The 41,365-nt window shown below is 71.8% G+C and carries 41 protein-coding genes, 1 tRNA gene and 1 riboswitch; of the genes, 23 read left to right on the top strand and 19 right to left on the bottom strand.

The window, feature by feature from the left end; genetic code table 11:
• The 3 genes from AB0G16_RS32215 to AB0G16_RS32225 form a co-directional block, all read right to left on the bottom strand.
• Positions 1-342: ice-binding family protein (locus AB0G16_RS32215; RefSeq protein WP_362813635.1), on the bottom strand; the 342-nt coding region annotated here is incomplete at its 3' end.
• Between the two features lie 354 nt (positions 343-696).
• A complete protein-coding gene (locus AB0G16_RS32220; protein WP_362813638.1) occupies positions 697-1,731 on the bottom strand; it encodes a hemolysin family protein in 1,035 nt (344 codons plus the stop codon).
• Positions 1,728-3,239, bottom strand: a complete 1,512-nt coding sequence (locus tag AB0G16_RS32225; RefSeq protein WP_362813641.1) for a hemolysin family protein — start codon at positions 3,237-3,239, stop codon at positions 1,728-1,730. The genes AB0G16_RS32220 and AB0G16_RS32225 overlap by 4 nt, the downstream gene beginning before the upstream one ends.
• Before the next feature lie 425 nt (positions 3,240-3,664).
• On the opposite strand from AB0G16_RS32225, the gene AB0G16_RS32230 reads away from it, so the two are divergent.
• Complete coding sequence (locus tag AB0G16_RS32230) at positions 3,665-4,894, top strand: LCP family protein (protein ID WP_362813644.1); 1,230 nt, start codon at positions 3,665-3,667, stop codon at positions 4,892-4,894.
• A 40-nt stretch (positions 4,895-4,934) separates the two neighbouring features.
• Here the strand turns inward: AB0G16_RS32230 and AB0G16_RS32235 are convergent, their stop codons facing one another.
• On the bottom strand, positions 4,935-5,579 hold the full coding sequence (locus AB0G16_RS32235; RefSeq protein ID WP_362813647.1) for a GPP34 family phosphoprotein: 645 nt from the start codon (positions 5,577-5,579) through the stop codon (positions 4,935-4,937).
• A 156-nt stretch (positions 5,580-5,735) separates the two neighbouring features.
• On the opposite strand from AB0G16_RS32235, the gene AB0G16_RS32240 reads away from it, so the two are divergent.
• The 4 genes from AB0G16_RS32240 (at position 5,736) to AB0G16_RS32255 (ending at position 9,383) form a co-directional block, all read left to right on the top strand.
• Positions 5,736-6,410: a DM13 domain-containing protein gene (locus AB0G16_RS32240; protein WP_362813650.1), complete on the top strand. Its 675-nt coding sequence runs from the start codon at positions 5,736-5,738 to the stop codon at positions 6,408-6,410.
• 101 nt (positions 6,411-6,511) lie between these two features.
• Positions 6,512-7,117, top strand: a complete 606-nt coding sequence (locus AB0G16_RS32245; protein ID WP_362813653.1) for a TenA family protein — start codon at positions 6,512-6,514, stop codon at positions 7,115-7,117.
• Positions 7,118-7,453: 336 nt separating this feature from the next.
• The gene (locus AB0G16_RS32250) at positions 7,454-7,777 is read left to right on the top strand and encodes a rhodanese-like domain-containing protein (protein ID WP_362813657.1); all 324 of its coding nucleotides are present in this window, start codon (positions 7,454-7,456) and stop codon (positions 7,775-7,777) included.
• Positions 7,778-7,897: 120 nt separating this feature from the next.
• Positions 7,898-8,010, top strand: a riboswitch (TPP riboswitch).
• On the top strand, positions 8,001-9,383 hold the full coding sequence (locus tag AB0G16_RS32255; protein ID WP_362813659.1) for a cytosine permease: 1,383 nt from the start codon (positions 8,001-8,003) through the stop codon (positions 9,381-9,383). Its footprint overlaps the riboswitch before it by 10 nt.
• A 39-nt stretch (positions 9,384-9,422) precedes the next feature.
• On the opposite strand, the gene AB0G16_RS32260 is transcribed toward AB0G16_RS32255, so the two are convergent.
• Positions 9,423-10,007 (bottom strand): methylated-DNA--[protein]-cysteine S-methyltransferase, encoded by a 585-nt coding sequence (locus AB0G16_RS32260; RefSeq protein ID WP_362813662.1) that lies wholly within the window; start codon positions 10,005-10,007, stop codon positions 9,423-9,425.
• Positions 10,008-10,132: 125 nt separating this feature from the next.
• Between AB0G16_RS32260 and AB0G16_RS32265 the strand changes: the two genes are divergently transcribed.
• Complete coding sequence (locus tag AB0G16_RS32265; RefSeq protein WP_362813665.1) at positions 10,133-12,004, top strand: PAS domain S-box protein; 1,872 nt, start codon at positions 10,133-10,135, stop codon at positions 12,002-12,004.
• A gap of 175 nt (positions 12,005-12,179) precedes the next feature.
• Positions 12,180-12,611 carry an ATP-binding protein gene (locus tag AB0G16_RS32270; protein ID WP_362813745.1) on the top strand — a complete coding sequence of 144 codons (432 nt, stop codon included), beginning with the start codon at positions 12,180-12,182 and terminating at the stop codon, positions 12,609-12,611.
• 150 nt (positions 12,612-12,761) lie between these two features.
• Here AB0G16_RS32270 and yidC read toward each other — a convergent pair whose 3' ends face one another.
• From yidC to AB0G16_RS32285, 3 genes are all read right to left on the bottom strand, one after another.
• On the bottom strand, positions 12,762-13,457 hold the full coding sequence (gene yidC, locus AB0G16_RS32275) for a membrane protein insertase YidC (protein WP_362813667.1): 696 nt from the start codon (positions 13,455-13,457) through the stop codon (positions 12,762-12,764).
• A gap of 146 nt (positions 13,458-13,603) precedes the next feature.
• Entirely contained in the window at positions 13,604-13,870 is a 267-nt protein-coding gene (locus AB0G16_RS32280) for a DUF6412 domain-containing protein (RefSeq protein WP_362813670.1), read from the bottom strand.
• Positions 13,867-14,034 carry a hypothetical protein gene (locus AB0G16_RS32285; RefSeq protein WP_362813673.1) on the bottom strand — a complete coding sequence of 56 codons (168 nt, stop codon included), beginning with the start codon at positions 14,032-14,034 and terminating at the stop codon, positions 13,867-13,869. The genes AB0G16_RS32280 and AB0G16_RS32285 overlap by 4 nt, the downstream gene beginning before the upstream one ends.
• 118 nt (positions 14,035-14,152) lie before the next feature.
• Here AB0G16_RS32285 and AB0G16_RS32290 point away from each other — a divergent pair, with 118 nt between their 5' ends.
• Both AB0G16_RS32290 and AB0G16_RS32295 read left to right on the top strand, forming a co-directional pair.
• Complete coding sequence (locus AB0G16_RS32290; RefSeq protein WP_362813676.1) at positions 14,153-14,848, top strand: response regulator transcription factor; 696 nt, start codon at positions 14,153-14,155, stop codon at positions 14,846-14,848.
• Positions 14,845-15,975, top strand: a complete 1,131-nt coding sequence (locus AB0G16_RS32295) for a HAMP domain-containing sensor histidine kinase (protein ID WP_362813679.1) — start codon at positions 14,845-14,847, stop codon at positions 15,973-15,975. Before AB0G16_RS32290 ends, AB0G16_RS32295 begins: the two co-directional genes overlap by 4 nt.
• Here the strand turns inward: AB0G16_RS32295 and AB0G16_RS32300 are convergent.
• Positions 15,967-16,599, bottom strand: coding sequence for a hypothetical protein (locus AB0G16_RS32300; protein ID WP_362813682.1), 633 nt, complete (start codon positions 16,597-16,599; stop codon positions 15,967-15,969). The genes AB0G16_RS32295 and AB0G16_RS32300 overlap by 9 nt on opposite strands.
• 229 nt (positions 16,600-16,828) lie before the next feature.
• Here AB0G16_RS32300 and AB0G16_RS32305 point away from each other — a divergent pair, with 229 nt between their 5' ends.
• The 3 genes from AB0G16_RS32305 (at position 16,829) to mptB (ending at position 19,542) form a co-directional block, all read left to right on the top strand.
• Positions 16,829-17,197 carry an STAS domain-containing protein gene (locus AB0G16_RS32305; protein ID WP_362813684.1) on the top strand — a complete coding sequence of 123 codons (369 nt, stop codon included), beginning with the start codon at positions 16,829-16,831 and terminating at the stop codon, positions 17,195-17,197.
• Positions 17,198-17,319: 122 nt separating this feature from the next.
• Positions 17,320-18,000 (top strand): glycosyltransferase, encoded by a 681-nt coding sequence (locus tag AB0G16_RS32310; RefSeq protein WP_362813687.1) that lies wholly within the window; start codon positions 17,320-17,322, stop codon positions 17,998-18,000.
• An 81-nt stretch (positions 18,001-18,081) separates the two neighbouring features.
• The gene (mptB, locus tag AB0G16_RS32315; protein ID WP_362813690.1) at positions 18,082-19,542 is read left to right on the top strand and encodes a polyprenol phosphomannose-dependent alpha 1,6 mannosyltransferase MptB; all 1,461 of its coding nucleotides are present in this window, start codon (positions 18,082-18,084) and stop codon (positions 19,540-19,542) included.
• Here mptB and AB0G16_RS32320 read toward each other — a convergent pair.
• Positions 19,424-21,901, bottom strand: a complete 2,478-nt coding sequence (locus tag AB0G16_RS32320; RefSeq protein WP_362813693.1) for a hypothetical protein — start codon at positions 21,899-21,901, stop codon at positions 19,424-19,426. The two genes, mptB and AB0G16_RS32320, sit on opposite strands and share 119 nt — an antisense overlap.
• A 64-nt stretch (positions 21,902-21,965) precedes the next feature.
• On the opposite strand from AB0G16_RS32320, the gene AB0G16_RS32325 reads away from it, so the two are divergent.
• The 3 genes from AB0G16_RS32325 to serS all read left to right on the top strand — a co-directional run bounded on the left by AB0G16_RS32325 (position 21,966) and on the right by serS (position 25,715).
• On the top strand, positions 21,966-23,381 hold the full coding sequence (locus AB0G16_RS32325) for a glycosyltransferase 87 family protein (RefSeq protein ID WP_362813696.1): 1,416 nt from the start codon (positions 21,966-21,968) through the stop codon (positions 23,379-23,381).
• 55 nt (positions 23,382-23,436) lie between these two features.
• Entirely contained in the window at positions 23,437-24,357 is a 921-nt protein-coding gene (gene pheA / locus AB0G16_RS32330) for a prephenate dehydratase (RefSeq protein ID WP_362813699.1), read from the top strand.
• Between the two features lie 95 nt (positions 24,358-24,452).
• Positions 24,453-25,715, top strand: coding sequence for a serine--tRNA ligase (gene serS, locus AB0G16_RS32335; protein WP_362813702.1), 1,263 nt, complete (start codon positions 24,453-24,455; stop codon positions 25,713-25,715).
• Between the two features lie 87 nt (positions 25,716-25,802).
• Here the strand turns inward: serS and AB0G16_RS32340 are convergent, their stop codons facing one another.
• Both AB0G16_RS32340 and AB0G16_RS32345 read right to left on the bottom strand, forming a co-directional pair.
• Positions 25,803-27,533: a hypothetical protein gene (locus AB0G16_RS32340; protein WP_362813705.1), complete on the bottom strand. Its 1,731-nt coding sequence runs from the start codon at positions 27,531-27,533 to the stop codon at positions 25,803-25,805.
• Between the two features lie 123 nt (positions 27,534-27,656).
• A complete protein-coding gene (locus tag AB0G16_RS32345) occupies positions 27,657-28,202 on the bottom strand; it encodes a TetR family transcriptional regulator (protein WP_362813708.1) in 546 nt (181 codons plus the stop codon).
• Between the two features lie 104 nt (positions 28,203-28,306).
• On the opposite strand from AB0G16_RS32345, the gene AB0G16_RS32350 reads away from it, so the two are divergent.
• The gene (locus AB0G16_RS32350) at positions 28,307-29,449 is read left to right on the top strand and encodes an FAD-dependent oxidoreductase (RefSeq protein WP_362813711.1); all 1,143 of its coding nucleotides are present in this window, start codon (positions 28,307-28,309) and stop codon (positions 29,447-29,449) included.
• A gap of 277 nt (positions 29,450-29,726) precedes the next feature.
• On the opposite strand, the gene AB0G16_RS32355 is transcribed toward AB0G16_RS32350, so the two are convergent.
• On the bottom strand, positions 29,727-29,930 hold the full coding sequence (locus AB0G16_RS32355; protein ID WP_012886943.1) for a cold-shock protein: 204 nt from the start codon (positions 29,928-29,930) through the stop codon (positions 29,727-29,729).
• Positions 29,931-30,167: 237 nt separating this feature from the next.
• Here AB0G16_RS32355 and AB0G16_RS32360 point away from each other — a divergent pair, with 237 nt between their 5' ends.
• Positions 30,168-30,968, top strand: coding sequence for an HAD family hydrolase (locus AB0G16_RS32360; protein WP_362813714.1), 801 nt, complete (start codon positions 30,168-30,170; stop codon positions 30,966-30,968).
• 22 nt (positions 30,969-30,990) lie between these two features.
• Here the strand turns inward: AB0G16_RS32360 and AB0G16_RS32365 are convergent, their stop codons facing one another.
• Together AB0G16_RS32365 and AB0G16_RS32370 are read right to left on the bottom strand one after the other, a co-directional pair.
• Positions 30,991-31,509: a bacterial proteasome activator family protein gene (locus AB0G16_RS32365; RefSeq protein WP_362813717.1), complete on the bottom strand. Its 519-nt coding sequence runs from the start codon at positions 31,507-31,509 to the stop codon at positions 30,991-30,993.
• A gap of 4 nt (positions 31,510-31,513) precedes the next feature.
• The gene (locus AB0G16_RS32370; protein WP_362813720.1) at positions 31,514-32,470 is read right to left on the bottom strand and encodes an NAD(P)H-quinone oxidoreductase; all 957 of its coding nucleotides are present in this window, start codon (positions 32,468-32,470) and stop codon (positions 31,514-31,516) included.
• A 117-nt stretch (positions 32,471-32,587) separates the two neighbouring features.
• Between AB0G16_RS32370 and AB0G16_RS32375 the strand changes: the two genes are divergently transcribed.
• From AB0G16_RS32375 to AB0G16_RS32385, 3 genes are all read left to right on the top strand, one after another.
• Positions 32,588-35,266: an AAA family ATPase gene (locus tag AB0G16_RS32375; RefSeq protein ID WP_362813723.1), complete on the top strand. Its 2,679-nt coding sequence runs from the start codon at positions 32,588-32,590 to the stop codon at positions 35,264-35,266.
• A gap of 158 nt (positions 35,267-35,424) precedes the next feature.
• Positions 35,425-35,513: transfer RNA gene (locus AB0G16_RS32380), tRNA-Ser, on the top strand.
• 217 nt (positions 35,514-35,730) lie between these two features.
• The gene (locus AB0G16_RS32385) at positions 35,731-36,015 is read left to right on the top strand and encodes a hypothetical protein (RefSeq protein WP_362813726.1); all 285 of its coding nucleotides are present in this window, start codon (positions 35,731-35,733) and stop codon (positions 36,013-36,015) included.
• A gap of 116 nt (positions 36,016-36,131) precedes the next feature.
• Here AB0G16_RS32385 and AB0G16_RS32390 read toward each other — a convergent pair whose 3' ends face one another.
• Positions 36,132-36,890: an MBL fold metallo-hydrolase gene (locus AB0G16_RS32390; protein ID WP_362813729.1), complete on the bottom strand. Its 759-nt coding sequence runs from the start codon at positions 36,888-36,890 to the stop codon at positions 36,132-36,134.
• 619 nt (positions 36,891-37,509) lie between these two features.
• Here AB0G16_RS32390 and AB0G16_RS32395 point away from each other — a divergent pair.
• Positions 37,510-37,905, top strand: coding sequence for a recombinase family protein (locus tag AB0G16_RS32395; RefSeq protein ID WP_362813747.1), 396 nt, complete (start codon positions 37,510-37,512; stop codon positions 37,903-37,905).
• A 144-nt stretch (positions 37,906-38,049) separates the two neighbouring features.
• Positions 38,050-38,814: a DUF4184 family protein gene (locus AB0G16_RS32400; protein ID WP_362813732.1), complete on the top strand. Its 765-nt coding sequence runs from the start codon at positions 38,050-38,052 to the stop codon at positions 38,812-38,814.
• Between the two features lie 102 nt (positions 38,815-38,916).
• Here the strand turns inward: AB0G16_RS32400 and AB0G16_RS32405 are convergent, their stop codons facing one another.
• A complete protein-coding gene (locus AB0G16_RS32405) occupies positions 38,917-39,300 on the bottom strand; it encodes a barstar family protein (RefSeq protein ID WP_362813735.1) in 384 nt (127 codons plus the stop codon).
• Positions 39,301-39,532: 232 nt separating this feature from the next.
• Here AB0G16_RS32405 and AB0G16_RS32410 point away from each other — a divergent pair, with 232 nt between their 5' ends.
• The gene (locus AB0G16_RS32410; RefSeq protein WP_362813738.1) at positions 39,533-39,829 is read left to right on the top strand and encodes a hypothetical protein; all 297 of its coding nucleotides are present in this window, start codon (positions 39,533-39,535) and stop codon (positions 39,827-39,829) included.
• Positions 39,830-40,029: 200 nt separating this feature from the next.
• Here AB0G16_RS32410 and AB0G16_RS32415 read toward each other — a convergent pair whose 3' ends face one another.
• Entirely contained in the window at positions 40,030-40,443 is a 414-nt protein-coding gene (locus AB0G16_RS32415) for a hypothetical protein (protein ID WP_362813741.1), read from the bottom strand.
• A gap of 171 nt (positions 40,444-40,614) precedes the next feature.
• Complete coding sequence (locus AB0G16_RS32420; protein WP_362813743.1) at positions 40,615-41,160, bottom strand: SMI1/KNR4 family protein; 546 nt, start codon at positions 41,158-41,160, stop codon at positions 40,615-40,617.
• Positions 41,161-41,365: the final 205 nt, after the last annotated feature.

The raw sequence follows: 41,365 nt of genomic DNA on the forward strand, positions 1-41,365 counted from the left end.
GGCGTCGTTGTAGGCGGTGGTGAGGTCGGCCTGGGCCTGGGCGGCGGTGGCGTCGCCCGCGTGGACGGTGCCGGTCACGGTGCCGGGTGGGAAGCCGGTGATGGCCGTGCCCGGACTCACCCCGAGGTCACCGGTGAGCACGGTCGGGCCGGTGCTGGTGACCGTGGTCCCGCCCAGGACCGCGAACGTGCCCGCCGTTCCCAGTTCCACCGGTTCCGCCGCGCTCGCGGGAGACGGTGTCGCCACCAGGGCCCCCATCGCGATGACCGCTGTCATGGCCAGGGCTCGCCAGGAAGATGCGGTATCGCGCCGCGCGAAGGTGAAGGTTCTGGTCTCCGTCATGATTCGGTTCTTTTCTTTTTGATTTTCCCGTCCAAGCGCATTGTCAAGGATGCGCCATTCATTCGGATCATACTGATGAATGGCGCCATTTCTGTCGTACGACATGCGCGCGGAACCTGCCTGTGTGTTAACCGGTACATAGGCATGGACGAGAAAATCAACGCAAGGAACCATAGAGTAGTACTTTTTGGAGTACTACCTGAATTGGGTCATTAAAGGTGTTCGCGGCCGTTCACGGCGATCTGGTACGGATGTTCGGCGAGGAGGTCCTCACCGTGAGCGTCTCCCGGTGAGCCGCCGAGGTGGGCCGCCGATCCGGTGAACCGGCGGCCCGTCGCGAGGAGGGAGGGCCCGCTAGCGGGTCGCGAGCACCCGGACGTCCAGAAGCTCGCCGAGCAGGTCGGTGAGGCTCACCATGCCGATCACCTCGCCGCCGCCGTCGGTGACGAGTCCCAGGTGGGCGCGGGCGTCCTGAAGGACGGAGACCGCGTCCGGGATCGTGGTACCCGCCTTCAGGCGGGGCACCGGGCGGGCGAGCTCGGCCGGGGTCGCCTCGGGGCGGACCAGGACGTCCCTGACGTGCACCACGCCCAGCACGTCGCCCGGACGGCCGGAGGTGACCAGCATGCGCAGGTGCCCGTCGCGCACGGCGACCTCGCGCATGTGCGCTCCGGTCGCGTCGGCGGGCACGGAGGTGGTCTCCGCCAGCGAGAGCATCAGCCGCTCGACGGGCTGCTGGTGAACCCTCAGCGCCCGGGTGAGCAGGTCGTGCTCATCGCGGTCGAGCAGGCCCATCCGGCCCGACTCCCCGACCAGCATCGCCAGCTGGACCGGGGTCCTGGTCGTGGCCAGCTCGTCCTTGGGGTGCACCCCGAACAGCCTCAGGATCTGGTTGGTCAGACCGTTGAGCGTGGCGAGCACCGGCCGGACGAGCCAGGTGAAACCTCGGAACGGCAGGGCCAGGCTCATCGCCGCCGTCTCCGGGTGGGTCAGCGCCCACGACTTGGGAGCCATCTCGCCGACCACCATGTGCAGGAAGGTGACGAGGGCCAGGGCGATCACGAGCGAGATGGGGACCTGGAGCGACTCGGGGACACCGATCGCGGCGAAGACCGGTTCCAGCAGGTGCTCGATGGCGGGCTCGGTCACCATGCCCAGCCCGAGCGAGCAGAGCGTGATGCCGAGCTGCGCCCCCGCCAGCATCAGGGAGAGTTCCCTGCCGCCGCGTACGGCGGCGCGGGCGGTGATCCGGGTCAGCCGGCCCCCCTTGCCCGCCAGTTCCTCCAGGCGGTGCCTGCGGGCCGAGATGACCGCGAACTCGGCGGCCACGAAGAAGGCGTTGCCGATCAGCAGGGCCACGCCGAGCAGCAGTGCCGCCGTGGTGCTCATCGTCCCTTCACCTCACTCCGCTCGATCATGGCCGTCTCGGGGGCGCGCCCGATCACGGGCATCTCCGGACCGCGCTCGATCATCCGTGGTGCGGGCGTCGTCGGCTCGTCGTCTCCTCCGGCGTCCGCCGCCGTTCTCCCCGCCCCGTTCCCCGGGGCGTCGGCCCCCTGCGGTACGGCCAGCGAGAGCCGTACCCACTCGGGCACCCTGCGGTGCACCGACAGGACCGTCAGCGCCGCTTCCTGCTCGTCGGCGCCGTCGTTCTCCAACGGGTCGTTCCGCAGGGTCAGCGTGACGGTCACCCGGTCGCCCGGCTCGGTCATCCGGCCCAGGGTGGCGAGCACCAGGCCCGCGACGGTGTCGTAGTCGTCGCTCTCGGGCAGCTGCAGGCCGATGGCCCGCTCGATCTCGTCGAGCCGGAGCGTCCCGGGCAGGTCCCAGGTGCCCTCCTCGCCCGCGACGACCCCGGCGGGTTCCGGGTCGTTCTCGTCGATGAGCTCGCCGACGAGCTCCTCGGCGAGGTCCTCGACGGTGACGACCCCGGCCAGGCCGCCGTACTCGTCGATGACGCACGCCAGGTCGTCGCGGGCGACGCGCATGCGCTCCAGCACGACGGGCAGCGGCAGGGAGGTGGGCACCAGGAGCGCGGAGCGGGTGATCTTCTCCAGTGCTCCGTCGGTCAGCCCCGACCTGAGCAGCTCGCGTACGCCGGTGACCCCCACCACGTCGTCGCCGTTACGGCTGCAGAGCACCGGATAGCGCGAGTGCCCGTGGGTGCGCACGGCCTCGATCAGGTCGGAGATCGGCCGCTCGTCCCTCAGCAGCACGACGCGCGGGCGGGGCACCATCACGTCCTCGGCCGTCCGGTCACCGAACTCCAGCGCGCGCTCCAGCAGCTCCGACAGCCGGGGCGGCAGGTCACCGGTCGTGGCGGAGTCGGAGATGATCCGGGACAGCTCCTCGGGGCTGGCGCCGTGCTCGATCTCCTCCACCGGCTCCACGCCGACCAGGCGCAGCAGGCCGGTGGCGGCGGAGTCGAACAGCCGGATGACCGGCCCGGCGATCCGCAGGTAGATCATCGTCGAGCGGGCGAGGAACTTCGCCACCGGCTCGGGACGGGCGATGCCGAGGTTCTTGGGGGCCAGCTCGCCCAGGACCATCTGGATGACGGTGGCGACCGCGACCGCCAGCGCCACGGCGATGCCGGGCACGGCCCCCCGGGGAACGCCGGCGGCCTCCAGCCAGGGGCGGATGACGGTGGCGATCGCGGGTTCGGCGATGAAGCCGACCAGCAGGGCGGTGACGGTGATGCCGAGCTGCGCGCCGGACAGCATGAACGAAAGGCGTCCCGTCACGGCCAGCGCCCGCTCGGCGGCCGCGTCTCCGGCGTCGGCCTGTTCGCGCAGCACACCCCGGTCGGCCGCGACGAAGGCGAACTCCTGGGCGACGAAGTAACCGGTGGCGAGGGTGAGAAGAAGTACGGCCAGCAGGCCCAAAGCCGTGTTCACCGCAGGGTGCTCCCGGCCGGTTCAGCGGGTCCCGTGCGCTCGCACGGGCAGGTACTCCACGGGTCCGCAGTGGACACGATCATCCTTTCGGGCAGAGGTAGTCCTCTACCGTAACGACGCGGGTGGGGGCTGATGTTTCCGGATCGGCCGTCGATCACAGTGTTGGTCGTCGAATACCCCTATGAGTACTTTTGCACAGGGAAACCTTGGGGACCCGGCGGCACGGGCGTGAGCCACGACGTAGCGTCGATAATGACGTTTTCACCAAAGATCGAGAAGTGGCGGGACACGACGTGGCTGACAGGCCCGAAGACGACGATCGCACACGCGCGCTGCGATCGCCCACGCCCGGGCCCGTGCCGCGGGGAGCGGCCGGGCAGCCCGCCTCTCCCTCGCGAGGCGGGTCGGCGCCGCCCCTGCAGGAGGTGACGGCGCCGCGGCGCGGGGCGCCCGCGCGCGAGGCGTCGGCCCACGAGGCGTCCGCCCGGGAGGAGGCCGCCGGGGAGGTGCCGCGCCCCCGGGGAAGCTCCCGGGTGTACGGCAAGGCCAGGTCGGGCGCCGGCCCGGTCAGGCCGCTGAAGGGGTCCCAGGCACCGCCCCCCGTCGTCTCGGCGCAGAGCCCCCGGGGAGGGGGCGGCTCGGGCGGTCCCGGCGGACCGGAAGGGCGCGGCGGCCCGCGCGGGTCCGGCTGGCGGCCCAAGCGTCCCGGCAGGCTCGCCGTACGGATCCTCGCCGGCCTGGTCGTCGTGTTGCTGGTCCTCGCCATCGGCGGATATTTCGTGATCAGCTCCCGGCTGGTCACGATCGACGCGCTCGGCGACTACGAGGGCCGCCCGGCCGACACGCCGGGCACCAACTGGCTGCTGGTGGGCTCCGACAGCCGGGCGGGCCTGACCGCGGCCCAGCGCAAGAAGCTCGCCACCGGTAAGGCGGTGGGCCGCCGCACGGACACGATGATGCTGCTGCACATCCCCGACGGCGACGGCCGCCCGACCCTGGTCAGCCTCCCCCGGGACTCCTACGTGCCGATCGACGGCCACGGCAGCAACAAGCTCAACGCGGCCTACGCCTTCCGCGACGGCGGCCCCAAGCTGCTCGCCAGGACCGTGGAGAAGGTCACCGGCCTGCGGCTCGACCACTACATGGAGATCGGCTTCGGAGGCTTCGTCGGCATCGTCGACGCCATCGGCGGGGTGGAGATCGACGTCAAGCAGAACATCAAGGACCCCAAGGCCGGGATCGACCTGAAGAAGGGCCGGCAGGTCATGGACGGCGGAACGGCCCTCGGCTACGTCCGCACCCGCGCCACGGGCGGCCTTCCCGACCTGGACCGGACCCAGCGCCAGCGCCAGTTCTTCTCGGCGGTGGTGAAGAAGGCCGCCAGCCCGGGCGTCCTGATCAACCCCTTCACGTCCGTCCCGCTCGCGCTGAGCGCCGCCGACTCGGTGTCCGTGGGTGAGGGGACCGGGGTCTTCGACCTGCTCTCCCTGGGTCTCTCCATGGGGGACAACCCGGTCACCACGGTCGTCCCGGTCGGGTCCCTGGCCAACGTCGACGGCCAGGACGTCATCAGGTGGGACCGGGAGAAGGCCCTGCGCATGTTCGAGGCACTGGCCCAGGACAAGGCCGTCCCCAAGGACGTCCTTCCCAGGTAGGCCTCCCGCCGGGGCGGGCGGGCCCCGGCGGGAGCCGGTCTCAGCTCGTGGTGGTGATCACCGTGGAGGCGATCACGGCCGTCATCACCGCGGCGTTGACGGCGGCGATGGTGTCGGAGACCGCCTTGCCGGCCCACCCGCCCTCGATGATCTCCTTGATCCGCTCCTTGCTCGCGTCCGGGAACGCCTTACGGTCGATCCTGGCCGCGTGCAGGACCGAGATCAGCACCGTGACCCGCTCGTCCGGGACGGCGCCCGACAGCACGTTCCGCACCCGCTCGCGGATCTCCAGCTCGACCCGCGGGTCACGCTCGGGATAGCGGTTGCTCGGGAAGATCCCCAGTGTCCTGCGCCGTTCCTCGTCCAGCACGCCTTGTTCCGCCAGGCGCGTCAGCAGCCGCTTGCGGAGCTTGCCGGTCTGGAGCCGCTGCACCCACCACTCGGGCTTGCGCGCCTTGGTCTCCGCGGCCATCCGTGCCAGCGGCGCGTCCAGCTCCTCGTCACCCAGGGGCGTCGCGTCGCGGACGACGAGCCTCTTGTCGGTGAGGTCGATCCGGCCCGCGACGGCGAGCTCACCCAGCAGGGCGCCGCCGATGGCGGCGTCCAGTTCCGTGGAGCCGATGAGCTGCTTGCCGTCCTTCTCGCCGTACGCGAGCAGAAGGACTTCCTCTGCGATCGTCGTCATGGCCCCGACACTACGTCGCGGGTCCGCCGCGGGCGTAAGCACTCCGTAAGCGATGGGCGCCCCCGCCGGCGATAGCGTCGGGCCGAGGCCGCGGGAACGCCCTTGACCTCCTTTCCCGGGGCCGAGGCCAGGGGGTCTCGAACGCTGGAGGCATGGATGAGAGTCAAGAGGTTGCTCCGGCACCCCGTCACGTGGGGCGTGCTGGCGATCGGCGCGGTGGCGGTCGGCGTCGCCCTGTACCTGTTCCAGCCCTGGCGGGTGTTCACCGTGGTCGAGGTGAACGAGGCACTGCCGGTCACGGGCGCGTCCTCCGCGCCGGCGACCTCACCCGGCGGCGGTACGGGTGACGGCACGGGCGGCGAGGACGGCGGCACGGCCGGCGAGGACGGCGGGACAGGCGGCGAGGACGGCGGCACGGCCGGCGAGGACGGCGGGACGGGCGGTCCCACCGGGCGGACGAAGCCCGCCGAGGTGTCCACCCGGCCGAAGAGCCTGGCCGGGGGCACGTTCGTCTCCCACGAGCACGAGACCACCGGAAAGGCGGAGGTGCTGGAGCTGGCGGACGGGAGCCGGATCCTGCGGATCGAGGACCTGAACACCTCCGACGGTCCCGACCTGAGGGTCTGGCTGAGCGACCAGCCCGTCAAGCGGGGCAGGGCCGGCTGGTTCAACCTGGACGACGGCAGGCACCTGGAACTGGGCGACCTGAAGGGGAACCGGGGTGACGCCAACTACGCCATCCCGGCCGGGGCCGACCTCGACGGCCTGGAGACCGTGACGATCTGGTGCAAGCGCTTCAGCGTCTCCTTCGGCGCCGCCGCCCTGAGGTGACCCGGCGGGCGGTCCCCCCGCACCGCCCCGGGCCCCTCTCCGACCCCTCTCCGGCACCGTCCCGGCAAGGGCGCGCACCCGCCTGGCACAATGCCCGGACTATGAGCGTTTCCGAGGAACTGCATGTCATCGGCCGCCCGCTCGTCGAGGCACAGCTGACCCATCCGACGGTGGCGGGCATCGCGCGGGGAGACCTGCCGGAGCAGGTGTTCCGGTCCTGGCTGGAGCAGGACTACCTCTTCCTGCTCGACTACGTCCGCGTCTTCTCGCGGCTGGCGTGGCAGGCTCCCGACGGGCATCTGGGCGACCTCGTGGACCTGGCCCACGCCACCTTCCACGAGGAGCTGAACCTGCACCGGTCCCTGTCGGCCGGATTCGGCGCGGACCTCGACGGGGCGGTGAAGGGGCCGGCCTGCGCGGCCTACACCGCCTTCCTGCTCGACTCCGCCGCGGTCTACGCCGACGGCCTGGCCGCGCTCTACCCCTGCATGTGGGGCTACTCCACGCTCGGCGGGATGCTGGCCGAGAACCCGCCGCGGGAGCCGCGCTACCGGGCCTGGGTCGACACCTACGCCCACCCGGGCTTCGCCGAGCTGACCGGGCGGATCGCGGTGATGATCGACGAGGCGGCACCGGACCCGGACCGGGCACGGCGGCTGTTCACCGAGGGAATGGCCCACGAACTGGCCTTCTGGGACGTGCCCTGACCTCGCGCCGCGAATCCCCCTCCGGAGCCGCGCCCGGGCGACGCCGGGCGGACGGCCGTGCCCGTCCGCCCCGGCCTGCGTCACGGGGTGATCGGCCGTACCCGCCCGTACTCGCCCGTACCGGCCCGTGCCGCCGGACGGCCGGTCGTTTCCGGTCGGCGTGAACTGTGTCGCCGAACGGTCGCTCATGTCCGCCCTTCCCGACATCGCATGGACCGGCCGTCCGGTGATAGGTCGTACCGGTCCGTCCCGTCATCGGGGGAGATCGAGGGTCCGGATGAGGGCGTCCGAGTGGCTTTGCACCCCGTTCACCTGAGGAGTTGAAACAATGGGGGCATGAGTGTTCCTGAGGTAGAGGTGCGGGCCGTGCCGGATGACGCGTTCCTGCTCGACGTGCGCGAGAACGACGAGTGGCGTGCCGGGCACGCGCCGGGAGCCGTTCACATCCCGATGGGTGAGCTGCAGTCCCGGGTCGGCGAGGTGCCCAAGGACGCCCCCGTGTACGTGGTCTGCCGGGTCGGGGGCCGTTCGGCGAGCGCCGCCGCCTGGCTCAACCACGGGGGCTGGAACGCGATCAACGTCGGCGGGGGCATGCAGTCCTGGGACCTCGCCGGACGCCCGATGGTGGCCGACGGCGGCCGGGACCCGTTCGTCGCCTGAGCCGCGGGCCGCGCCGCGCGAGCCGGGCGGGCCCGCCCTCGTCTTGACCCCGGCGCTGGCTGAATCCGGGCGGATGGTGCATCATGATGGGCGCGAGCTGGGGTGATCCCGGCTTCGCGTACCACCCGACGCGGGAGCTTGGGGCAACCAGGCTGAGAGGGCAGCTACAGCTGCTGCCGACCGCATGAACCTGTCCGGGTAATGCCGGCGTAGGGAGCATGTGATGGCGTCTGCCGCCGTTGACTCCGCGAGTTCCGCGAATCCGGGGGCGGCCGAGGCCCCCCTCACCCTCGACGAGGCTCCTCCCCGGGCGCTCGGCGTCCTCGACCAGGGCGCGCTCTGGGCCAACCTGGGTGTCAGCCTGCTCGGCTTCTCCGGCGCGGTGGCGCTGATCAACCCCCTCGGCGACCGGCCGCTGAGCCTCGCGGCCGCGATCCTGGCCGCGGTGGTCGGCAGCCTCGTCGGCACCGCGATGGTAGGCCTGGCCGCCATCCCCGGGCAGCGGACCGGCGCTCCGGCGATGGTGCTGCTGCGCGGGCTGTTCGGGGCCAGGCTGTCCTACCTGCCGACCGTGCTGAACATCGTCCAGATGGTCGGCTGGGGTGCCTTCGAGCTCTGGGTCATCGCCCAGGGCGCTCAGGCCATCGCCGGATCCTTCGGGTTCGAGGTGCCCTACCCGGTCTGGGTGGTCGTCGCCGGCGTGATCACCACCGCGCTGACCATCCGGCCGCTGGGAGCGGTCCGCCTGCTGCGCAGGTACGTCACCGTCGCCGTGGTGATCTCGATGGTCTGGTTCCTGGTCGCCCTGTTCCAGCGCGGCCCGGCGATCGGCGGCGACTCGTGGGAGGCGTTCGCCCCCTCGGTCGACTACGTGATCGCGCTGTCGATCTCCTGGGTGCCGGTCGCGGCGGATTTCGCCCGGTTCTCCCGTTCGGGCAGGGCCTCCTTCACCGGCGTCGTCGGCGGCTACACGATCGCCCAGGTGGCCTGCCTGGTGCTGGGCATCGCGGCGCTCGCGCTGGTGGGCAACGACCCGGCCAGGATCTGGGAGCCCTTCGTGGCCGTGGCGCTCGGCCCGCTGTTCCTCGGCGTCCTGGTGCTGCGCGAGACCGACCAGTCGTTCGTGAACGTCTACTCCACCGCGACCTCGTTGCAGAACCTGCTGCCCCGGCTGGACCGCAGGGTCATCTCGGTCGTGATCGGCGCGCTGGTCACGCTGCTCGCGATCTTCGTCGAGGCGGACAAGTACACCGGTTTCCTCGGCATCATCGGGGCGGTCTTCGTCCCGATGTTCGCGGTGCTCGTGGTCGACTACTTCCTTCTCGGCGGCGCCGCGAACTGGGACACCTCCGCCACCGCGCCCTCGCGCGGCCTCATGATCGTCCCCTGGGTGCTCGGCTTCGTGGCCTGGTGGATGCTCACCGCCCTGCCGACCGCCCCCGAGCTGGCATGGTGGACCTCGTTCTGGAACGGTGCCCGCGACCTGGTCGGGTTCACCCGGCAGCCGTGGATGAGCGCGGCCGTCGGCGCGTTCCTGGTCGCCGCCCTGGTCACCCTGGCCCTCGGCGCGCTCCGGCGTCGCTTCGGCGGGTCGGGCGAGGGCTGAGACGGGTCGGACGGGGGCTGAGACGGGTCGGGCGAGGACCTACGGGAGGCCGGACCCGCGGGAGGCGCCGGTGGACTCGATGTGCAGCAGCCGTTCCTTGGCGGCCGGGCCACCGGCGTACCCCCCGAGCACTCCCTCGCTCTCGACCACCCGGTGGCACGGCACGATGACGCAGACCGGGTTGCTGCCCAGCGCGTTGCCCACCGCGCGCAGCGCCCGGGGCCTGCCGATCCGCTCGGCGATCTCGCGGTAGGTGGTCACCGTCCCGTACGGCACCGCGAGCATCATCTGCAGCACGGTCCTGGAGAACTGGGTGGCCAGGCGCAGGTCGACCGGTGTGGTGAAGGCGCGGAGCCGGGCGGAGAAGTAGGCGTCCAGCTCCCGGCGGACCGGGTCGAGGCGGCGGGCGTCCGGTCCGATGAAGGTGCCGACCTCCCGGCTGATCCGCTCGAAGATCACGTTCTCGTCCTCGTAGCTGCAGGCCACCACACCCCGGGCCGTCACGGCCAGGGTCAGCCGCCCCAGCGGGCCGTCGAGCGTGCCGAACGCGATGTCGGGGTGACTCGTCCCGACGTAGTCGGGCGAGGTCACCCGTAGCAATGCATCGATGTCGCCGGATGACATGGCCCCACCCTTTCGTGTTCAGGTGTGTGGTGACCGCAGAGTATCGGACGGATCGCCCGGCCACCGGCAACACGTGCGGGCCGAAAGTGCCAAGATCAGACCGGCCGGGACGGCACTATGGGTGTGTGGTGGACTACAGGGCCGGTATCGAAGGGGGCATCGGCCGCGAGGTCGTGGCCGCCGCGCCCAACGCGATCGTCGCCATCGACCGCGAGCAGACGGTCCTGGCGTGGAACCCCGCGGCCGAGCGGCTGTTCGGCTGGCCGTCCGCGGAGATGATCGGCCGCAGGGCGCCGGTGGTGCCCGAGGAGCTGACCGCCGAGCACAACGCGGTCCTGGAGAAGGTGCGGACCGGCGGACAGGTGTCGCTGCGGACCAAGCGGTTCCGCCGCGACGGCAGCCTGATCGACGTGCGGGTCGACACCGGCGCGCTCCACGCGCCGGACGGCACCCTCGTCGGGTACGTCAGCGTCTACCACCTGGCCCAGGACGACGAGAGCGCCGACGACCGCAACGCGCGCCGCGGCCGGCTGGTGCGCAGGCTCACCGACGTGGTCGCCGACATCAACGCCGAGCTGGAGCTGCCCGCGGTGCTCGACCGGATCGCGGCCAGCCTCGCGGAGCTGACCGGGGCCGACGCCGGCGGGTTCGTGCTCATCGAGGGCGACCGGCTCCGCCTGGTGGCCCGGCACAACCTGCCCGACTCGCTGCGCGACTCCACCGCCGACCTGCGCACCAGCCTGGTCGGCAGGCTGCTGCGCGAGGGCAGGACCGTCATGCTGGAGACCGGTGACCAGGGCCGGCTGGACGAGCTGATCTGGTCGCACCTGCCCGGCCTGCACACCATCGCGCTCGGGCTCGCCTCCATGGGCGGGCGGCCGTACGGCGCGCTGTACGCGCTGTTCGCCAAGCGCAAGGCCGGCCACCTGGAGCTGGAGCTGCTGGAGCTGCTGGCCGGTCACGCGGGCATCGCCGTGGGCAACGCCATGGCCTACCAGGAGGCCCTGCGGCAGCGCGCCCACGAACGGGCGGTCTTCGACGCCAGCGCCGACGGCATCGCGGTCCTCGACGACCTGGGACGGGTCGTCCGGTGGAACCCGGCCGCGAGCGAGCTGACCGGCTTCCACGCCGCCGAGGTCATCGGCGGCCCGCCACCGTTCCGGCTGCCCGCGCCGGGGGAGAAGCTCACCCTCCAGCTCCCCTCGGGCACCTGGCTGGACGTGCTCTGCGCGGAGATCGTGGAGACGGGCGAGATCGTGCTCGACTTCCGCGACGTCACCCGCGCGAAGGAACTGGAGGAGGCCAAGGACCTCTTCCTGGCCACCACCAGCCACGAACTGCGTACCCCGATCACCGTGGTCCGGGGTTTCGCCGGCACGCTCGACGCGCGCTGGGACGACATGACCGACGGCGAGCGACGCTCCGCGGTGCACACCATCGCCGAGCGGGCCCGTTCCCTCGGTCAGCTCATGGACCACCTGCTGCTGGGCGCGCGGGCCGGCGCGGGCGAGCTCACCCTGCGGATCGAGAGCTTCGACCTGGCCGCGTCGGTGCGGGCGGCCACGCTGGGGCTGCCGGGCCTTTCCGACCTGCACCGGGTGGAGGTCGACGTCCCCGACGACCTGCCCGCGGTCTCCGGGGACCCGCTGGCCACCGACATCCTGCTGGGCCAGCTCCTTGAGAACGCCTTCAAGTACTCCCCGGACGGCGGCCTGATCAGGGTCCAGGCCTGGAGGGAGGGCGGATGCGTGGTGCTGGTGGTGGACGACGAGGGCGTGGGCATCGCGCACGCCAGCCGGGAACGGGTCTTCGAGCGTTTCGTCCAGGCCGACAGCGGCGACCGCCGCAGGTTCGGCGGGGTGGGCCTCGGGCTGTACATCGTGCGAAGCCTGGCGCGGGCCCAGGGAGGGGAGGTCTCCGCCCATTCGCGGCCCTCCGGAGGAACCCGGATGAGGCTCGCACTGCGCATCGCCGACACGCCCGGCGCCCATACCTGATCGACACGCCGAAGCGGTAACGAGACCGTAACGGATGTGCTGATCTATTGTCGAATGTGCACAAGCTGTAGTTGACACTCGGTTTCCATGGCTGCGTAACGGGGCATTTCGGTCGTACTGGGGTGAGTTCCTCAGGGGGGATCAGGGATACGGGGAGGTGAGTGCGTCGAGCGTCGTGTTGTTGCCGTATGCACCGTCCAGCGTCGCTGTCGCACGCCAACGCCTCTGCTCTGACCTGCAGGAACGGGGTGTGTACGAGGCCGCTGTGGAGGACGCGGTACTCGTCGTCAGCGAACTGCTGAGCAATGCGCTGCGTCACGCGCACCCGTTGCCGTCGGGGCAGATCAGGGTGTCTTGGGAATGGAACGAGGAACACGTCGAGGTCGCGGTGAGTGACGGCGGCGCGGCCACCGAACCGAGGGCCGGACGCCCGACGCTCTCCTCCCTGGGGGGACGGGGCCTCGGAATCGTCGAGTATCTGGCCTCCACATGGGGGGTCAGGCACGAGGGGGACGTGACCACGGTGTGGGCGGTGGTCACGGTGGTCGACACGGCCGGTAACGGACGGGTCCCCACCCCCGAGCCCGCGCTCAGGGAGTGCGGCTGACCCCCTCACCCGATCCGCCCGCGCGGTCTCCGTCCCGTCCCACCTGTCATGGGACGGGACGGAACCCCCACCCGGCCCTCCGGACGGACCGCGGCGTCCCCGCCGCGCCGGCGGCTCAGCCCCGCCGGTCACTCGGCCCGCGGTGGCCGCTCAGCCCGCGGCGGGCACGGGACGGTACAGCACCGCCCGCTCCCCGGCGGTCCAGGCCGTGCTGACCAGCAGGTAGACGCCGGCCGCGAGCGGAAGCACCGCCGCGACCAGGACGGTCCCGTACGGCAGCAGCGGCATCACCCGGCGCAGCGCCGCGGGCCGGACGTCCGGGCTCATCGTGCGCCGTATCCGCCGCGAGGTGACCCACGCCACCGCCAGGAGCAGCAGGAAGAGCCCGGCGAAGACCAGGGTCGGGCCGCCGAGCAGGCCGAATCCGGCCACCGTACCGGCGAACTGCTGTCCGAGCGGCACCCCGAGGAGACCGTGGGTCAGCAGCGCGTTGGCGTGCCCGGCGATCGCCGAGGAGGCGAAGACCTGGTAGGCGACCATCAGGAAGGGCGCCTGCGCCAGGGACGGCAGGCAGCCCGCCAGCGGCGAGGTCCCCTCCTTGGCGTACAGGGCGGCCAGCTCCTTCCGGAGCCGCTCGGGGTCGCGCCCATGGCGTTTCCTGAGCCGCTCCACCTGCGGCGCGAGGCGGGTCCGGGCCCGTTCCCCCCTCGCCTGCATGACGCTCAGCGGCAGCAGCAGAAGGCGGACGAGGACGGTGAACACGACGATCGCCGCCGCGGTGGAGCCCAGCGGCTCGGCGAGTGCGGCGATCAGACCGGCGGTGAGGCCGAGAACGGGGTCGAACATGACGGGGCCCTTCTGAGCGGGATGGAGACGGCACAGAAGGCGCCCGCGAACCACGGGGATCTTTCCGGTACGCGTGCGTGCCGCGCCGGGGGCGCGCTCACGACGCGGTGCCCGCACGGGATCACACCCGTGCGGGAGGAAGGGGGTTACGCGGGCGCCGGGCCCGCGGAGGGTGCTCGGGGCCGGGACCTGCCGGCCGCGTCGGGGTCGCGCTGCCGGACGAACATCGTCCGCCTGGCCCGATCGCGCCGGGACAGCGACGAGCGCGGCCCCGCGTCGGAGAAGACGGGCGCGGGTCGCAGCGCCCAGGCGAGCAGGAGCACGCCCAGCCCGACCACGGCGGCCGCGGCCGGCACGCCGCCTCCGTCGAACATCCAGACGGCCAGCGTCTGGAGGGCGAGCAGCAGGTTCACCCCTTGACCCTGGCCACCACCGTGACCACGGCGACGACCACGAAGGCCAGCACCGCCAGGACGAGCGCGAACTTCAGCAGCCCGACCAGGGCGGGCAGCACCAGCCCGAACACCACGTAGAGCCCGAGCAGGACGCCCAGAACCGCCATCACGATACGACTCATGTGCTCCACCGTACGTCGGCCGGCCGGACCGCGGGGGACGTGATCGTAACGATCGGGTGCGCGTGGACCGGCGGCGGGCCGGGGAGGCCGGTCCCCGGCGGGCCTACCGTGGTGACCCATGAGCGCGCGGATTCTGGTGGTCGACGACGATCCGATGGTGGCCGAGGTCGTGGCCCGGTACCTGGAACGTGACGGTCACACGGTCGAGTGTGTCGGTGACGGCGCCGAGGCGCTCAGGCGCGCGCTGGCGGATCCGCCCGACCTGATGGTGCTCGACCTGATGCTTCCGAAGATGGACGGCCTGCAGGTGTGCAGGAAGCTCAGGGAGCGGTGGCCGGTCCCAGTGATCATGCTGACCGCGCTGGGCGAGGAGATGGACCGGGTCGTCGGCCTGGAGACCGGCGCCGACGACTACGTCACCAAACCCTTCAGCCCCCGGGAGCTGGCCCTGCGCGTGCAGTCCGTGCTGCGCCGGGCCCGCGGCGCCTCGCTGCCGACCGGCACCGGGGTGCTCAGGGACGGGGACCTGACCGTCGACGTCGGCGCCCACGAGGTGAGGTTCCGGGGGGAGGAGATCATGCTGACCGCCCGCGAGTTCGACCTGCTGGCCCACCTGATGCGCAACCCCCGCCAGGCCTTCAGCCGCTCGGCCCTGCTCGACCAGGTCTGGGGCTGGTCCTTCGGCGACTCCTCCACGGTGACCGTCCACGTCCGACGCCTCCGCGAGAAGATCGAACCCGATCCGACGGTCCCGCGGCGGATCGTCACCGTCTGGGGCGTCGGCTACCGCTACGAGCCGCTGGCGGAGTCATGATCAACGAGATGGTGCTGATCGTCGCGGTCACCGCCGGGCTCGGCCTGCTGGTCGCGGTGGCGGGGCTGGGCGCGATGTGGCTGCTGCGCGAACGGTCGATCGGCGTGATGCTCGCGGTGGTCGCGGTGGTGACCGTCGTGGCGACCCTGGGCGGCGTGGTCGCCATCACCCTGAAAATGATCATCGAGGGTACGCCGAGGGACATCGTGCTCAGCGTGGTCGCGGTGGGCGGCCTGGTCGGGCTGGGCGTCGCGTCCGTGCTGGCCCGGCGGGTCGTGGCGGCCAGCCGAAGGCTCGTCGGCGCGGTGCAGGCGGTACCGGCCTCGGGGGAGTTCACGCCGCCCCGCGGCCTGCCCGCCGAGCTCGGCACGATCGCCGAGAGCCTGGACCAGGCCTACCTGCGGCTGCGCCTGGCCGGTGAGCGCGAGCGGGCCCTGGAGAGTGCCCGCCGTGAACTCGTCGCCTGGGTCAGCCACGACCTGCGCACCCCCCTGGCGGGCATGCGCGCCATGGCCGAGGCCCTGGAGGACGGCGTGGTCTCCGACTCCGGGACCGTCCTCCGCTACCACCGGCAGATCCGCCTGGAGGTGGACCGGCTGTCGGGCATGGTGGACGACCTGTTCGAGCTGTCCCGGATCCACGCCGGGGCGCTGCGCCTCTCGCGCGCCCGGATCGGCCTCGGCGACCTGGTCGCCGACGCCCTGGCCGGGGCGGAGGAACCGGCCCGGGCCAAGGGGGTACGGCTGACCGGCGAGGTCGACCCGCCGGTGATCCCGGTCCAGGCCGACGCGGCCGAACTCTCCCGGGCGCTGCGCAACCTGGTGGTCAACGCGATCAGGCACACGCCCGGCGACGGCACCGTCGTGGTCCGGGCCTCGATCGGGGACGGGACCGCCCTGCTGTCCGTCGCCGACGGCTGCGGCGGCATCCCCGTGGACGACCTGCCCCGCGTCTTCGACGTCGCCTTCCGCGGCGAGACGGCCCGCACCCCCGGCGCCGACGGCGCCGGGGCGGGACTCGGCCTGGCGATCGCGCGCGGCATCGTCGAGGCCCACGAGGGGACGATCGGCGTCGTCAACTCCGGCCCGGGCTGCCGCTTCGAGATCGGCCTGCCGCTCTCAGACTGACTCCCCGCCGCTCCCGGGGCCCGTCCCGGAGTCACCGGGGTTCCCGGGGCCCGTCCCGGACCCGGACCCGTTCGGGGAACCCGGCCCCGGCCCGAAGCCGGGACCGGGGCCCTGATCGCCGGCGGTGCCGGAACCGTTGGAGGCCGGCGCGGGAGCGACCTCGCCGTCCGGCCGTACGGAGACCATGAGGGTCATCTGCGCGCACTCGCCGTCGGTGTCCGGCTCGACGTACTGGAAGGAGGTCAGCCTCCGGGTGGTGCCCAGGGACTCCACCATCGCGCGGAACGTCGGGCACGGCCACCGCCACATGCAGCTGCGGCACCGCAGGATCGGGTGGGCGGCGTCGCTGGTGATGCCGCCCGCGTCGCGCGGCTGGTGCAGGTCGAGCAGTCGGACGCCGAGCGTGGCGAAGTCGAGGAGCTCCTCGCGCGCCCCTTCGAGGAAGTCGAGGTCCTCGATCGACAGACGTGTCCTGATCGGGACGTGTCCCTCGTGGTTCACCAGGCTCCGCAGTGAACTCGCCGCATCGCGCCACGAGGTGGCCTTGCCGGTGCGTGTGATCATGGACTCCAGGTGCTCCTGGAGCCGCTGCCGCTGGAGATCCTCGGGTAGGTCGGTGTTCATGGGTGGTTCGAGCCCGTTTCTCGTGACTCAACGGCCACCGCTGCGGTAGCGCAGCGGCGATCGGGAGGTGTCGGGTCCCCTCCCTGTTTCCGGCCAAGCCGGTGTCGCACAGTGTCAAGCTTCGCGCACTCAGGGTTTCCGTGTGGCGGAAACGGGGGACAAAGGGCGGACGACTCGGGTTGTTCAAGAGAGCGTGACCTGCGGCTCTCGCGCCGCTAGTGTGCCCGCTGTGGAGCTAAAAGTCTCAAGTCGATCTCATGCCGGGCACACCGTCGTGACCATCATTGGCGAAATCGACCTATATACCGCGCCTCGCCTGCAGGCCGAGTTCACCCGGCTGCTTGGGCAGAACCAGACCATGCTCGTGGTCCTCGACATGTCCTCCGTGGAGTTCTGCGACTCCACCGGCATGAACGTGCTCCTCTCGGCGCTCAAGCGGCTGCGTGAGCGCGGCGGCACACTGGAGGTGGCGGCTCCTCGGCCGGCCGTGCGTAAGATCCTTCAGGTCACCGGACTCGACTCGGTCTTCGTCGTGCACGAGACCATGCCGGAGAAGCTGTCGAGTTCCGGGGCCCCAGGGGTGAGTCCTCAAGAATGAGACGCCAAGGATGAGACGCCAAGGATGAGACACCCCTCCCCGAGGCCGAGGCCGAGGTCAGGACCGAGGTCAGGACCGAGGTCAGGACCGAGGTCCGGGATCACGAACGCTGGAGGTGCTCGATGACCGGCACGGCGGCGATCATCCCCGCCAAGGACGAGGCCGACCGGATCGGGGCCACCGTGGCCGCGGCCCTGGCACTGCCCGGCGTCGATCTCGTCGTGGTCGTGGACGACGGCTCGGCCGACCGGACGGGGAGGATCGCCAAGGCCGCCGGAGCCCGTGTCGTACGGCACGACCGCAACCGGGGCAAGGCCGCCGCCATGGAGAGCGGCGCCGAGGCCGTCCACCTGCTCGACGGCCCCGACCCCCGGCACCTGCTCTTCCTCGACGCCGACCTGGGAGAGACCGCCCGTACGGCCGCGCCGCTGATCGAACCGGTCGCCTCGGGCGAGGCCGACATGACGATCGCCGTCTTCGTCACCCGGGTGAGGCTCGGCGGGCACGGATTCGTGGTGAGGCTGGCCCGCCAGGGCGTCGAGCGCGCCACCGGCTGGACGCCGTCCCAGCCGCTCAACGGCCAGCGCTGCCTGACCAGGGCGGCCTTCGAGGCGGCCCGGCCGCTGGCCAGGGGCTTCGGCGTGGAGACGGGGCTCACGATCGACCTGCTGCGCAAGGGGTTCCGCGTGCGCGAGGTCGAGGTGGAGATGGCCCACCGGGCCACCGGTACGGACTGGAGGGCACAGGTCCACCGGGCCAGGCAGTTCCGCGACGTCGCCCGCGCGCTGCTGGCCCGCCGCTGACCCCTCCGCCGCTGACCCCTCCGCCGTCGCCTCCGGAGGGCGGCGCCCCGGACACCACCGGAGATGTGGTGGAATTTGCCGGTGACCCGGGACGCGTCGGCCGTCGACGAGAGGCGGAGTCCCGCCGGTGACGCGCCGCGCGGGCCGGACGTCGCCGCCTTCGCGGCCCTGGCGCTCTCGGCGGCGATCACGGTCCTCATCGGGCTGCTGGGCCCGTCCGCGATGGTGCCGGGGCTGCCCGGCCCCTCCTGGCACCCCCCGTACGCGCTGGACGCCCGCCCCGGTCCCCACCTGGTCATCGGCCTGGGCCTCGCCGCGATCGTCCTGGGCGGGCTCGGCCTCGCCGGAGCCCTCCGGTCGGCGTGGAGCCCGCCCGCGCGCCTGCTGCTCGTGGCCGGCTGCGCCGTGGCGGGCCTGATCGCCTTCCTGCCGCCCTCGGGGTCGGCCGACCACCTCAACTACGCCGCCTACGGCCGCCTGGTCACGCTCGGCCACGACCCCTACGCGATCACCCCCGCGGCCCTGCCCGGCGACCCGGTCACCGACGCGGTCGAGGAGTGGACCGGGGTGACCAGCGTCTACGGCCCGGTGGCCACCGCCGTGCAGGCGCTGGCGAGCCTGGTGGGCGGCGACTCGGTCAGGCTGACCGTCTTCGTGATGGCCGCGGTCAACGCGACGGCGTTCATCGGCACGGCGCTGCTGCTGCACCGCTTCGCCGCCGGGGACGAGCGCCTGCGGCGGCGCGCGGCGCTGCTCTGGGCGGCCAACCCGCTGCTGATATACCACCTCGCCGCCGGGATGCACGTCGACACCCTCGCCATCGCCTGCATGGTCGCCGCGCTCGCGGTGCGCGGCGCCGCCTCCGGGCTGCTGCTCGGGGTCGGCATCGGGATCAAGCTCAACGCCGGGCTGGTCGCGCTCGGCCCGGCGTGGGAGCTGCGCCGCTCACCCGGCAGGCTCGCCGTGGTGGCCGGGACCGCGACGGCGACCGTGCTGGCCGTCTACGCCGTCGCCGGGCCGCACGTGCTCGACCAGGTGAGCGCCGCGAGCAGGAAGGTCTCCCTGGCCACGCCCTGGCACCTGGTCAAGGTCGGCCTTCAGGACGTGTTCGGGCCCGGCGCGTACTCGGCCTGGATCCAGGCCGGTTCCCTGGCCCTGATGGTCTTCCTGGCCTGGCTGCTGCTGCGGACCATGCCCTCCGACGGCGCGCCCGCGGTCGCCGCGGCGGTGGTGGTCGCCTGGCTCTTCGCCGCCCCCTACGCGCTGCCCTGGTACGACGGGCTGGCCTTCGCGCTGCTGGCGATGGTCTCCTGGCCCGCGCTGGAGGGCTTCATGGTGGCCAGGATCACGGTCCTCTCGCTGGGCTACCTCCCGGCCAGGGAGGCGTTGCGCCCCGAGGACCTGGCGTGGATGAAGACCCTGGTCAGGGAGCGGGTGGTGCCGTGGACGCTGCTGGCCGTGACGGCCGCTCTGGCGTACCGGGCGGTGAGGAGCGCACGGCGCGCACGCAGGCCGACAGCGTCAGCGGCACCGCCACCGTGAGCGCCATCGCCGGGATCGCGATGCCCGAGTCGTTCATCAGGAACCCGATCAGCGCGCAGGCCAGCGCGCCGATCAGCCCGGCGCGCAGCGCGGGCGCCCGCCCGTAGGCCTGTCCCAGCGCCGAGGCCCCCCACCGTGACGGGCGGTCCAGCACCAGGAACAGGAACGCCAGCGCGACCAGCGTGAGCAGCGTCAGCGACCAGTTGCCGACCGTGACCCCGACCATCGCCGAGAACTTGCGGCCGACCACGGTCCACGCCTGCCCGTCCAGCACCTGCTGGACGAAGGCGCCCAGGTGGGTACGGCTCGCCGGGGGCCTGCTCCAGTCGGCCACCGCGATGGCGCCGACCAGCAGGACGCCCGCCAGGCCGGTCAGGCCCAGCCGGACCGGTGAGAGCCGGCCGCCGGACAGCAGGATCAGGAAGACCACGACCCCCACCAGGAACGCCGGGACCCCGCCGAAGTCGGCACCCCAGGCCGGCCAGCCGTCGGCGAACACCGCGAGCCCCCCGTACGCCGCGCAGACCGCGAGCGCGAGGGCGCGCCGGCCGCGCGGGAGCAGCCACTGGGCGATCCCGGCCAGCGCCAGGATCGTCCCGGCCGAGTAGACCGCGAACGCGATGTTGCCGAAGCCGTAGAAGCGCCCGCCGGTGACCGGCTCGTAGCCGGTGACCGCGTTCACCTGGAGCGCCGAGCCGGTCATCACGTCGGCCAGCAGCGTCACCGAGGTGACGCCGGCGACCACGGTGAGAGGGCCCAGCGGATGCGCCCGCCAGGGCCGGGCGAACGCCACCGCGGTGATCGCGCAGGCGAACCCGAGGATCGTCACGATCAGCGAGACCATCGGGGCGGGCAGGGTCCACCACGGGACGAGCTGCGCCAGGAAGGTGGAGACCGGGACGGCCCCGCTGACCACGGCCACGACCTGGACGGCCCGCAGGGCCCGCACCCCGCCCCGGCCGCGCCGGATCGCGAGGGCGGCCAGCAGGTAGAACAGGATCTGCGCCGCCACGAGCACCGCGAAGAAGGGCGCCCGGACCGTGACGAGCACCTGGCTCGCCAGGTCGTCGTCGGCCAGCTTCCCGGCCGTCGCCGCGACCGGCTCCCCTCCCGGCCCGATGCCCTGCCAGGCGCGGCCCACGACCTCCTTGGGGGCCGGCAGGCCCAGCAGGCCGAGCGCGGTGGCGGTCAGGTCGGTGTTGGTGACCAGGCCGTCCTGACGGGTGGAGGCCGCGGTGAGGTACCCGCGCGGGTAGGGCGCGCCGCCGAGGGACGGGCCGTGGGCGATGGCCACGTGCAGGTGCGGCGCGGGCGAGGTGTCGGCCAGACCGGCGACCAGGACCGTGGTGCCCGACGGCCCGGCACCGTCGGTGCCCGGCCGGGGCAGGCGGCCGAGGACCTCGCCCACCACGCGGTCGGCCCCGGCGACCGCCTCCGACCTGACCCGTTCGGTCATCTCGGGGGGAACGGCGGAGGCCGATGCGGGAGGCACGACGGCCCCGCCGGACCCACCCGATCCGCCCGATCCGCCCGACCCGCCGGACGCGCCCGGTGCGCCGGTCCAGGCCCGGGTGAGGTCACCGGCCTCCACCACGATCAGCCCGTACGGGGAGAGGTCGCCGAGTCCCGCCACGTCGGCCGCGTACCCGGCGACCCTTCCCGACTCGTCGGCGGCGCCGAGGGCGGCTCCCGGCCCGGCCGCGGCCACCTTCAGACCGGCGTCCGCCGCGAGCCGCCCCAGCCGCCCGGGGACCGCGCGGAAGGCGGTGGTGGCGTTGAAGGCGGACAGGCCGGCCCAGTCCGGCACGCTCGCCCCGCCGCCGGGCGTCACCCGCGGTGCGGGCGGGACGGCGCAGCCGGCACCGGGCGCTCCGGCCCGCTGGCCCGCCGAGACGGTCAGCCAGCCCGCCACCGGGCAGGTGACCGCACGCTCCGGAGGCGGGACCGTCCGGGTGGACATGGACGCGGAGGCGCCCTCGCCGGCGAGCCGCCACAGGTTCGGGGTCCGGGCCGGGTCCAGGTCGCTCCAGAGCAGCCCCGGCACCCCGATGATCACGACCCGCCCGGGGAGGACCCTGGCGGCCGAGGAGGCCTCTGCGGCGCCGGCGCCGAGGAACGCCGGGACGGCCAGGAGCGCGCAGACGAGGACGAGCAGCGGGACGAAGCGGGAGGCGAACGGCGGCGCGAACCGTGGGACGGGCGGCGGGGTGGCCGACCGGGCGAAGCGCGGGGCGGGCGGGGGGACGAGGCGCGAGGCGGGCCGTGGGGTGAGCGGCTGGGCGGGCGGCGGCGTGGGCGGAGCGGCGCCGGTCCCCGCGGCGGGGCGCGCGGACCCGTGACCGTGCTGCGTCGAGACCATCGGTTCCCCCTGTCCGTACCCGCCGGGCGGCCGTTTTCCCGGCCCCACGGTAACCTGCCTGGTCGTGAGGACCGACGAGCCCACCGCGACCGGACGGAGTCCGTGGACGCGGTGGCCGCACTGCCTGCCGGCGCTGCTGCCCGCGCTGTCGCTCTTCGTGGTGGCGGTGGCCCCGCTGGTGCTCCACTGGCTGGGCAACGTGGACGACCAGCGCCTGGTCGACCTGGATGTGTACCGTACCGGCGGGGAGGCCGTGCTGCGGGGCCGGCCCGTCTACGACTTCGTGACGCCCGCGCCGCAACTGCTGCCGTTCACCTACCCGCCGGTGGCCGCGCTGCTGGCCACCCCCCTGGCGGCGATCTCGTGGCCGGCGGCGCAGTGGGCGTGGACCGCGTTGATCTTCCTGACCCTCGCGGTCACCGTGTGGCTCTCCTTCCGCGCCGTGTTCGACCGGATCGCCCCCGCCGGCGGGCCGGGCCGAGGGGAGGAGCCCGATGCCCGCGACCGTCCCGCCGGGGCGGACGGGCGGGGCGGGCGGGGCGCTCGGCACGTGCTGAGCCGTCTGTGGGTTCCGCTGCTGTTCGCCGCACTGATGATCGCCTGTACCTACCTGATGCCGATCAGGGACCAGGTGCGCTTCGGCCAGGTGGACATCCTGCTCGTCGCGCTCTGCCTGGCCGACTGCGCGGCGCGGCGGCCGATGTGGCCCCGGGGCCTGCTGATCGGCCTGGCCACCGCGGTCAAGCTGACCCCGGGCGTCTTCCTGGTGTACCTGCTCATCACCGCCCTGGGGCCGGGCGCGAGGCGCGAGCGGCGCGAGGCCTTCCTGACGGCCGCCCTCACCGCCGCGCTCCTCACCCTGCTGCCGTTCCTGGTGATCCCGGCGGACGCCGCCGACTTCTGGTTCCGCGCGCTGCTCGACCCCGAGCGGCTCGGCGCCAACGCCGCGACCACCAACCAGTCGATGCGCGGCATGCTGATCCGGCTCTACCTGCCCGACACGCCGACGACCCTGCTCTGGATCGCCCTGGTGGCCGTGGTCGCCTGGTACGGCTTCCGGTACGCCCGCAGGGCGCTGCTCGACGGCCGTCCGGTGGCCGGGGTCGCCCTGGTCGGGCTGATGGCCGTGCTGCTCTCGCCGGTCGCGTGGATCCACCACCTCGCCTGGGTGGTCGTGGTGATCGGCGCGCTGGCCGGCGACGGACGCGACCCGGTGAGGGTCAGGGTGGCCGTAGGGGTCTGGCTCTACTACGTGCTGCCGATCCCGTGGTGGGGAGTGACGATCAAGGCGGCGGAGATCCCGGTGCTCAGCCCGGTGCTGGGCAAGATCGTGCAGAACGGGTTCGGGCTGGGCGCGCTGGTCCTGGTCTGGTTGCTCGGGGTGTGGCTGCCGGGACGGGAGGCGGCCCACCTCCGGCAGGGACCATCCCGTGAGACGGGGCGACCACATGGCGGAACGGGGCGGACGGCGGGGGAATGACCCGAGTGTGTGATCCTGCGCGCATTTTCCGGCGGGTCCCGGCTAACCTGGGGACATGCCGAAACTCGCTTACCTGGGACCGGAGGGGACCTTCACCGAGGAGGCCCTGCGCATCCTGGTGCCCGGGGCCGAGCGCCTGCCGAGCGCGAACGTCCCCGCGGCCCTGGAGGCCGTCCGGCGCGGCCAGGCCGACGGGGCCGTCGTCCCCCTGGAGAACTCGCTCGAGGGCGCCATCACCACGACCCTGGACGAGCTCGCCCGGGGCGAGTCGCTGCTGATCACCGCCGAGCTGCTGCTGCCCGTCGAGTTCTCGCTCCTGGCGCGCCCCGGCACCGAGATCGCCCACATCAAGAGGGTCTTCACCCACCCGGCGGCCATCACCCAGTGCCGCAACTTCATCGCCCGCGAGCTGCCCGACGCCGTGGTGGTCGCCGCGCCGTCGACCGCCGCCGCGGCACAGGAGGTCGCGCTCCCGGGATCGCCGTACGACGCGGCCATCGCCGCGCGGATCGCCGGTGAGCACTACGGCCTGGTCGAGCTCGCCGGCGGGATCGGCGACCGCACCGACACCGTGACCCGGTTCGTCCAGGTCTCCCGTCCCGGGCCGCTGCCCGGGCCGACCGGCGCTGACCGCACCTCCCTGGTCGCCTTCCTGGCCGACGACCATCCGGGCGCCCTGCTGGAGATGATGACCGAGTTCTCCGTCCGCGGCGTCAACCTGTCCCGCATCGAGTCGCGCCCGACCGGTGACGGCATCGGCCGTTATTTCTTCCACTTCGACTTCGAGGGGCACATCGCCGACGCTCGCGTCGGCGAGGCCGTGTCCGGCCTGCACCGGATCTGTTCCAGGGTCCGGTTCCTCGGCAGCTACCCGCGCGCCGACGCCCTGTCCCCGCAGATCAAGCCCGGCACCGAGGACGACGCCTTCGCCGAGGCCGCGGGCTGGCTGGACAGGATCCGCACCGGCCAGGTCTGAACCGGGCTCGAACCGGGGCGCCCCCGCCGGGTCCGGCACGGCGCCCGGGTCGATCCGGGCGCGGAGCGCGGCCGTCCATCGGTAGCCTTATGCGTGTGATTGACCTGCGTACCCTTCGTGAGGATCCCGACCGGCTACGGGCGTCGCAGCGTGCCCGCGGTGAGGACGACTCTGTCGTCGCGACGCTGCTCGACCTCGATGAGCGCCGCCGTGGCGCGCTGAGCCGCTTCGAGACGCTCCGCGCCGAGCAGAAGACCGTCGGCAAGTCCGTCTCCCGCGCCTCCGGGGAGGAGAAGACGGCCCTGCTGGAGCGGGCGAAGGATCTCTCCTCGCAGGTCAAGTCGGCCGAGGCCGAGGCCGAGAAGCTCGGCGCCGAGCTCGACGGGCTGCTCTACACGGTGCCGAACCTGGTCGAGGAGGGCGCCCCGGAGGGCGGCGAGGACGACTACGTCGTACTGGAGGAGATCGGCGAGAAGCCCTCCTTCGACTTCGAGCCCAGGGACCACCTGGCGCTGGGCGAGCTGCTCGGCGCGATCGACATGGAGCGTGGCGCCAAGGTCTCGGGATCGCGGTTCTTCTTCCTGAGGGGCGTCGGCGCCAGGCTGCAGCTCGGGCTGCTCAACATGGCCATGCAGCAGGCGATCGAGGCGGGCTTCGTCCCGATGATCACGCCGGTGCTGGTGAAGCCGGAGTCGATGAAGGGCACCGGTTTCCTGGGCGCGCACGCCTCGGAGGTCTACCACCTGCCCGGCGACGACCTGTTCCTGGTCGGCACGAGCGAGGTGCCGATGGCTGCCTACCACGCCGACGAGATCCTCGACGGCTCCGCGCTGCCGTACCGCTACGCGGGGTGGTCCTCGTGTTTCCGCCGCGAGGCCGGGTCGTACGGCAAGGACACCCGGGGCATCATCCGGGTCCACCAGTTCGACAAGGTGGAGATGTTCTCCTACGCCCGTCCCGAGGACGCCTACGACGAGCACCGGCGCCTGCTCGACTGGGAGAAGGAGATGCTCGCCAAGGTCGAGCTGCCCTACCGCGTGATCGACACCGCCGCCGGGGACCTGGGGACGTCGGCCGCGCGGAAGTTCGACTGCGAGGCGTGGGTGCCCAGCCAGAGCCGCTACCTCGAACTCACCTCGACCTCCAACTGCACCGACTTCCAGGCCCGGCGGCTCGGTGTCCGGTTCCGCGACGCGGGCGGCAAGCCCCAGCACGTGGCCACCCTGAACGGCACGCTGGCCACCACCCGGTGGATCGTCGCCATCCTGGAGAACCACCAGCAGGCGGACGGCTCGGTCGTGCTTCCCAAGGCGCTGCGCCCCTACGTCGGCCTCGACGTCCTCGAACCCGTCGGGTAGCCGGTCCGAGGCACACCCGGACTCCCGTCCACCTGCCCGCCCGCCCGTCACGAGGACCCCGCCGCCCACGGCGGGGTCCTCGCGCGTTCACCCCGCTTCCCCTGGTCCTTCCGCCTCTTGCGCCGTCCGTCCCGCCCCCGCCCGGCCCGCCCGGCCCAGCAGGACGGACGCCCCCATGCCGAGACCGGCGACGAGCCAGCCGAGGAACCCCGCCACCCGGTAGTGGTCGATGACGCCCACCTCCCAGGCGGAGAAGAGCGTCCAGATCGAGAACGGCGTGACGAAGGCGACGGCGACCAGCGCGAACCAGGCCGGCGCGGTCATCCGCGCCCGGATCGCCGTCATGATCATGGAGATGACCGCCGGGACGAGGAGAAGGACGCCGGCGAGCAGGAGCACCCCGTCCATGACGCCGAACCCCTCATCCGGGAGGCCGCCGGTCGGAAAGGTCACCAGGTAGGCGACCGTGACGAGGACGTACGGGGAGACGCCGGAAGGTGTCTGCCCGGGACGGCGCGCCATGGTCACGCCGACCGCGAGACAGAGCAGGCCGGCGAGGACGCCCGTCTGCCGTTCCGCCCTCAGGTCGGCGCCCAGCGCTTCGAGCGGGGGCGCCGCCTCCGGGGAGAAGCCCCTGTCCGACAGGCCCAGCCGCCGCCAGTTCCCCCGCGTGTCCCGCAGGGCGATGCCGTCGTGGCCGTTGGCCGCCACCACCACGTGGCCGCCGGGCGCGGACTGCACGGCGATGGCCGTGGAACCCCGCCAGCCCACCCTGGGGTCGTCCTCCACCTTCCGCCGGAGCGCGTCCTGGCGTCCCTCGGAGATCGACCAGACCGTGTGCCAGCTATCCCCGCCGTCCCTTGACTCGTCCACCGTCAGCCGCGGGGGAACGACGCGGTAGCAGCGCAGGGGGTCGCCGGGCAGGCAGGCCCGGGGCACCGCGCGGGGACGGGGCGAAAGCGCCGGGACCGTGGATTCCGGATCCGGCGTGGGTTCCAGCAGGGTGGGGCCGGAGGGGGACGTGGGCCTAGGAGTGGATTCCGGGGACGCGGAACGCGGATAGGGCGTGGGCTCCGGGGACGCGGAACGCGGATAGGGCAAAGGCGTGGGCTCCGGGGACGCCGGGAGCGGCGAGGGGGAGGGCGAGGCCGTGGAATCCCCGGTGCCGGGGCTCTCGGGACGAGAGACCGCCCACCAGACGCGGCCGCCGTCCCGGGAGGAGAGTTCGGTCCCGCCGTCCACGACCACGGTGATGGCGTCGTCGGTCGCGAAAACCTCCTGCACCGCGACCGGCGGCGGGACGGGCCCGGTGGCGGCCACCGCGACGAGGGCGACAGGGATGACCGCCAGCGCGCGGAACCGTCGTACCGAGCGGCCCTCCTCGCACCGGCGCCAGATCAGCCACGCGGCGCCCAGCGCGGGCAGGGCCAGCAGGTCGGTCGGGTCGGCCAGTATCCGCGAGGGGATCGCGACCGCGGTCCACGCCCGGGAGGCGAGCTCGGCCCCCTCCTGCGTGACCTTGACCGCGGTGAAACCGGCACCGGTGGCGACGATCGCCACGGGGGCGGCCGTCCGGACCAGGGCTGGGAGGAGGGGGCCGGCCCGCAGGAGCGCGAGGACCGGCGCGCAGACGAGCACGAGGGCGAGGGCGAGCAGGGGCGGGGCGACCAGCAGCCCGGCGACGTCACTCAGCTTGCCGGTGACGAGGCCGGGCCACATCGCCTTGAGGACATGGTCGTTGACCGGCAGCACGAAGGTGGCGACCACGGTCACCGGATGCCCGAACCAGGCGAGGAGGGGACCACTGGGATGCTCCATGGACGGGTGGACCCGCCGCGCCACGGCCTGGTTCGGGCACGGCCGCTTTCGTGACCGGGTCGTGCCCTACCGGAGACCCCGGCTCATGTCCGTGCTCTTCAGGGGCGATCCATGCTTCTCGGGTCAATCCGTGAGATAGCGCTGGAGAGTGGGTCCGAGCCAGTCGATGATCTCCTGGCGGGACATGCCGGCCACCGGCGGCAGGCGCAGGACGTAGCGGCACAGGGCCATGCCGAGGACCTGCGTGGCGGCGAGCCCGGCCCGCAGCGGGGCCTGGGCCGGGTCGGTGACGAGACGGGCGGTCAGCGAGCCGAGCTGGGCGGCGAAGATGCCGCGCATGCGCTCGGCGACGGCCTCGTCGGTGACGCCGGTGCGGAGCAGGATCATCATGCCCTCGTCCTCCTCCCACCGGTCCAGGAAGTGGGTGATGAGCGCCTCGCCCACGGTGTGACGGGGGAGCGCCGCCAGGTCGGGGAACCGGAGGTCGACGTCGGCGGCGGCGGCGAAGAGCCCGTCCTTGTTCCCGTAGTAGCGCATGACCATGGACGGGTCGATGCCGGCGTCCGCCGCGATGGCCCGGATGGTCGCGCGCTGGTAGCCGTCCGAGGCGAAGCGCTCGCGCGCCGCGGCCAGGATCGCGGCCTTGGTGTCCTCCGAGGTTCTCCGCACGCGTCGACTGTAGGCCAACACGTGTTGACATCGCCAGCGCGGAAGCGCACAGTTATGCCAACACCTGTTGACCAACAAGCGTTGGCATAACTAAGGAGAACGGCATGCTCCCCGCCACCACGGACGTCCTCGTCGTCGGCGCGGGCCCGACCGGCCTGGCCGCCGCCGCCTGCCTCGCCGCCCAGGGGATCGACGTGATCGTCGTCGACGACCAGGCGGCCGGCGACAACACCTCCCGCGCCGCCGTCGTCCACGCCAGGACGCTGGAGGTCCTGGAGGGCATCGGCGTCTCCGGGCGGCTGACCGCCCTGGGCATCCACGCGCCGCGCTTCACGATCAGGGACCGCGACCGGACGCTCGTACCGGTCGAGTTCGGCGGACTTCCGACCCGCTACCCGTACACGCTGATGATCTCCCAGGCCGTCACCGAGCGGATCCTGCTGGAGCGCCTCGTCGAGCTGGGCGGGCACGTCGCCAGGCCGTACCGGCTGGAGAGCCTCGTCCAGGACGCCGGCGGGGTGACCGCGACGCTGTCCGGGGGCGCGGTGATCGCCGCGAAGTACCTGGTCGGTGCCGACGGCATGCGCAGCACGGTCCGCGAGCAGGTGGGGATCACCTTCGAGGGCGGCGAGCTCCGGGAGTCGTTCAGCCTGGCCGACGTGCGGCTCACCGGAGGCGTCCCCCGCGACGAGGTGGTGCTGTACTTCTCACCCGCCGGGCTGGTCGTGGTCGCGCCCCTGCCCGACGGCACCCACCGGATCGTCTCCACGGTCGACGAGGCGCCCGAGCACCCCGACGTCGCCTTCGTCCAGGGCCTGCTGGACACCCGCGGGCCGAAGAGGGAGCGGGCCGTGGTCGGCGAGGTCGTCTGGGGGTCGCGCTTCCGGGTGCACCACCGGGTGGCCGGCACCTTCCGCTCCGGACGGGTCCTGCTCGCCGGCGACGCCGCGCACGTGCACAGCCCCGCGGGCGGGCAGGGGATGAACACCGGCCTCCAGGACGCCGTCGCGCTCGCGGAGGCGCTCACCGCCGCGCTCAGGGGCGAGCAGGAGGCGCTGGACCGCTACGTCGCCGCCCGCCGTCCCGTCGCCCTGCGCGTTCTCACCTTCACCGGCCTGCTCTCCCGGCTGGCCAACATGAACAGGCGCGTGCGGCCGTTCAGGAACCTCGCCCTGCGGACCCTGGCGCTCAGTCCCGCCTTCCGCCGCCGTATCGCCTGGCGGCTCGCCGGCCTGGTCCGTCGATAGGCGGCAATCTCACCCGCCGGTAAGGGTGGCGGGTCCCGCTCGACGAAAAGACTCACCATTCGGTAAGGGCCTTCGCGCACGTGGACCGGCCGACGGGACCTCCGTTCGCGCGCCGCGCGGCCGGACCGATCGGGAACGGCCCGACAAAGGGCCGTACATGGCACGTTCCAAATAGCCGTGAACACGAAGAAGGTCCGATCCTCACGGCCGGGAAAACGAAAGGCGGGGTTCGCGTGAAGCGAACCCCGCCTTCCCGTTCAACCAAGAGGTCTATGCGTCAGACGGCGCGGACCTGCGAGGCCTGCGGGCCCTTCTGGCCCTGGGTGATCTCGAACTCGACCCGCTGGCCGTCTTCGAGGCTACGGTAGCCGTTGCCCTGGATCTCGGAGAAGTGCACGAACACGTCCGGTGCACCGCCGTCCGGTGCGATGAAGCCGAAGCCCTTTTCAGCGTTGAACCACTTGACGGTTCCCTGAGCCATTAAAGCTCTCCCTCAGGATTTGAAACTTCGGGATTCACACCTCATGAACCCCATGTGTCGTACAGCGGGCCCCGGGTGGTTCAGTAAAACTGGTTTTCACAACGGGATTCAGCTAATACAACGCCATCACATCTAACACTATCCGGCCCGACCGTGTTCCCGCCATGAGGAAGATTCCTCGGACGGGATCCCCGGGGCCGACAGGTCGCCCCATCACAGTGCAGACTGGGACGTGTTATGCGAAGCCCCAGGCTGGTCGCCACCGACCTCGACGGCACCGCCCTGCGCTCGGACGGCACCGTCTCCCCCCGCACGGTCGCCGCTTTTTCGCTCGTGGAGAACGCGGGCGCGACCCTGGTCTTCGTGACCGGCAGGCCACCACGCTGGATGCACACGGTCGCGGGAGCCGTACGCCACCGGGGGCTGGCCATCTGCGCCAACGGAGCCCTCGTCTACGACCTGCACACCGAGCGCATCGTCGAATCCCACCTCATCGCCCCGGAGGTCCTGGAGGAGGTCGTCCGGCGGCTCCGGGAGAAGGTGCCCGACCTCGCCTTCTCCGTGGAGTACGAAGGCGGGTTCGCCCACGAGTCCGACTTCCGGCTCGGAGGCTGGGACAGCAGGGCGGTCGCCGGGCTCCGGGTCGGCACGAACACCCTCACCTCGCGTCCCTGCGCCAAGCTGCTGGCCCTGCACCCCCGGATGGACCCGGACATCCTCCACGCCGCGGTCTGCGGCCTGGTCGGCGATCTGGTCACCCCCACGCACTCCAGCGGGCGGGCGCTGATCGAGATGAGCGCGCACGGGGTGACGAAGGCCTCGGCGCTGGCCCACCTCGCGACGACCAACGACATCGGGTCGCACGAGGCGGTCGCCTTCGGCGACATGCCCAACGACCTGCCGATGCTCCGCTGGGCCGGCACCTCGTACGCCGTCGCCAACGCCCACCCCGAGGTGCTGGCCGCGGTCGATCACGTCACCGCGGCCAACAACGACGACGGGGTTGCCGAGGTGCTGGAGAAGCTCTACGGGCCGTGACGGCCCGTGTCCGTACCGCGGGCTACAGGTAGGGACCCGAGTTGGACGACGAGCCGCCCTCCGGCTGCTGCTGGAGGGACATGCCGCCCGGCAGGGCCCTGCGCATGTTCTCCAGCTGGGCGCGAGCCGCCATCTGCTGGGCGAAGAGCGTGGTCTGGATGCCGTGGAACAGCCCCTCCAGCCAGCCGACGAGCTGCGCGTGGGCGACCCGGAGCTCCGCCTCGCTCGGCGGGGTTCCGTTGACGTCCTCGGTGAACGGCAGTGACAGCCGTTCCAGCTCGTCGACCAGTTCCGGCGCGAGTCCGTCCTCGAGCTCCTTGATGGAGCTCTCGTGGATCTCCTTGAGCCGCTTGCGGCTGGCCTCGTCCAGGGGAGCCGCGCGCACCTCCTCCAGGAGCTGACGGATCATGCTTCCGATGCGCATCACCTTCGCGGGCTGCTCGACCAGGTCCGCGATCGACCGGCTCTCGCCGTCCGTCTCGGACGGGGAGCCCTGGGGACCCACGACCACGATGTGCGGGGTGTTCTCCTCAGCGTTCATAGCCTCAACCTACTAGCAGGATTTTCCCGATGTGTTCGCCGGACTCCAGGATCCGGTGCGCCCGGGCCGCGTCGCTCATCGGCACCCGGGCGTGCACCACCGGCCGGATCGCCCCCGCGTCGATCAGCGGCCAGACGTTCTGCACGACCCCGCGCACGATCGCGCCCTTCTCGTCGATGGGACGGGAACGCAGGGTGGTGGCGTGCACCGAGGCCCGCTTCGCCAGCAGGGCGCCCAGGTTCAGCTCACCCTTCGCGCCGCCCTGCAGGCCGATCACGACCAGCCGCCCGCCGGTCCGCAGGACCTTGACGTTGCCCGCGAGGTACGCGCCGCCCATGATGTCGAGGATCACATCGGCCCGTACCCGCTCCGAGAAGTCCTCCCGCCGGTAGTCGATCCCCTCGTCGGCCCCGAGCTCCAGGCAGCGGGCGACCTTCTCGGGGGAACCGGCGGTGACGACCACCCGGGAGCCGAACGCCTTGGCCAGCTGCACCGCCATGGTGCCGATCCCGCTGGCGCCCCCGTGCACCAGCAGGGTCTCGCCCTTGCGCAGGCGCGCGGTCATGAAGACGTTGGACCAGACCGTGCACGCGACCTCGGGCAGCCCGGCCGCCTCGGCCAGGTCGACGCCCTCGGGCACCCGCATGACCTGTTGCCAGGGCACGGCGACCCTCTCGGCGTACCCGCCGCCGCTGAGCAGCGCGCACACCCGGTCACCGGGCGCGAAGTCCTCGACGTCCCGCCCCACCTCGCCGACCACGCCGGAACACTCCAGCCCCGGGTACGCCGAGGCGCCGGGCGGCGGATCGTAGGCGCCCTGTCTCTGCAGCGCGTCGGCCCTGTTGACGGCCGAGGCGGCCACCTCGATCAGGACGTCACCCGGCCCGACGACCGGGTCGGGGACCTGCCGCCAGGCCAGGACTTCCGGTCCGCCGGGTTTATCGATCACGATGGCGCGCATGTGAACAAAGGTATCCGCTGAGCTCCAACTTGGTGGTTGCTCGCGTTGACGAGAACACAGGGCGTTAACCTGCTATGTGTTTGCTGCCCTTTTATGCCCATCCCGAGGGGGAACACGGTGGCGAGACACGATCGTGAGGAATCTCTCGAGGAACAGCTCGCCTGGCTTGACGCCATCAAGGAGCAGGAGGAGGCGCCCGCCCTGGCGGTGACGTCCACCACGGTGGACGACGCCGTCATCTCGCCGTACCCCAAGGATCCTTGGAGCCTGGTCCCGACCGAGCCCGACACGACCTCCTCGCCGTTGTTCCGCGCGGCCGCCGATCCGGCCCACCCGGCCACGGGCGAGGCCGAACCGCGGGTCGAGGACGCCGACGCGGCCGAGTGGCTGGAGGCGTCCGAGACGACGAGCTCCTTCACCGTGCCCGCTCCGGCCTCCGGCAGGCGGGAACCGGACCCCGGCCTGCGCACACCGGACCCCGGCGGGCAGGCTCCCGCTCCCGGCGGGCGGGCCTCCGCTCCCGGTGGGCAGGCCTCCGTTCCCGGCGGGCAGGACGACGGTTTCCTCGCCCCGCTCAAGCCGCTGCCTCGCCAGGAGTCCGGCGAGTCCGGCGAGTCCGGCGAGCCCGCCCCGGCCGACTTCACCGAACCGCAGCTCCGCACGCCGTTCGCGGCGCCCGCCCAGGAGCCGTCCCGAGGTCTCTTCGAACAGCCCCGGCGCCCGGCGGAGCAGGTCGAACCCTTCACGCCGGCCGCGGCCCCGGGCAGGCCCCCGGACCCGGAGCCCGGCACGCCCGCCTCCGCCGACACCGGGCGGTTCTCCTTCGGCGGCAACGACCCCGGGGACGTGGACACCGGCCGGTTCTCCTTCGGCCGCCCCGAGACGGACCGTACGCGATCCACCCCGGGAAGCCCGGACCTTCCCGCCGACGGCGACCTCGCGGCCCCGGCCGCCGAGACCGACCGGCCGGGCCGTCCCGCCGACCACGACCGGCCCGCCTCCGGTACGGCCGAGAGCGGCGGTTCCGCGATCGGCGCGGCCAAGGAGGACCGCTTCGTCGCGGGAGGCGCGGAGGCCGAGCGGTTCCCCCCGATCGGCACCGAGCGCGACCGGGACCGGACGGCCCCCGGATCCGCGACGAGCGCGGTCAAGGAGTCGGCCGGGCAGGTGCCCGACCGCTCCGAGTCCGCCTCCGAGCGTTTCCAGACGTCCCCGGGGACGGTTCTCCCGTCCGCTCACGACCCCGGCGCCGAGCGTGGTCCCGAGCGCGGCTCCGAGCGCGGCTCCGAGCGCGGCTCCGAGCGCGGCTCCGAGCGCGGCGAGGCGTTCCGGAGGCCGGAGCCCTTCGGCGCGGACAGGCCAGGAGCCCAGGCCTCGCCGGAGCGCGCCCCCGCCCCCGGCTCGTTCGGCGCGGAGCGCACCGGCGCGGCCTCCTCTCCGTCCTCCTTCTCCGCCTTCTCGACGTCCGAGGCCTTCGCCCCCGGCCGGGAGGCGCCCGCGGGAACGGATCGGGAGAACGTCTCGCCCACGGAACGGGACCTCCCCTTCATCACCGAGCGTGAGACCCCGTTCGGAGCCGACCGGGAGGCCCCCTTCGGACCCGATCGCGAGAACCCGTTCGCGTCCGATCGCGGGAAGCCGTTCACACCCGAGCGTGAGAAGCCGTTCACGCCCGGACGCGAAAACGCCTTCGGGTCCGAGCGGGAGGCCCCTCCCGCGCCGGGCAGGGAGAACCCCTTCGCGCCGGGCAGGGAGGCGGCCGAACCGGCACGCGAGCCCTACCAGCCGCGTCGCCGTCAGACGGCTCCGGAGCCGGCCTTCGGCGCACCCGCCAGGAAAAACGCCCCCGGAAGCGGACCCCGGCAGTCGGCCGACAGCCTGGACCCGGAGTCCCTGCTCAGAGGGCGCCGCAACGGACCCACCGGAGGCTGGCGAAAGCTGATCTTCAAGGCGTCCGCCGGGCTGATCAAGCCGGGTGAGTCGCCCGAGGTCCGCCGGCGCAGGGAACTGGTCGCGCGCGCCCGCACCCCGGTGGCCACCGGCCACCACCGCGTCGCCGTGCTCAGCCTCAAGGGCGGTGTCGGCAAGACCACCACCACGGTCGGCCTCGGCGCCACCCTCGCCCAGGTGCGCGGCGACAGGGTCATCGCGGTCGACGCCAACCCCGACCGGGGCACCCTGTCGGACAAGGTGGAACTCGAGACCTCCGCCACGGTCCGCGACCTGCTCAACGAGCGGCAGCAGATCAAGAGGTACGTCGACATCCGGGCCTTCACCTCGCAGGCCCCGTCACGTCTGGAGATCCTCGCCTCCGACCGTGATCCCTCGGTGTCGGAGGCGTTCAGCGCGTCCGACTACCAGTCGGTCTCCCAGGTCCTGGAGAACTTCTACTCGATCTGCATCACCGACTGCGGTACCGGCCTGCTCCACTCGGCCATGTCCGGAGTTCTCGGACTGGCCGACCAGCTCGTCCTGGTCAGCTCCCCTTCCGTGGACGGCGCCCGAGCCGCCTCGGCGACCCTCGACTGGCTGGAGGCCCACCACTACGAGGAGCTCGTCCGCTCCGCCACGGTGGTGCTGTGCAGCGTCCGTCCGCGCTCGAAGTCGACCGTCGACCTCGACCGCCTGGAGGCCCACTTCGCGGCCCGCTGCCGGGCGGTCGTCCGCGTTCCCTACGACCCGCACCTGGAGGAGGGGGCGGAGATCGACCTGGAGAGGCTCCAGGCCGCCACCCGCGACTCCTACCTCCGCCTGGCCGCCTCGGTCGGCGACGGTTTCGCCGGCCCACAACCCTGACCCGTCCCCGGCGGTCCTGACCCGTACCCGGCGGTCTTGGCCGTACCCGGCGGGCGCCTCGCGTCCGAAAGGACGCGAGGCACCCGCCGGGTCCCGGGCACCCCCGGGCCAGTGAGAGACTAGGGTGCAATCTGACACGTTCTCCGGACGTGTCACCAGGAGAGCTCGCCTAGTGGACGATGGCGGCGGTCTTGAAAACCGCTAGGCCGGGTGACCGGTCTCGTGGGTTCGAATCCCACGCTCTCCGCTGAGCATCACAAACGGCGCCTGACCAGGGACTTCCCTTGGGGCAGGCGCCGTTGATCGTTTCCAGGGTGTGCAGTCGTATGTCGCCGTGAGCGGCTCTGAGTCGGTGGTCGCGGGACATATGCGGGATGGATCTCGCTGGAGAGGTCGAAGGTCACGCGACATAGGTTCCTGTTCATGACCTCGCGTCGGACCGATGTCCACACCTCGGTCTCAACGTGGCGACAGCCCTGTCCGGCCCCGTCTCACCCGAGCGCACCGCACTGGTCAAGAAGGTCGCCGACCGGATCCTGGCACTCGGTGACGGACGGCTGCGGGTGGGCATCGACGGGCCGACCGCGTCGGGCAAGACGAGCTTCGGCCACGAGCTCGCCGAGCAGATCAGCCGGATGGGACGTCCCGTGCTACGAGCGAGTCTGGACGACTTCAAGAAGCCATGGCGGGATCGTCATCTCTACGACCGCCGGTCCGGGATCGGACCACGCTCACCCAACGGCAGGTGAGGATCGATCAAGGACCATTCATCATCGGTGAGCTCTCCACGCGCCATGGCGATGGCCTACCAGGACGGCAAGCCACCGCGCAGGCAAATCCCTCTGATCTCAACTCCGTACAGACCCTAGGACGAGGGCGTGGTGTCGATGACGGTGGCGAGGCCGCGTTCCGCCCAGTGCAGGCGGTCGTCCAGGCCGGCCCGCGCGAAGGCGTCGGTGATGCCGTCGCGTCCCTGGGTGAAGTGCTCCCAGGCGTCGTAGTGCACGGGCACGACCGTTCCCGCGCCCAGTGACCGTGTCAGGCGCGCCCCTTGCTCGCCGTCCATGGTGATGTAGTCGTTGCCGAAGTACGGCACGACCGCGGCTCCGAAGTGGAGGACGGCGGCGCCGACGGTATAGCGGCGGCCGATCTCGTCGAGCTCGTCGTAGTAGACGGTGTCGCCGGAGATGTAGAGGGCCTCGTCTTCGCCGGGGACGCGGAGCAGGAAGCCGATGACGTCGCCGGCGTGGCGTCCCGGGGTGGCGGTGACGAGCAGCGTCCCGTGCTCGCCGGTGAGTTCGTGACTCTCCCAGGGGGCGAGGCCGACCGCGCCGCCGCCGAGCCGCCTGGCGCCGCTGACGGTCGTCAGCACGGTCCGGCCCTCCAGCAGCGCCCGGCCGGCGGCGTCGAGGTTGTCGGGGTGCTCGTCGTGGCTGAGGAGGATCGCGTCGAGGACGGGCAGATCACCGGGTTCGACCGCGGGGCCGAGAAGGCTGCGCAGGGTGACGGGCCCTGTGGGGTACTCGGTGGGGGCGGGGTCGAAGGCGGGGTCGGTCAGCAGGTTCAGGCCGCCCGCTTCGAGGAGGACGGTCGCGGTTCCGATGTAGGTGAGGGTCGTCTTCATGGGTTCTCCCTGGAAGGGGTGGCCGGCCGGATACCGGGACCGGGGCACCGGACATGCCGCCCGGCGGTGAGCGGTCAGAACGTTCGTCAACGGGCATCAGCATGCGCGGACCACCGGTGAGACGTCATCAGTCAAATGACTCCACCTGGCTCGGCTGTGGCGAAACCGTGGAGTTCGCACCCGGCCGCGGCAGAGGCGGATGAGAACTCTGCGGGGAGCGCCCGGCACGGGACGGGGTTCCTGGGGTCCTGGCCGAAAATCCAACGGATATAGGTCTGACTCCCTGTTACATGGGTTTCCAAGACGGAGATGGATCTTCGCCACTACGGTTCGTACCGGTTCGGGTACAAGCGTGGGGGTTGGTGGAAGTCGACTCGGTTCTTCTCCGATGAGCAGATGGAGCGGCTGCGGTCGTTCCCGGATATCGGGAAGGATGAGCCGATCCGGTCTTCACGTTGACGCCGCAGGACCAGGCGTTCCTGGACAGCCCCGGGCGTGGGCCGGAGGCGCGGCCGGGAATGGCGTCGCAGATGTGCGCACTACCGTGGCGGGGCTTGGCTGGGCTTGGTCCCGCGGGACCTGACGCAGGCTCCGCACCGCCCACGGCCTGATCTTGGAGATGCTCGCCGGCCCGCTGCCTGGCATATACGACCCCAGCGGTCCCAGCCGCATGCTCTTCGGCTTCTTCACCGCCATGGCCGAAACCGAGCGCGAAGCCATCCGCGAAGCCACCCTGGAAGGACTCGACGCCGCCGCCCGCAACGGCAGGCACGGCGGTCGGCCGCCCGTCATCACCGAGGACATGCCGCACACCGTGCTCCGCCGCCGGGCAGGCGGCGAATCCGTCGACCGGATCCGCCCCGACCTGATCATCCCCACAGGTAAGCGCAAGGGGCAGAACCCCGGCCCGGCCGGCATCTACCGGGCGCTCGCCCAGCACGAGAAGACCCAGGCGTACCCCGAAGCCGTCGCCCGAGCACGGGCCGACCTCGCCGAGCTCAAGGTAGACGCCTGACTGCATCACCGCAGGTCAGATTCATATCCGTTTATCCGTTGGATTTTCGTCCACGACCCCAGGGCCCCCTTTCGGGGAGCGCGGGAGCCCGGCCACTGACTTGATCATTTGTGCCACTTGATGTGGCCATTAGCATCCTGTGGCATGCCGTTCACCTTGATCCATGCCGTTGTCGCGGTGCCGTTACGCCGCATTCTGCCGGCGGCGCCGCTGGCCGCCGGGGCGATGGTCCCTGACCTTCCCTACTTCGTCCCCAGCGGGATCACTGTCCCCGACGGGCCCTGGTTTCAGCCGCTGATGGATGCCGGACACACCCACAGGGTGCAGGCGGACGCGCTTGTCGCCGATGTGGTGCTGGCGCTGGTGCTGGCGGGAGTGATGACGGTGTGCGCTGCCCCGGCCCGCGCTCTGCTGCCCCAGATGCTGGCCCGGCGGATGGGGCGTCGCGGCCCGGCGTGGGCGGCACGCTGGGCGTGGTGGCCGGTGGCTGCCGTCGTCGGGATCACCACTCATCTGGTGTGGGATGGCCTGAATCACTGGATGGCGGACAACGGGGACCCGGCGCTGCTGAAGGCCGAGGGGGTGCATCTGGTGGGTTCGTTGATCGCGCTGGCGGCGGTGGGCTCGGCCTGCTGGTGGCTCTGGCGCAGGCCGCTGAGCGAGCCGGTGTCCCAGCCGGGCCTAGGGGCGCGGCTGGGGCTTCTGGCGGCGATGGGACTGGTGGCAGCCGGATTGGTCACGATGAAGGGTGCTTGGGCTTGGACGGTGCCGCGGTCGCTGGTGACGTCGACGATCGCCGCGATCGTGCTGGTGCTGCTGGCCTATGCCGCCTTCCGTCGCCTGGCCACGTCTCGGGCCGCGACCTGCCCCCGGCGGGTCAGGCCGAACGGACCATCCCCGCGTCGATGACTTGCTGCGGGCGCTGCTATGACCATGAACTGAATCCGGGTGCTGCCCACCATGCCCGCACCACTAGGTGGGACCAAGAGAACACCCCGCAGTGGGCAAGCCCTAGCTGATCGGCCCACCCGGATCACCAGCTTGCACTGACATCAAGTTCGCTCCGGCACTGTCAGTGGCTCCGCGTTCAACAAAATTCTCAAGCCGGTGGGTGGATGAGGAGCCGGTTCTGTTCCCGTCGAAGATCGCTGTCGGGTCCTGGCCTTTGCGGCAGCTGCCTTCGAGCAGCCCGTGTCGGTCGACGTGCACGACCAACATGTCACGGTTGTCGATCACCTTTGAGGTGCCGCGGGTGTGGATGGTGTCCGACCAGGTGTCCAGGTTCCGGCCGAACCACCGCGGCAACCCGCACGGCTCGGCGACCGCGTCCCAGAAGTCGTCGAGCGTCTCGATCCGCCGGCCTCGCAGGTCAACGACCGGCTCGCTGTCCTTCATCACAGCAGAGTGACCCGTCGGGGCATGTCGACAACCGACCAAGAAAAAGGAACCCGGCCGCAGTTCTAGTCGCAATCCAGCCCCGTTCTGTCCTGGAGGGACCAACGGCATTCGTCGGTCCAGGTGGAGCTGATCTGAACGGTCAAGATCAGAAATGCTGATGCGGTGTAGGTTCTGCAAGTATCCGGCGCCTGCTCTCCCGCACCACCGCGCTGCCATATGATCATCCGTCGTGACGGACCTCTTTGGCAGTCTTTTGGTGCTGCTCCCCGTGGTGGCTCTTGGACATGCGGCGTATCGCGCCTTCCTGAACCCAGGTGATGCGACCGGAATCTTCCGCAGAGGGTTCCTCGCCGGTGGCGTCGTGTTGCTCCTCCTGCCGCTGGTGGGTGTGGTTCAGATCTTCGGTCCTGGCTTTTCCGCGGGCCCTGAGACGCTTGATATCGCGGTGAAGGCGGGAATCGGGATGCTGATCGCGGCCCTCACCTGTGCAGTCGTCGAGCGTAGACAGAGTCGGCATCAGGGATGAACGCAGAGCGGTGTGCTACGACAGAGAGCATAGGGATGAAGAGGCCGGCAGTCTGACGACGTACCCGGTGGGAAGGGGGGCCTCGAGGAACACGATCATTGCGCTGGGATGTGTTTTCGCAGGCCAGGAAATATCGACATCCGCTTCGCAGTAGAACATCAGGAGCTGAGGTTTCCCGCGTCCACTCTGTCCTCTGTCGGTCAACGGTTCGTGAGGGCCGGAACGGTCATCTTCCGGGAACGCCGGACGGCGACGCCCCGACTGATCACGATCACCGCGCCGACGGGCAAGGTCACCGCTCCCGAAAGCTCGGCGAACGCCGCCAGGACGTATTCGCCGTCAGGGTCGCCGACTCCGTCAGGCGAGCCGTTGAGCCATCGTGACGCGGCCATCGCCTGTGAAAGGACCAGGGATCCGAACGCGACGGTGATCCCTCCCAGGACGAAGCCCGGAGGCGCCGGCCGGGGCCGCCTGCTGGAAAAGCCGACCCACAAGGCTCCGGCCGCCAGTGAGACCGGGACCGTGAGAAACCAGCCGATCTCCAGGCTCGTGATCGCATCCAGGCGCAGATGCTCGAATCCTTCGCCTCGCGGGGAGTGCAGGAGCGGGATCATCAAGGTGCCGCCGAGGAGCCCGATCGCGAGGAAACGGAAGAACCACATGATCGGTATGATCTCGGACCCCTTGGGGAGCAGGTCGGGCGCGGACAACCCCCGTGCCCCGCCCGGCGTCCCGCGTGGCCAGGCCAGTAGTCCTTCCGCTTTCGATCCGCGGCTTCGGGATGGTCACCTTCCCTCTGCCAGTCGCCGCTGGGCCGGATCCCACGGCCGCATGTCGCCGTCTTCCTCCACGTCCTCCTCGTACCAGCCCGTTTCCGCGATCCAGGTCTCCAGCCAGTCGATCAGACTCTCCGAGTCGACGTACCACGCACGGTGCCAGCCACCGTCGATCCCGTTCGGTTCGAAGAGCAGCACGGTCTCCTCGGAACCGCGGCAGTCCACGGCGGCGTACATGCCGCACCCCCAGTCCAGGACGGGCAGCACCTCTGCCGGCCAGTGCGTGTCGCCACCGGGTCCCGAACCGTCTCGCTCCCTGTGGTAGTCGTTTACGGCGGTACGCCCTTCACCCAGCAACGGAAGGAACTGGTAGTCGGGGCCGAAGCCGCCGTTGGCCACCTCGCGGTAGAGCCGCGTGAGCACGGGAGGAAGCCGGAAGCCCAGGCTGCGTTCCGCGTGTGCCACTTCTTGGGCCGTCACGGGGGGCGGCAGATGCTCCGTGGTCGCGCCCGCCTTGGCGGACACCCGCCGGAGAAGATCGTCGATGCCTGTCACGACGACGATCCTGTCATCCGCTCACGACAGAGAGGCCGTACCGTCCGGCGGTGCGCCCCCGGTCGCGGGTCCGGTTGCGATCCGGCGCCGTGTCATGCCGTTCCGGACGGGTCACCCGCGCCCGTCGGTCCAGGCGGGCCGATCGGGACCGTGAGCTTCCCCTCGTAGCGTGGAGATCGAACCGAGAGAGGTTTGGTCGTGGCAG

Source organism: Streptosporangium sp. NPDC023615, assembly GCF_040640155.1.
Lineage (GTDB): Bacteria > Actinomycetota > Actinomycetes > Streptosporangiales > Streptosporangiaceae > Streptosporangium.

Coding starts and splice junctions, on each gene's coding strand:
- AB0G16_RS32220 (WP_362813638.1), bottom strand. CDS start 1,731: ATGAGCACCACGGCGGCACTGCTGCTCGGCGTGGCCCTGCTGATCGGC.
- AB0G16_RS32235 (WP_362813647.1), bottom strand. CDS start 5,579: ATGACGACGATCGCAGAGGAAGTCCTTCTGCTCGCGTACGGCGAGAAG.
- AB0G16_RS32240 (WP_362813650.1), top strand. CDS start 5,736: ATGAGAGTCAAGAGGTTGCTCCGGCACCCCGTCACGTGGGGCGTGCTG.
- AB0G16_RS32245 (WP_362813653.1), top strand. CDS start 6,512: ATGAGCGTTTCCGAGGAACTGCATGTCATCGGCCGCCCGCTCGTCGAG.
- AB0G16_RS32250 (WP_362813657.1), top strand. CDS start 7,454: ATGAGTGTTCCTGAGGTAGAGGTGCGGGCCGTGCCGGATGACGCGTTC.
- AB0G16_RS32255 (WP_362813659.1), top strand. CDS start 8,001: ATGGCGTCTGCCGCCGTTGACTCCGCGAGTTCCGCGAATCCGGGGGCG.
- AB0G16_RS32260 (WP_362813662.1), bottom strand. CDS start 10,007: ATGTCATCCGGCGACATCGATGCATTGCTACGGGTGACCTCGCCCGAC.
- yidC (WP_362813667.1), bottom strand. CDS start 13,457: ATGTTCGACCCCGTTCTCGGCCTCACCGCCGGTCTGATCGCCGCACTC.
- AB0G16_RS32285 (WP_362813673.1), bottom strand. CDS start 14,034: ATGAGTCGTATCGTGATGGCGGTTCTGGGCGTCCTGCTCGGGCTCTAC.
- AB0G16_RS32290 (WP_362813676.1), top strand. CDS start 14,153: ATGAGCGCGCGGATTCTGGTGGTCGACGACGATCCGATGGTGGCCGAG.
- AB0G16_RS32295 (WP_362813679.1), top strand. CDS start 14,845: ATGATCAACGAGATGGTGCTGATCGTCGCGGTCACCGCCGGGCTCGGC.
- AB0G16_RS32300 (WP_362813682.1), bottom strand. CDS start 16,599: ATGAACACCGACCTACCCGAGGATCTCCAGCGGCAGCGGCTCCAGGAG.
- AB0G16_RS32310 (WP_362813687.1), top strand. CDS start 17,320: ATGACCGGCACGGCGGCGATCATCCCCGCCAAGGACGAGGCCGACCGG.
- AB0G16_RS32320 (WP_362813693.1), bottom strand. CDS start 21,901: ATGGTCTCGACGCAGCACGGTCACGGGTCCGCGCGCCCCGCCGCGGGG.
- pheA (WP_362813699.1), top strand. CDS start 23,437: ATGCCGAAACTCGCTTACCTGGGACCGGAGGGGACCTTCACCGAGGAG.
- AB0G16_RS32340 (WP_362813705.1), bottom strand. CDS start 27,533: ATGGAGCATCCCAGTGGTCCCCTCCTCGCCTGGTTCGGGCATCCGGTG.
- AB0G16_RS32350 (WP_362813711.1), top strand. CDS start 28,307: ATGCTCCCCGCCACCACGGACGTCCTCGTCGTCGGCGCGGGCCCGACC.
- AB0G16_RS32355 (WP_012886943.1), bottom strand. CDS start 29,930: ATGGCTCAGGGAACCGTCAAGTGGTTCAACGCTGAAAAGGGCTTCGGC.
- AB0G16_RS32360 (WP_362813714.1), top strand. CDS start 30,168: ATGCGAAGCCCCAGGCTGGTCGCCACCGACCTCGACGGCACCGCCCTG.
- AB0G16_RS32365 (WP_362813717.1), bottom strand. CDS start 31,509: ATGAACGCTGAGGAGAACACCCCGCACATCGTGGTCGTGGGTCCCCAG.
- AB0G16_RS32370 (WP_362813720.1), bottom strand. CDS start 32,470: ATGCGCGCCATCGTGATCGATAAACCCGGCGGACCGGAAGTCCTGGCC.
- AB0G16_RS32390 (WP_362813729.1), bottom strand. CDS start 36,890: ATGAAGACGACCCTCACCTACATCGGAACCGCGACCGTCCTCCTCGAA.
- AB0G16_RS32395 (WP_362813747.1), top strand. CDS start 37,510: ATGCTCGCCGGCCCGCTGCCTGGCATATACGACCCCAGCGGTCCCAGC.
- AB0G16_RS32400 (WP_362813732.1), top strand. CDS start 38,050: ATGCCGTTCACCTTGATCCATGCCGTTGTCGCGGTGCCGTTACGCCGC.
- AB0G16_RS32405 (WP_362813735.1), bottom strand. CDS start 39,300: ATGAAGGACAGCGAGCCGGTCGTTGACCTGCGAGGCCGGCGGATCGAG.
- AB0G16_RS32415 (WP_362813741.1), bottom strand. CDS start 40,443: ATGATCCCGCTCCTGCACTCCCCGCGAGGCGAAGGATTCGAGCATCTG.